At 49.7% G+C, this 41,212-nt stretch carries 33 protein-coding genes, 1 tRNA gene and 1 pseudogene; 2 read left to right on the top strand and 33 right to left on the bottom strand.

The window, feature by feature from the left end; all coding sequences use genetic code 11:
* From HOJ95_08175 to HOJ95_08190, 4 genes are all read right to left on the bottom strand, one after another.
* Positions 1 to 101: SDR family NAD(P)-dependent oxidoreductase (locus HOJ95_08175; protein MBT6394668.1), on the bottom strand; the 101-nt coding region annotated here is incomplete at its 3' end.
* A gap of 45 nt (positions 102 to 146) precedes the next feature.
* Positions 147 to 1,679, bottom strand: a complete 1,533-nt coding sequence (locus tag HOJ95_08180) for an adenylate/guanylate cyclase domain-containing protein (protein MBT6394669.1) — start codon at positions 1,677 to 1,679, stop codon at positions 147 to 149.
* Between the two features lie 209 nt (positions 1,680 to 1,888).
* The gene (locus HOJ95_08185) at positions 1,889 to 2,443 is read right to left on the bottom strand and encodes a hypothetical protein (GenBank protein ID MBT6394670.1); all 555 of its coding nucleotides are present in this window, start codon (positions 2,441 to 2,443) and stop codon (positions 1,889 to 1,891) included.
* Positions 2,444 to 2,889: 446 nt separating this feature from the next.
* Complete coding sequence (locus tag HOJ95_08190) at positions 2,890 to 4,440, bottom strand: hypothetical protein (GenBank protein ID MBT6394671.1); 1,551 nt, start codon at positions 4,438 to 4,440, stop codon at positions 2,890 to 2,892.
* A gap of 260 nt (positions 4,441 to 4,700) precedes the next feature.
* On the opposite strand from HOJ95_08190, the gene HOJ95_08195 reads away from it, so the two are divergent.
* Positions 4,701 to 5,012, top strand: coding sequence for a hypothetical protein (locus HOJ95_08195; GenBank protein MBT6394672.1), 312 nt, complete (start codon positions 4,701 to 4,703; stop codon positions 5,010 to 5,012).
* 1,700 nt (positions 5,013 to 6,712) lie between these two features.
* Here the strand turns inward: HOJ95_08195 and HOJ95_08200 are convergent.
* The 4 genes from HOJ95_08200 to fusA form a co-directional block, all read right to left on the bottom strand.
* Entirely contained in the window at positions 6,713 to 7,384 is a 672-nt protein-coding gene (locus HOJ95_08200; GenBank protein MBT6394673.1) for a tetratricopeptide repeat protein, read from the bottom strand.
* A 202-nt stretch (positions 7,385 to 7,586) separates the two neighbouring features.
* Positions 7,587 to 8,027 (bottom strand): MerR family transcriptional regulator, encoded by a 441-nt coding sequence (locus HOJ95_08205; GenBank protein MBT6394674.1) that lies wholly within the window; start codon positions 8,025 to 8,027, stop codon positions 7,587 to 7,589.
* 23 nt (positions 8,028 to 8,050) lie between these two features.
* On the bottom strand, positions 8,051 to 9,193 hold the full coding sequence (locus HOJ95_08210; GenBank protein ID MBT6394675.1) for an SPOR domain-containing protein: 1,143 nt from the start codon (positions 9,191 to 9,193) through the stop codon (positions 8,051 to 8,053).
* 24 nt (positions 9,194 to 9,217) lie between these two features.
* Complete coding sequence (gene fusA, locus HOJ95_08215; GenBank protein MBT6394676.1) at positions 9,218 to 11,308, bottom strand: elongation factor G; 2,091 nt, start codon at positions 11,306 to 11,308, stop codon at positions 9,218 to 9,220.
* Between the two features lie 317 nt (positions 11,309 to 11,625).
* Between fusA and HOJ95_08220 the strand changes: the two are divergent.
* Positions 11,626 to 12,420 (top strand): annotated as a pseudogene (locus HOJ95_08220) (DUF427 domain-containing protein).
* Between the two features lie 9 nt (positions 12,421 to 12,429).
* Here HOJ95_08220 and der read toward each other — a convergent pair.
* The 25 genes from der to HOJ95_08345 all read right to left on the bottom strand — a co-directional run.
* A complete protein-coding gene (der, locus tag HOJ95_08225; GenBank protein MBT6394677.1) occupies positions 12,430 to 13,851 on the bottom strand; it encodes a ribosome biogenesis GTPase Der in 1,422 nt (473 codons plus the stop codon).
* A gap of 71 nt (positions 13,852 to 13,922) precedes the next feature.
* Positions 13,923 to 15,173: an N-acetylmuramoyl-L-alanine amidase gene (locus HOJ95_08230; protein ID MBT6394678.1), complete on the bottom strand. Its 1,251-nt coding sequence runs from the start codon at positions 15,171 to 15,173 to the stop codon at positions 13,923 to 13,925.
* Positions 15,174 to 15,283: 110 nt separating this feature from the next.
* The gene (locus HOJ95_08235; protein ID MBT6394679.1) at positions 15,284 to 16,540 is read right to left on the bottom strand and encodes an adenosylhomocysteinase; all 1,257 of its coding nucleotides are present in this window, start codon (positions 16,538 to 16,540) and stop codon (positions 15,284 to 15,286) included.
* 62 nt (positions 16,541 to 16,602) lie between these two features.
* Positions 16,603 to 17,781 (bottom strand): methionine adenosyltransferase, encoded by a 1,179-nt coding sequence (locus tag HOJ95_08240; GenBank protein ID MBT6394680.1) that lies wholly within the window; start codon positions 17,779 to 17,781, stop codon positions 16,603 to 16,605.
* A 318-nt stretch (positions 17,782 to 18,099) separates the two neighbouring features.
* A complete protein-coding gene (locus HOJ95_08245) occupies positions 18,100 to 18,369 on the bottom strand; it encodes an HPr family phosphocarrier protein (GenBank protein ID MBT6394681.1) in 270 nt (89 codons plus the stop codon).
* 19 nt (positions 18,370 to 18,388) lie between these two features.
* Positions 18,389 to 18,805, bottom strand: a complete 417-nt coding sequence (locus tag HOJ95_08250; protein ID MBT6394682.1) for a hypothetical protein — start codon at positions 18,803 to 18,805, stop codon at positions 18,389 to 18,391.
* Entirely contained in the window at positions 18,802 to 19,785 is a 984-nt protein-coding gene (gene hprK, locus HOJ95_08255) for an HPr(Ser) kinase/phosphatase (GenBank protein MBT6394683.1), read from the bottom strand. Before hprK ends, HOJ95_08250 begins: the two co-directional genes overlap by 4 nt.
* Positions 19,786 to 20,202: 417 nt before the next feature.
* The gene (rpoN, locus tag HOJ95_08260; GenBank protein ID MBT6394684.1) at positions 20,203 to 21,648 is read right to left on the bottom strand and encodes an RNA polymerase factor sigma-54; all 1,446 of its coding nucleotides are present in this window, start codon (positions 21,646 to 21,648) and stop codon (positions 20,203 to 20,205) included.
* A gap of 34 nt (positions 21,649 to 21,682) precedes the next feature.
* Positions 21,683 to 22,417 carry an LPS export ABC transporter ATP-binding protein gene (gene lptB, locus HOJ95_08265; protein MBT6394685.1) on the bottom strand — a complete coding sequence of 245 codons (735 nt, stop codon included), beginning with the start codon at positions 22,415 to 22,417 and terminating at the stop codon, positions 21,683 to 21,685.
* Positions 22,418 to 22,442: 25 nt separating this feature from the next.
* Positions 22,443 to 23,150 (bottom strand): hypothetical protein, encoded by a 708-nt coding sequence (locus HOJ95_08270; protein ID MBT6394686.1) that lies wholly within the window; start codon positions 23,148 to 23,150, stop codon positions 22,443 to 22,445.
* On the bottom strand, positions 23,147 to 23,797 hold the full coding sequence (gene lptC / locus HOJ95_08275) for an LPS export ABC transporter periplasmic protein LptC (GenBank protein ID MBT6394687.1): 651 nt from the start codon (positions 23,795 to 23,797) through the stop codon (positions 23,147 to 23,149). The genes HOJ95_08270 and lptC overlap by 4 nt, the downstream gene beginning before the upstream one ends.
* A 211-nt stretch (positions 23,798 to 24,008) precedes the next feature.
* Complete coding sequence (gene tsaE / locus HOJ95_08280) at positions 24,009 to 24,449, bottom strand: tRNA (adenosine(37)-N6)-threonylcarbamoyltransferase complex ATPase subunit type 1 TsaE (GenBank protein ID MBT6394688.1); 441 nt, start codon at positions 24,447 to 24,449, stop codon at positions 24,009 to 24,011.
* A gap of 3 nt (positions 24,450 to 24,452) precedes the next feature.
* A complete protein-coding gene (locus HOJ95_08285; GenBank protein MBT6394689.1) occupies positions 24,453 to 26,021 on the bottom strand; it encodes an NAD(P)H-hydrate dehydratase in 1,569 nt (522 codons plus the stop codon).
* 1 nt (position 26,022) lies between these two features.
* Positions 26,023 to 26,742: a pyridoxine 5'-phosphate synthase gene (locus HOJ95_08290; GenBank protein MBT6394690.1), complete on the bottom strand. Its 720-nt coding sequence runs from the start codon at positions 26,740 to 26,742 to the stop codon at positions 26,023 to 26,025.
* A 148-nt stretch (positions 26,743 to 26,890) separates the two neighbouring features.
* Complete coding sequence (locus HOJ95_08295; GenBank protein MBT6394691.1) at positions 26,891 to 28,822, bottom strand: ATP-dependent metallopeptidase FtsH/Yme1/Tma family protein; 1,932 nt, start codon at positions 28,820 to 28,822, stop codon at positions 26,891 to 26,893.
* 111 nt (positions 28,823 to 28,933) lie between these two features.
* Complete coding sequence (gene tilS, locus HOJ95_08300) at positions 28,934 to 30,469, bottom strand: tRNA lysidine(34) synthetase TilS (GenBank protein ID MBT6394692.1); 1,536 nt, start codon at positions 30,467 to 30,469, stop codon at positions 28,934 to 28,936.
* Between the two features lie 23 nt (positions 30,470 to 30,492).
* Positions 30,493 to 30,569, bottom strand: a tRNA-Met gene (locus tag HOJ95_08305).
* A gap of 493 nt (positions 30,570 to 31,062) precedes the next feature.
* On the bottom strand, positions 31,063 to 32,790 hold the full coding sequence (locus tag HOJ95_08310; GenBank protein MBT6394693.1) for a proline--tRNA ligase: 1,728 nt from the start codon (positions 32,788 to 32,790) through the stop codon (positions 31,063 to 31,065).
* Positions 32,790 to 34,064 (bottom strand): flavodoxin-dependent (E)-4-hydroxy-3-methylbut-2-enyl-diphosphate synthase, encoded by a 1,275-nt coding sequence (gene ispG / locus HOJ95_08315; protein ID MBT6394694.1) that lies wholly within the window; start codon positions 34,062 to 34,064, stop codon positions 32,790 to 32,792. Before ispG ends, HOJ95_08310 begins: the two co-directional genes overlap by 1 nt.
* 18 nt (positions 34,065 to 34,082) lie before the next feature.
* Positions 34,083 to 35,201 carry an RIP metalloprotease RseP gene (rseP, locus tag HOJ95_08320; GenBank protein ID MBT6394695.1) on the bottom strand — a complete coding sequence of 373 codons (1,119 nt, stop codon included), beginning with the start codon at positions 35,199 to 35,201 and terminating at the stop codon, positions 34,083 to 34,085.
* Positions 35,202 to 35,216: 15 nt separating this feature from the next.
* Positions 35,217 to 35,978, bottom strand: a complete 762-nt coding sequence (locus tag HOJ95_08325) for an outer membrane lipoprotein carrier protein LolA (protein ID MBT6394696.1) — start codon at positions 35,976 to 35,978, stop codon at positions 35,217 to 35,219.
* A gap of 105 nt (positions 35,979 to 36,083) precedes the next feature.
* Entirely contained in the window at positions 36,084 to 36,743 is a 660-nt protein-coding gene (locus tag HOJ95_08330) for a phosphoribosylglycinamide formyltransferase (protein MBT6394697.1), read from the bottom strand.
* On the bottom strand, positions 36,740 to 37,786 hold the full coding sequence (locus HOJ95_08335; protein MBT6394698.1) for a phosphoribosylformylglycinamidine cyclo-ligase: 1,047 nt from the start codon (positions 37,784 to 37,786) through the stop codon (positions 36,740 to 36,742). Before HOJ95_08335 ends, HOJ95_08330 begins: the two co-directional genes overlap by 4 nt.
* A gap of 64 nt (positions 37,787 to 37,850) precedes the next feature.
* Positions 37,851 to 39,188, bottom strand: a complete 1,338-nt coding sequence (lpxC, locus tag HOJ95_08340) for a UDP-3-O-[3-hydroxymyristoyl] N-acetylglucosamine deacetylase (protein ID MBT6394699.1) — start codon at positions 39,186 to 39,188, stop codon at positions 37,851 to 37,853.
* Positions 39,181 to 41,212, bottom strand: a 2,032-nt coding sequence (locus HOJ95_08345) for a HAMP domain-containing protein (protein MBT6394700.1), incomplete at its 5' end; no start/stop codon positions are given. The genes HOJ95_08345 and lpxC, both read right to left, overlap by 8 nt.

Genomic DNA, 41,212 nt, shown 5'->3' on the forward strand with positions numbered 1-41,212 from the left:
ACCGCCACCTGCGCCCCGTTTCGGGCAAAAAGACGCGCCGTTGCCGCCCCGATGCCCTGCGCCCCGCCCGTGATGAGCGCCACCTTGCCCGCTAACTCCATGTCGAAACCCCTTATGGAAAAAATAAACCTCCAGAAAATAATTTCTCAGCCTGATTTCTGCCCGGAGGCCGAATCTGCTTTCAGCGTCCAAAGCCTGAGCGCACCCTCGCGCCCCCGAAGCGCCTGCGCCCCGGCATCGACAAATCCTGTGAGCAACTCATCTGTGCTCAAGCGAGGCGCGCGCCTGCGATCTTCTACGGCACCCCGTCGCTCTTCTTCCAAACGCGCCACAACGGCAGGCGGGGCAACCCTCCTGTCCGCATTAACATCGCCCCGGCGGTCCACGATTTTAATCTCACTACGGACGGCATCGAGAAACGCCTGGCTCGCCACCACATCCACATCAAGCTCCCTTGTGAGGCCCTCCAGGCGGTTCGCCGTATTCGTCGTATCGCCCAATACCGCGAACGAGGCGTGGCGCTCGCTGCCCACATCCCCCATGACGGCCAGCCCGAAATGAAGGCCGATGCCAATTCGAACGGGCGGTAGCCCGGCTTCCTCTCCGCTTGTCGCGCGCTCGGCGTTCCATGCCGCAATCGTGCGCATCATCCCGCGGGCGCATTCCAGCGCATCCGCCGCATCGCGCTCCCCCTGGCGGGGGGCGCCAAAGCTGGCCATCACCGCATCGCCAATGTATTTATCCATCGTCCCGCCAAAGGCGAAAACCTCGGTCTCCATCCGGCGATGAAATTCTCGTAGAAAAAGCATTACCCCCTCGGGCGCCATTTTTTGGGCAAGCCCCGTGTAGCCCACGATGTCCACAAATAAAACCGCCACCTCATGCTGGGCCGCCTCACCGAAAGCGGATTCCGAGGCCGCCAGCTCATCCACCATATTGGGGGAGAAATAGCGGGCCAGATTTCCCCGTTGGCGCTCGGCGGCGGCGTGCTCGCGCATGAAGCGCCGCGTCTGGTGAACCGCTACCGCCAGAATCGCCGAGGTGAACAGGAGCACCACCACATCGCGAATCCACCCGTAGACGTCCACGAAATTATATCGATAGACAAAGGCGAGGAACTGGCTCGCGTTGGCAATATCACTCGCAGGCTCGCTCAGGAGCGTTAGCGTATCGGGAAGGCGCCAGGCCGCGGCCACCCCGATGCTCCAGAAAAGGCTGGCGCACACCCCCGACCAGAGGACCAGCGCCGGCGAATAGGCCAGCGCCGTTCCCGCAATCAACAGCATCATCGGCAACACATTGTTGAAATGGAGTATCACCTGAGGCGGAAGCCCGGCCTCGGTGAAAAGTGGATTGGGCACCAACAGAGCCAGGGCGAGGGTCGCCATCTCAAGGAAAACAAACAGATAGGGCATCCATTGCGCATACATCTCCCGCCGGAGCAAGAAAAGCTGCCCCAACTGGAGCGCCATGAACGCCCCCAATACCGCCTTGTAGGCCACCCGCTCGGGGATATTCGCGGGCTTCATCACCAGCCACACCGCCACCATCAACAAAATCAGCAGCGCCGCCCCTGCCTTTGCCCGAACAAACAGCAATGCCCCGCGCAGCTCGGTTTCCCTAATACTCTCCCGAAAGCGCCGAGCCGTGTTCTGAACAAACGTCGTGGGGCTGTTCATCGGTGTGCCTTGGGCTCTGGTGGGCGGGCTTTCATACTACGGAATGATTTTAGCACAGATCACATTTTTTTAAGGTCGCTGGCGGCAAAAGGAAAGAGCCCCGCCGAATCATTCTCGGCGGGGCCAGGGTAGCGGGGATTTGGGGAAGGAATCAGCTCTCCTCGCCCGCCGCAGAGGCGGGCGGAATGGGGAGCCGGTGCGGATCAATTTCAGTCCGGCTCGGGGAGATCCGCCGCCGCCCCGGCTGGCGCGGTCTCGGCCGGCACGGTCTCGGCCGGCACGGTCTCGGCCGGCGCGGGCTCCACCATCGGCGAGGGGGGCTTTTGCACCCAGTCGGGGTTCAATTCGCCCGGCGCCAAGGCCTGGCACAGTTCAATCGCCAGCCCGCCCGTGCTCTCGGGCTCGGTAAAGGTGATGATCGCCCGCCGCGAGCCCGAGGCCCCGAGCGGCGGGTCCATCGCAAAGCGCACACCCTTTTCCTTCCACTCGGCCATCGTCCCGCGCAGGTCATCGACCTCGAAGGCGATATGGTGAATGCCCTCGCCCTTTTCGCGAATAAAGCGGTTGTACATCGACTCGGGGTTTGAGGATTGGACCAGCTCGATAGCGCCCCCCTCGTAATCATAAAAATCCAGAATATTCGTGTTGTCCGCCGCCTCGCGCACCAGGCGATAGCGGAAATCGAAACCCAGAAGATCCTCCATCATCTCCCGCTTGCCGTCGGCGTTCTGGACCAAAAAACCCACATGATCGAATTTCAGCATAAAAAAAACCTCCCCATTGGCGCATTGGCGCCGGGGGAGGGCCTGTATGGATTTAATGTGGGTGCTTTTAGGAGAAAATGCGAGGGGGTAGGGCGCACCCTAGTGTCCTGGTTATGGGGTGTTCTGCCACGCGAAGGCGTTCAGTGGTGGTGGATTGAATGAGAGGGGCTCTCCAAGCGCTACTAATACCGCCGCGCGGCTCGCTCAACAAATGTCATGGGGTTGTTCATGGGTGTGCCTTGGCTTCGGTAGGCGGGTTTTCATACTAACGGAAGGATTTCAGCACGGTTTTGATAGGGGAGAGGGCTAGGGTAGGCACCTGTAATTTAGCGCTGGATAATATCGAAACAAGTAAATTAAAAAAACAAGCCTATTTTCATAAGAAAAGAATTCAAAAATGTTAGTTGGAGACCTTCATGAGGGACAATTTTTGAAAAAAAGTAAAATCAAATTTCATAAATCATAGAGGCTCGGCGCAAAATTTCAGTAGAAGAGGATTTCCAAAATTCAACAATCTTAAATTCCCTTTGTTTTCTTGCACCAGTATATCGGCTTAAATCAAGCATGTATGCTTCATATATTAAGCCGGGGCGGCCACTTACTGTGACTCGCGAGCGGACTAAGTGCAGTAATTTTAAATCTACTAATCCATGCAAGAGATTCACATTCGCGCTTGTTGAGTCTTTGTTAATCAAAAAACAGTTGGTGTTTATTTTTTCCAAACAAAATATTGAAATGTCATCGTATAAATCGTTAAGAACTTTACTATCCTCTGTAGCGTCACGGTTAAAATCTTCCCTTTTATATGTGTCGTACTCCCCTGAAGCGACATTTACATCCTCTGCTCCAATTTTGGGCCCTCTAGGCCCACCGCCTCGCTCCCGGGCAATATCAATTGACCTTCTGAAAATGGAGAGAAAATCTCTAGCAACGCCTGCACTGGCTAAGACAAGTCTGTCTTTCGCTCCATCAGTCAAAAAATCATCCACTCTTAGCTCTAGCGGTTTTGCAAAATTGGAGAGGATTTCAAAAAGAAATTTTCGAGCCATCTGGTATTTTTCAAGAGTTACATCTAAATCAATTTCATCAGCATCTTCACCTAATTTAACTCCTATAGGAGGGCTTGAGGCAACATACCAATCCGTTCTGTGTCGGATAGTACCAATTTTGAGCCATAGGTGGTGGCCCTTAGCTAGACGATGAAAATAATCGACAACATCAGGTTGATCCGACCTTTTGATGTGATAAAGGTCGTCGAGAAATAAATATGAATCCCCGTCTGAAAGTTCCGCTAACTCGTCGAAAATTTTGTGGTATTCCATAATATGAAGATGCAAAAAATCAACTTTTTTATTCGTGTACGTATCTTGTGTTTCTTTGGCGTTCTCGGTGGCTTCTTGGTGCTCGGCGCTGGCGGAAACTGATGATTTAGGTAAACCAATTTTCGCGTCTAGCCTACCAGTAGTGGTAGCATGGTTTGATTCTCTTGTAGTTTCTATCCTGTCCATTTCGTCAGCAGAATGTAATAGCGTATTTAAATCGTTAATTACTTTATTAAAGGTTTGAGCTAGATTGGCACTTTTTTTTCGGTTGAAGGATGGCCGGGTAGGCGACTTCCCAAAATATTTATCCCAAAATGATATTTTTGTAGATGGATTTATTGCTGCCGTTTTGAGCCATTCTTCGTATTTGGTGAACGTCGAGATCAAGATACTTAATAGTACGTTTGGGTATGTGTGGCCTTTGAATGGTTCTAAATCTACATAGGCAATCGGACGTCTATTGACCGTCAAATCAGCTCCGGCCTTCCTTAATAGGCTAGATTTGCCAGACCCCCGCCTTCCAAATACTAAATGGTGGCGTTTATTTGTCGCTCTTTTTAATGTCCCTAGTGCTGGTTCAGTAAAGTAACGAACGCCTTCCTCTGTCGAACGAGTGGCCTCTTCAACCAAGGTTCCGAGTTCCGCCATTTTTTCTGTATTGAGGATATCTTCCACTAAATAACTCCGCTTGGAAAGAAATATTTCATCAATGGCTCATAAAATAAACTTATTATTTTTTTCTATTTTACTCGAAAATTGTAGCATTAGTCACGTCACTTTATTTTAACGGGGTGAAATCTGTATTTATCCCTTCTCGCTCAAAACGATTAATATGCTAGTATCTTCACACATTTACCCCGCCCCAAAAAAGTCAAAATCTTACTAAACAGCAGCCAAGAAAAGAAACGCCCAAATAGCGAAAAAGGAGGAAAACCATGCGTTTTATGATGAAGGTGGAGCTGCCGGTGGAGGTGGCCAATGACATGTCGGCAGACGGGAAGCTGGGCTCGACGATTAAGCAGATTTTGGAGCAGTTGGAGCCCGAGGCAGCGTATTTTACGACCTCAGGGGGCGATAGGGCGGGGCTGATTTTCTTTGAGCTTGAGGATGCCTCGGAGATTCCCAAGGTGGCCGAGCCCTGGTTTCATGCCTTTGAGGCGAGTGTCGAGATTGTGCCGGTGATGGTGCCAGGCGATCTGGAAAAAGCAGCGCCCGACATCAAGCGGGCAGCGAAGATGTATGGCTAGCCGCTGGGGGGCGGCATGCGCCACAACCGGCCCCTTTTTTTGGTTCCAGATATGGGGTGCACAGCGGTGCGCATCCTGCGTTTGGGGAAATGCCCCGAAATGGGTTTAACGAAGGCCCTAAAAAGCTCGAAATGGCTTTAAATCTAAAATTTTGGGCCAAGTGTTATCAATACTCCGGGCAGGGGTTTTTAAGGCAGCTTCGAGCTGTAGGATAGGGCTTTTAGCGACTCGATTCAGAAGACTTAAAGAGGCACCGAGGGTATCTTCAACCCGGGGGCTGGCCGCCATTTTTTTGCCGCAGGTGGAGAGAAATTCGCCAAGGATAGGCGCATTATTGCCTAGCTGGGCAGGGGTTGGGCTCCCTGGCACGGGGTTCAATAGGATACATATCGAGACGATTTGACTTTAAGTAGTTGAATTATGGTCTTTTATTGGTATTGTTTTGTTTTGGGAGAACTGGCGCTAAATGCGTTGATATTTGGAATGTGACTTGCATCTTATCTTTTCTGTGAGCCTTGAGCCACTTGGGTGGCCGGGCACTTTTGGCCCAGAAAAAGAAAGGATGTGAGGCATGGAAGATACTATAGGTCTCATCGTTGTTGCCGCGCTGTTGTTGGTTCCGATTTGGAAGGCATGCGGCTCTGTTATGTCGAGAATCAGCCGCGAGATAGGGCGCCTAGGCTAGCCTTTGAATAGCACTTCTCATAAAAGAGGCGCTTACAAGCTCTAAAGGGGCTTTGTGGGGCATTTTTATAGGGTAATTTATTGCCGGGTCTGGTGGTATGTCTGCCAGGCTCGCTTTTTTTTTGCTTATCGTTTTCGCTTTTTGTTTTTGTCTGAGTGTAGGGCATTTTTCAGGTGGTTTTTCTCGGTGGTCCTGAAAATTTGAATATCCATGAGCGCCCTTGAGGGGTTCTTAATTGAACTGAAACCCTTTAAAGCGAGCTATATCGGTAGTTAGTTGTTTGAATTGATGGAGTGTATGGGATTTTGGGTGTTTATGAATTTTCGAGGTGTGTGATTAAAGGAGCACCCGATCGGGTGGAACAGCTGAATAGGTGGAGCACCCGACTGGGTGGAGCACCTGAATAGTGTATGTAAATTCTCGGTGGATTTTGATGTGTGGAGTGTGAAGTGAGATTTCGGGGCGTATTTAGTTGGGTATGAGCTTGGGTTACTTGGGGAAAGTGATGGGCCCGTGAATGGACGAGCTTTTAGCTTTTCATTTTTGAGGAAAGCAGCATTGAGTTAAGCGTTTGGTTTGGGTTCTCAGTCAGAGCATCATTAAAAGCTGAAAATATTTTAGTGGATTTCAGGGGTAAGTGTCTGGCCGAGGGGTATGGATTTAGTGGCGGGATGCTTATTTAAGTTCTTCCAAGCGGCTGGCGAGGTATTAGGCCAGGCGGCAGATAATTTGTAAAAGAGCGGGAGGCTAGTGTGGGTTTAACGGGTGGGTGCTGTTGAATTACATGGGCCAACAAAGAGATATCCATGCCAACAAAGGGATAATTGTTATTTGACATAACATATATTATCAGAAAAACAGGGTGGGCTGATCGAGATGTTCGCCTTTGGCGTTGGGCCTCAGCGTGGGGCTGGCTGCTGGTGGCCGCCTGCCACATACCATGTGTGCGACATGCCATGTGCGGACATGATATGTCACACATGCTATGTGCGACATGTGGCTGTGAATGAAAGCCCTAGCCGTTCCTGAGGCGGTCCATCCTGGCCCGAAGCTCGGGCGTAATGAATGGGCTTGCCGGATGTTTTTCGATGAGCCCCTCGAGGGCTTTTAGCGCCTCGGCTTTCTTGCCCAGTTCGGCAAGACAGGCGCTTTGTGAAATGTAGAGGTCCTCTTGCGTCAGGAGGCTACCTGTGTTGAGGATTTCGCTCCATATGGGGAGCGCTTCGGAGCATTTGCCCTGGAGACTCAAGCTGCCAGCCAATCCGCGACGGGCCAGCTCGCGATCCATCTCCCCGAGACCGCTTGCCGCGAGCGCCCCTCGATATTCGCCCTCGGCGGCTTTGTGGTCTCCTCCCTCGTTGAGAAGTGCCGCGAGTTGCAGTTTTGCGAGAATCCCCGCCTTAGTGCCTGGAAAATCCACGGAGACCTTCTCTAAGGCCTTTTGAGCGGCTTTCTTATTATCGGGCTCATTGGGTATGGATTCGGCAATAACGAGCGCCAGCGCCGCTTTTTCACGTAAATTGGCATTCCAAGCTCGATAGCCTCCGAATGAGCCAATTGCAATGATTAAAGCGCCTGCAGTTACCAGCACGACCTTTTCATTTGTCCTGTACCATGCCAATACTTTTTGGACAGTGACCTGAAACGAGTCGGGTGCCTTGATTTCCTTACGAAAAGATCGTGCCATCTGATTTTGTCCTTAAGGCTTTAGTTTTAAATAGATTTCAGTTGATAGAAGGAGAAAATTCCTTACGCGCCAGATGTTCTACCTGATTTTTGCTAGTGGCGTCAAAGGATAATTCTGGCCCGTCAGCTTGAGAATATCTGAGTGCAACATGTTGCACTATATCTCCATAAATTAAGACAAAAATAACATTAATATTTCGTTTTCACTTTAAAATTTGGAGTATGTTAGTAAGCTCTGCTTTGACCCATTGGACGTCAATTTCACTTTCGTTTCCGAAGAGACCAGGCTGAGTCGAGTCCTCGGTTGGCTCCTCTGTCAGTGTATCTTTTATGTTGAGAGGCTCTTTCGTCGAAGCCGCCCCTGAGCGCGGAGAGCGTTTCTTTTGTAGTTGTTTTTTCGCCCCCGCAATGGTGAAATTCTCCTCGTAGAGGAGTTTCTTGATGGAAAATATGAGTTCGACATCTTTTCTGCGATATATGCGTTGTCCGGATTCTCCCTTCGCCGGACGAAGCATCTTAAATTCACTTTCCCAGTATCGCAGAACATGTGGTTTCGTTCCCGTTAATTGCGCCACTTCTCCAATTTTAAAAAACAGTTTGTCCGGGATCTGTGTCTGGGGTACCTCTTCGATCCCTTCAGTCATTTTTTCGCCTCCTGGAATACTCGTTAACGCCTAACCACATAAGAGCCGGGAAATCCTGACCGTGAAATTCGGGCTCGCAATGCCAAGGCCTCGCGCCTGTTCTTCAATTTTCCTGCTCTGACTGCGCGTAGTTTCGTGCTTCTCGCAATACTCTTCTTCAACGACAATCGCCCCCTAAAACCAGAATCCTCCACCTGGTCAAGGCGTTCAGCTGCGTCTTCCAAATCCGGATACGCCCCCACCGACACAAGCCATTTGTCGTTTTTTTGATAGACCGAAGCCGATATTTTTTTCTTTTTCGCGCTTGTGGCTAGTGATTTTGCGGAGTCATTGTCGCCAAATTCTCCAATAATCACCTCGGTTAACGATGTGAGAGCAGATGAGTTCGCTCGGCCAGATACAATCGGCGTATATCCTTTAGCTCTCAGTCGTTTAGAAAATGCATTGACGCACTTATTCGTTCGACAGGTAGCAACTTGCACGCTGTAGTAGCGCGATATTGTAGCCTTAGAGGATTTTGAGGGCGCGGTGGTTTTTTTTAAAGACATCACTTTACGTCTCGGCGCACGTTTTTGAATGCTAGTTTTCCGCGAAGCCTTAGGCTTCGGAGCCATTGCCATTTTCGGTTTTCTTAAAGGTGTTGTCTTCGTTCTTATCAGTGGCGGTTTGCTCGCAGATTTTACCGGCGCCAGCAGCGGGGTGCTTTCCTTTTTGATCGGGGGCATCGCTTTGGGTGCAACTTCTTGGGTCGTCTGTTTCTGTTGTTTTAGGGTGGCTGTCGTTTCGGTTGCTTCTGCTTCCTCGGGTTTCTTTTCTTCTTCTGCCCTCATTTTCTGAAGAAGCGCGAGCTCTTTTTTTCGCTTTGCCCTCTCCTCTTTGGCCTGCGCACGCCTTTGTTTCTTTAATTCCTCAAGGCGCTTTAATGCCTCGGTTCTTTTCTGCTCTTGTAGCTGTTTGGGTATCCACCAGAAATAGTATCCAGCCGCAGAACCACCGCCCAACAAGACAAGCACTACCAAACCCATGATGAGTTTTTTGACAAGTCCACCTTTTTTCTCAGAGGAACCTGAAGAACCCAACCCACTGTCTAGGTCTTCTTCGTAGTCTTCCATCGGCTCGCCTTCGGAATCATCATCATCCAGAAGGTTGACCCCTTTTGCAGCCATATCAGACTTCTCCTTGGGCGGAGCTTATTCTTCTTCTTGAGCGGCGGTAGCCTCAGAAATGACTTTTCCCGCGACTTGACCGGGAACTTCCTCGTAATGGAAAAATTCCATTGTGAAATCACCCCGATCCTGGGTCATGGATCGTAGCGAGGGTGCATAATTTAATACTTCGGACATGGGCACCTGAGTCTTGATCGTTTGTTTTCCTCCAGGCAGAGGATCCATTCCCAAAACCCGACCGCGCTTTGAGTTCATGTCGCCGATTATGTCACCCGTATATTCTTCAGGAACGGTTATATCCATGAGCACGATTGGTTCAAGCAACATCGGCTTACAATCCATCATACCCTTCTTGAATCCCATGGAGCCAGCAATTTTAAACGCCATCTCGGAGCTGTCCACATCATGATAACTACCATCGAAAAGTGTAACCTTGAGATCAGTGACGGGATAGCCAGCGAGCGATCCATTTACCATGGCCTCGATTATCCCTTTCTCGACCGCAGGGATGTAGGTTTTGGGAATAGCCCCGCCCACTATTTTGTCGACGAATTCAAATCCCTCGCCCCGGCCCAAGGGTTCAATTTCAAGCCAAGTGTCTCCAAATTGCCCCTTGCCGCCAGTTTGTTTCTTGTATCGTCCCTGCGCTTTGGTACGGCCCTTTATCGTCTCCATGTAGGGGACATGCGGAGTGTGCATTTCAACTTCTACGCCATATTTTCGTTTTATTCTTTCAATTACGACCTCAAGGTGTAATACCCCCAGTCCGGACAATAAAAGGTCGTTTGTCTGGGCATTTCTGCCAATTGTCAATACTGGATCTTCATCCGTCATCCGCCTTAGAGCCGTGCTTAGTTTTTCTTCATCCCCTTTGTTCTTAGATACGATCGCATACGATATTACTGGCTTTGGATAGTTAATTGCGGCGAATTTGCCACCCACTTTTTCATCGCAAAGCGTGTCACCGGTTTCTGTACCCTTCAGTTTAGCCACTGCCGCGATGTCCCCAGGAATCAGTTTTGATGAGACAGGATTTTGATGTTTCCCTTGAATAAACAACAGGGCGCCGAGGCGCTCCTTTTCGCCTTTGTTGGGGTTTAATACAGAGGAGTCGGAGGATATGGAACCGGACATAACCCTAAAGAGATTTAGCTTGCCAGCGAAAGCATCGACAACCGTCCTAAAAACCAGAGCTCGGAACGGAGCGTCAGGGTCGGCCTCTAGGGTTATTTCCTCGCCCTCGTCTGTAATGATGCTCGTGGCGGGCCTGAGAGCTGGTGACGCGCCAAGATGGACCATCGTATCCAGGAGCGCGTCTGTACCAATGTTCTTGACGCCACACCCACAAAAGGCGGGAAGAAAAGAACCATCGCTGATCCCTTGCTTTAGCCCACCGACAATTTCATCGAAGCTGAGGGCCTCGCCCTCAAGATATTTCTCAAGAAGGGACTCGTCTGCTTCCGCCGCGAATTCGATTAATTTACCTCTCATTTCATCGTAGGTATCAGCTAATTCAGTTGGTATCTCCCCTTCCTCGCCTTTTCCGTTTCCATCTGGCTGGTAGGTGAAGGCCTTCCCAGAAACGATATCTACAATACCTTTAAAATTCCCCCCGCTTCCAATAGGGAGTTGGAGGGCCGCAACCCGTGTCCCAAGAAATTCTTCAGCCTTTTGAATTGTACCGAGGAAATCGGCTAGTTCGTGGTCCATGTGGTTGACGAATAAGAATCGAGGTATTTTCTCTTGGCTGGCCCAATTGAAAGTTTTTTCCGTTGTGACCTTGAGGTCTCCGTGGGAGTTGAGGACGATAATGGCATTGTCAATAACTCGGATGGAGGCGACTGTTTCCGCTATGAAATTGGAATAGCCAGGTGTATCCAGAAAATTAAGGTGATGTTTTTTCCAGTCGGCGTAGCCCATGGCCGCTGTAATGGATGAAGTCCGATGGATTTCCTCGGGTTCAGTGTCAAGAATTGTATTGCCTTGATCTACTTTCCCCTGGCGGTCAGTGCTGCCGGCCGTATATAAACATGCCTCCACAAGGGAAGTCTTTCCGTTTCCGCCCTCACCTAGAAAACCAAAATTTCGAAGAGTATCCATCTCCCATGTGGCCATAGAAATAAACTCCTTTTATCTCAGAAGGTAATCCGAAATATTTCTCAGGGTCGCTTGCAATGTCTCAAGTTTACCCCTCCTCGGGTCTATTTTTAATTCGAACTTTAGGGGATCGTGCCATTTACGGGGTTGATTTGTCAATCATAATGAAAGATTTGAAGGCTCATGCTTAAAGTTTGTCTTCAGGTTTTTGGGCCCATAAATAATTGATACATTTGTTCATATATGAAATATGATAGCAATACGATTTTGTCCTGTTTTTTATGAATTTAGAATAGACCGCTGTTATTTTGGAAATCAGATACAGGAGATTAGAGATGGGAAATGAGAAACGGAATCCTGCCGATGGCGGCTCCAACACGGACCATTGGGTGCACAATGAATTGTGCCCAAGGCGACTTAAGGTGACATTCGGCGGCGAAACGATAGCGGATACAATAAATGCCCTTTTGATGAGGGAGGCATGGCACTCACCGGTCTATTATTTCCCCCGCGAGGATGTCCGGATGGATTTAATGGAGCAAACAGAAAACAGTACGCACTGACCAGTAAAAGGAGATGCGTCTTATTGGACGCTCACCGTTCGGGACCGAACGACCGAGAATGCAGTATGGAGCTACGAAACACCGATTACCAGCGTACCTGAAATTGAAGGCTATCTGGCATTTTACTGGAATCGTATGGATGCTTGGTATGAGGAGGATGAAGAAATATTCTTGCATCCCCGTGATCCGTATAAGCGAGTTGATGTTTTGAAAAGTTCACGTCATGTGCGTGTTATTTTGTCTGGAGAGACAATTGCCGAGAGTGAGCGCCCTCATCTTTTGTTCGAAACGGGTCTTCCTCCTCGCTATTATCTTCCCGAAGAAGATGTGCGGATGGACCTTCTTGAGAGTAGCGAGCGCACATCGATATGTCCCTACAAGGGGAATGCCGTTTATTGGTCTGCCCGGATGGGAGATGATTTTTTTGAAGATGTCGTATGGAGTTATTCTGAGCCAATAGCGGAATGTCCAAAGATAAAGGGACTTTTGGCTTTTTATCCCGAACGAGTGGACGACATTATGGTGGACGGGGTGCCAGCAGAGAAAAAAGCTCCCAAAGAAGGGTAAGTGCCGAATCTAGGCCCTCTTGCGAGAGGGGCGATTCCCAGGTTTAGAGCGGCTTTTTCTGTTTTTGGGTCTCTCTGCTCGCCGATTCTTATTCGTGCTGCCTTTTGACTCGCGCCTCCTGAAGCTCACCCGCAAGGATGTGCCCTCAAAGTCGAATTCTTCTCTGATTCGGTTTTCGAGGAAACGGCGGTACTGCGCCTCAGGTAATTTTTCTGTCCGTGCGGCGAAAATCACTATTTGTGGTGGTGCCACCGATGCTTGGGTCGCATAGAGAATTTTAGGGCGTCTGCCGGTCCTGCCAGATGGGGGTGGATGGGCCTTGGTCCAACGCTCGATCGATTGATTGAGTTTTCCTGTTGAAATCCGGCGCCTGTGCGCCGCGATGACTTTATCGATGAGGCTATAAATTCGCTCTGTTCGCTGGCCGGTCAGGGCCGATAAGGAAACAACAGGTGCAAAATCGAGATGGATCAACTTTTTGTGGACGGATTTAACGTTTTCATCGAAGCTTTTTTCATCTTTATTCACCAAATCCCATTTGTTGAGCAAAATTGCGCAAGCGCGGCCAGAGTCGATGATATGCCGAGCTATCTGGGCGTCGATGGCCTTTGGGCCATCATTAGCATCTAGAACGAGCAATATGACTTCTGCCCTTTCAATACTGCGAAAAGCGAGAATCATGCTAACGGCCTCGACCTTATTATCCCCCACTTTTCCTCTCTTGCGAATTCCCGCCGTATCGACGAATCGGTAGGTCGTATTTTCTCGCAGCAACACGGAATCGACAGGGTCGCGTGTGGTTCCCGGAACGGGGCTGACTAATGAGCGCTCCTCTCCGAGTAATTTGTTAACGAGCGAGGATTTCCCCACGTTCGGGCGCCCGACTATGGCGACGCGTATTTCTCCCTCAGAGGTATCCTCCTCGGGCGTCTGTGTGTGACATAGCCCAATGGCCACCTCTAGCATGTCCGCAACACCCGCTCCGTGTTCGGCCGATATCGATTTCGGTTCACCAAAGCCGAGACCGAAAAAATCCCACACACTATCTTTGGCTATATTTGTGTCCGTCTTATTAACAACGAGAAGAGCCGTTTTCCCGGATGTGCGGACCATCTCGGCAATAAGTTCATCGCCCGGAAGAGGGCCCTCGAGGCCGTCAACAAGGAAAATCACTACGTCGCCTTCCTCGATGGCAGCTGCCGCCTGGCGAGTGATCTGGGGGCGAAAAGGGTCTTCCTCGGGGTCCGCAATGCCGCCTGTGTCAACGGCCATAAAAGGAGTTCCTTCACACTCACCTGTTCCGTAGTGCCGATCTCGCGTAACGCCGGGCTCAGGGATCACAATAGCCTGTTTTTTTCCAACAAGACGGTTGAAAAGAGTGGATTTGCCCACGTTGGGGCGGCCTACGATGACGAGAACTGGTAATGGCATGATTGACCTAGAAGGGTGAATGGAAAATTATTTGGACAGAGTTCATCAAACTCAACTGATTTGTCCAAATATCATTTCAGCCGATGTGTTGGAATGCCCGCAAATTTCAAGATTCCTCGTGCAACACCTTTGGAAAGAAGCAATCGAAACTTCTGTGCACGCAGGCGCCGAGCCTCGACTCTATTGGTTACAAAGCCCATCTCGATAAGGATACTAGGCATTTGAGCGCCTACAAGAACATAAAAAGGACCGCGTTTGACGCCCAAATCCTTTGCGTTTGCGTAGCGCCTCCTGAGTGTCGAGAGCGTTTTCCCCTGAACGTCCATTGCTAATTGGTGAGATTCAGTAACCTTGGAGCGGAGCATCAGATCGTTCAGGATTTTTTGCAAGTCGCTCATTCGTGCAACCGTTGTTCCACTTTCCCTCGCGGCAAGCTCAAGGGCTCGAGGGGTGGAGGCCTCTGCTAACAGATATGTCTCAAGTCCTCTCGTTTTTCCTGCAGGCGAGCTGTTTATATGAATGGAAATAAAAATATCCGCATCCTGTTGATTGGCGAATGAGGTTCTTTTGGCAAGTTCGATGAAGCGATCCCGATTACGGGTCAAAATGACTTTATTGCCTGGAGGAAGGTGCTTGCGAAGCGTGGCGGCAATTTTTCGGGATATGTCGAGGGTTAAATTTTTCTCTACCAGCCCGTACAAGCCTGTAGCGCCAGGATCTTTACCCCCATGCCCAGGATCAAGGACAATCCTGCCGAGACCGACCTGAAAGCGTGCCGTCATGTCCAAAGAACGGCGTTTCTCAACTGATGAGGTCGATTTTTCTTTTAAAGGAGCGGTGGCGCGCGTATTAGATTTTTTTTCGGATAACGCTGGTCGTTGCCTGCGCGAAGGCTTAGGCGTTTGCAGACTAGGAGTTTTAGCTCGTTTGACCCGAGTTTCCCTAAGGTCGATTACGATTCGATTCGGGCTCGAAAGTGAGAATACACGATGGTGAATGTTGGGGTTTCGAAGTTCGACAACGAGCCGGATCGTATTTTTCGAGGGGCGCCCTACTCGGAGTTTTCGGGCAAGACTGGTGCTGGAAAACGAGGGCATTTTGAATCCGGATATCAATTGACCGGATGGAATGTCCACAAAAACACGGGGAGGATTTTTCAACATCCCGTCCCGAAAGTTAATCGATTCGCGATTTAGGTGCAGAACGACCCTTGTGTAGCCCTCCGTTGAAAAATGACGGAGAGCCGTGACTTTCTTGGTCGCCCCTGAGGCCGAATCTACACTCAGAAAAAAAACAGCTAATCCAAGAACAAGCCAAAACACTTTACATGCCCTGGCGCAGCTAAACCCCCTGGGACCATCATAATCGGCTGACCCGCCGCACTCCAAAATGATTCTCCGACCGGGCGGCTGGGCAGTGAGAGTAACTGGTATCAGGTTCCGAACTGCCAACTGCTAAGGTATTCTTCTTGCTCGGGGGTTAACGTGTCGATTTTCACACCCATATTCTCAAGCTTAAGCTTTGCGATATTATCGTCAATGTCCTGAGGAACCGAATATACTTTTTTGTCGAGATTCTTGGCTTCCTTGACCAAGTATTCAGCTGCAAGGGCCTGATTGGCGAAACTCATGTCCATCACCGCACTCGGATGCCCTTCTGCTGTCGCCAAATTGACAAGCCTCCCTCCTCCAATAACGACAACTCTCCGGCCATCTCTCAGAGTATATTCTTCCACCAAGGGCCTAATTTCCCGCTTGTCTTTGGCTTCTTTTTCAAGAGTTTCCATGTCGATTTCGACATCAAAATGACCGGAATTGGAGATAATGGCACCATCAGGCATCGCATTAATATGCTCCATGCGGATAACGCCTTTGTCGCCCGTTACCGTACAGAAGAAATTCCCCCTTTTAGCAGCCTCGCTCATCGGCATGACGCTGAACCCGTCCATAACGGCCTCTAAAGCAGGCAACGGATCAACCTCTGTAACAATTACGTTGGCACCCATTCCCCGAGCCCGGCTAGCAAGTCCTTTGCCGCACCAACCGTAGCCGGATACGACAAAAACAGATCCGGCAAGGAGGCGGTTCGTCGCCCGGATAATTCCGTCAAGTGTGCTTTGGCCCGTTCCGTAGCGATTATCGAAAAAATGCTTTGTGTTGGCGTCGTTCACTGCAATAACGGGAAACTGAAGAATGTTGTCGTTGGCCATAGCGCGAAGACGGATAACCCCAGTCGTGGTCTCCTCCGTGCTGCCAATAATATTCGGGATAAGTTCTTTGCGCTCAGTCAGGATCTCGGTAACAAGATCAGCACCGTCATCCATCGTGATATTGGGCTCGGCGTCGAGAGCCGCTTTCATGTGGTTGTAATAGGTTTCCCGGTTCTCGCCCTTGATAGCAAATACAGGGATATTTTCGTTGACAACAAGTGTAGCTGCCAGGTCGTCCTGCGTTGAAAGGGGGTTCGAGGCGCAAATACATGCATCGGCACCACCGGCAACTAAAGTTTTCATCAATACGCCGGTTTCCGTCGTAACATGGAGGCAGGCGCTTATTTTAATTCCCTTGAGGGGTTTTTCGCGCTCGAATCTCTCACAAATCGAATTAAGTACGGGCATGCTACGTTCTGCCCATTCCATCCTGAGGGCACCTTGTTTGGCCAGCTCTTTATCTTTAATGTCGTAATTCATTGATACTCCATATTCTTAAGGTAGTCTGCGAATAACACAGCAACAGTTCTCGCAAGCAAAGATTAAAGACCAACCTCTTTTCGAAGCTCGTCTGCTTTATCGGTGCGCTCCCAAGTAAATTCAGGTAAGTCTCGGCCAAAGTGGCCGTAAGCCGCTGTCTTTTGGAAAATAGGACGCTTCAAATCGAGGCCATCGATAATTTCTTTTGGCCTTAAGCCGAACACATTTCGGACAGCTTTGGAAAGTTTTTCTGATTCGACCTTTCCTGTCCCGAAATCATCGACAAGAACTGATACGGGGTCTGCTACGCCAATTGCATAGGCCAGTTGAACCTCGGCACGTTCGGCCAAATCTGCTGCCACGATGTTTTTTGCCACATAACGCGCCATGTAGGCAGCAGAACGGTCTACCTTCGATGGGTCTTTACCAGAGAAGGCACCGCCGCCATGCCGACTATAGCCTCCATAAGTGTCCACTATTATTTTCCGGCCAGTCAATCCGGTGTCCCCCATAGGACCACCAATGATAAATACGCCGGTTGGATTGACGTAGAATGTAGTGTCTTTTGTAACCATTTTTTCGTCAACTATGGGTTTGATGACGTGAGTTATAATGTCCTCGCGAATCTGCTCAAGGGTAATATCGGCGGCATGTTGGGCCGAAATTACGACATTTTCAATCGCAACCGGTTGGCTATTTTCGTATCGAATCGAAACCTGGCTTTTACTGTCAGGCCGAAGATAAGGAAGCGTGCCATCTCGGCGCACCGTACTCGTTCTCTCGACAAGTTTGTGGGAAAGCATGATGGGCAACGGCATTAGTTCTTCAGTTTCTTTGCAGGCGAAGCCGAACATCATGCCTTGATCGCCTGCACCTTGCTCCGTAAAGAGCCCCTCGCCTTCCGATACACCTTGAGAAATATTAGGCGATTGCCTGTCGATTGAATTTACGACGGCGCAAGTATCGCAGTCGAATCCATATATTGCATTGTCGTAACCGATGCGGCGAATCGTTTCCCGGGCGATAGTTTTCGGATCGTATTGCGCATTGGTCGTTATTTCGCCAGCGATGAATACGATGCCCGTAGTAATTAACGTTTCACACGCCACCCGACCGTTCGGGTCTTGTGCGAGAATAGCATCAAGTATGGCGTCACTGATTTGATCCGCCATCTTGTCAGGATGGCCTTCGGATACAGATTCTGAGGTAAATATAAAATCTTTACTTCCAACAGATGCCATTAAGCTTCTCCCAGCAATAACGTTAGGCTGCGAATTGAGCGGGGGTATTCCATGAAGGGCGAACGTTCAAATTTTTTGATACCAGCCGAGCGAAATATAGTCGGTTTTTCTTAAAATGGCTATCACTACCCAAGACAATATTTAACTATTTGAAATGTATCGACTTATCGTTAACGGTGATGGTATTGGCTTGAAATTACGATGCGGATGGGAAGATCTAAAATAAGTACTCCCCCAAGGGCTCAGCCAGCGACTTCGTCGATATTTCCAACATCATATCAAGGTGTTAAGCATCTATCCAGTTGTTATTAAACAGGCTTATTTCTCCTCACCAAAGCGGTTGTTAACCAAGGCTACAAGCTGCTCAACCGCGGTTTGGGCATCCTCTCCTTCGGCTCGAATCGTCAAATTCGATCCGCTAGGGGCGGCAAGCATCATCACTCCCATTATGCTTTTTCCGTCTACTTCTATATCCCGGCAAAACACAAAAATTTCACTGTCGAATTGAGTCGATAGTTGGGCAAATGCTGCCGCAGCCCGTGCATGTAAACCCATCTCGTTGGAAACAGTAACCGTTTTTTCCGGCACAATTAGTCCTTTTTATATATCAGTTCTTAGGATGAGGTTTAAGAGATTCCAACATTTCGCTGGGTTGTGCCAAATTTCGCCTTCCGTATTCCACTAGAAAATTAGCTGCCTCATTTACAGTCATCCCTTTTATGAAAGGTATTTTTAGCAACATTGGGAGATTAACTCCAGTGACAACCTCGACATCTAGGCGATTCAACATGGCCAAGGCTGTGTTGGTTGGCGTGCCTCCCATCATATCGGTCATGATGATAACGCCCTCTCCAGTATCGACCTCCTCGGTTGCTCTTTCGATCTGGGGGGCAAGTAGGTTTGGATCGTCATTCGTATGAAAACTTATGGCTTGCATTTGAGTCACCCCAGCCAAAACGGAGTCGGCCGCTTTCAACAGGGCCTCTGGTATGTCTCCATGTCCAACAACGACCAGGCCTATCATTTCCTCTCTCCGATAGTTTCGTCAGTGGAAGATTGGCGGGAATTTTCCATGGCGATATGGGCGGTTAGATTTCGGCTAAAGTCCAGCGCTGAGAAATAACCCATTCTCTGTAATAGTCGATTCCGAGCGGCAACCTCGATCAAGGTGGGCACGTTTCGACCTGGTGCCACGGGGATTCGCACGAGAGGAAGTGGCTTATCCAGAATATCTTTAGAATCCATGTCTATTCCAAGTCGATCAAAGGATTGCTCTGAATTCCAAGGAACGAGTTCTACTATCATTTCTACATTTTTTTCGTAACGAATTGCCACGACACCAAAAAGATCCTTGATGTTGAGGATGCCAAGGCCGCGAACCTCAAGGTGGTGTTTGAGGAGATCCGTGCTCTCTCCCACAAGTTCTTGTCCTCTGAGGTGTATATCCACGATATCGTCTGCCACAAGGCGGTGCCCTCTAGTAACGAGGTGGAGCGCGCATTCGCTTTTGCCGATGCCGCTCTTGCCCTGAATAAGAATGCCAACGCCATAGAGGTCTACAAGTACGCCGTGCATATGCGCGCGCGGAGCAAGACGAGATTCTAGGTATTCGAGGAGATGAGGCAATACTTCTCGTCCTGGGTGAATCGAGCGAATTACGGGGACATTGGCTTTGTCCGCCAGTTTTTCAATGCCCTCAGGCATGGCCTCCTCTCCCCTTCCGCCGGTAATAAGTACGGCGCACAGAGGAAGGCTAAAAAACTTCACAACAGCCTCGGTCCGTGACGACTCTCCTAGGCTCTTAAGGTAGGAAAGTTCGGTATGCCCCCAAACCTGTATTCGATCAGGATGGATTGGGCTCAAATAACCTGTCAGGGCCAAACCGTTCTTCTGGAACTGCGATTGGGAAATTTTTCTGGAAAGTCCACCCTTTCCACCAAGTAAAACAAGATCCAGGTCTTCTCGCAGATCCTCGAAGAATTGGGAGACGGACAGGAGGGTCATATAAACCTCAAATTTTACAGGAAATTATGAAAATCAATTAGGGAGGGCGGAATTTTATGAATATTCAACACTTCTCGGAGATAGATGAAAGTAGGGTTTCCTAATTCTGGGAGCCGTCTCCGGTACGGCCCTCAACTTCAAATATCTATAATGATGAGTGGTAAAGTATGTGCCTTACCAATATTGATATTATAGTCAATTTTAGTGAAAAGATCATTTCTCAAAGAGCCTATAAAAGGCAAATGTCCAACAAAAAACAAACATTGCCATAATTATCAGTTTCTTATGTTGTTTATTCTAGAAAGTGTCGATGTGTTTTGATTCAATCTATTGATAAATAACTAGAAATTTGAAAAGTTGGAGCGGATTCTTGCTGTTTCGATGATTGGAGCGAATAAATATCAAACATGGAAAAATCTAGCGGTATTCACGTCGATTGCTCGCCGATAGTATTCGAAGTTCTTTTCGGTATTTCGTAACTGTTCGTCTGGCGATGACAACATCCATTTCCCGAAGTTTTTCCACTACTTGTTGGTCTGTAAGTGGCTTGTGTTTGTCTTCATCCTCGATAATTTGGCGGATTTTCTCTTTTACCGCCACCGAGGAGGTGTTACCCCCGCCAATTGAGACAAGGCCACTATGGAAAAAATACTTGAAGTTAAATACACCACGCGGCGTTTCCATATATTTGCCAGTTGTCACCCGGCTGACCGTGGACTCATGCATCTCGATGTCCTCGGCGACATCTCTAAGCACCAGTGGTTTGAGGTGGCTCACGCCATGTTCAAGAAACTCTCTTTGAAAAGAGACGATACTTTCTGAGACTTTCAAAATCGTTGCCCGTCGCTGCTCAATGCTTTTGACAAACCATAGAGCCGCGCGTACCCGTTCCTCTATATATTTTCTTGTCTCTGTTGATACCTCATTCCGCCTTGATGCCATTTTGCGGTAGGTGGGACTGATCCTTAGAGGCGGGAGCCCATCGTCGTTCAGAATTACCTCAAAGCCTTCACCGCGCCGGATAACGGTCACGTCGGGCTCTGCAACCTCTACTCTCTCTTGAGTGAATCTGCCCCCTGGCTGCGGATTGAGGGTGCGGATAATATCGAATGCTGATCGAATTTTCTCGGAAGTAGTCTTAAATGTACGTGCCAGTTTAGCTACATTTTTCTCCTGGATATTCTCAATCTGCTCCTCAATAAGACGCTTGGCGATGGGAATCAACGCCTGAAACTCCTCGTCGGGAATTTCCAGCAGATTCAGTTGAATTAGTAAACATTCGCTGAGGTTACGTGCGCCCACCCCCGGTGGGTCGAGGGATTGTACGAGAGCAAGCGCCTCCTCTAAATCAGCGGATTCATGTTCTGTATCAGAGAAGAGTTCCTCAAGGGGGATCTGGAGGTAGCCCGTATCCTCGATATTCCAAATGATTTTTTGAGCCAAGGACATTACGATTTCGCTGGCCAAGCTAAGTTTAAGTTGCCATTCAAGATGTTCGTGCAATGACTCTGGAATCGCGACCGTCTGCTCGAATGTCGGAAAATCTTCATTGCCTGCGGGTGCGGAAAAGTTATCCAGCCCGTAATTGTCGTGAACTATATTTTCCCAATCAATTTCAACCTCACCTCGCTCGTCGGTTTCCGTATCAGGAAGATCGTCGCGAACCTCAGGCATGTCCCCATCATCGATTTCCTTAATTTCGTCGGTATTTTCTTCTAGAACAGGATTTTCCATCAATTCTTGTTGAACAGCCTGTTGAAGCTCGAGTCGAGCCATGGGTAAAAGCCCGATGGCCTGCTGCAGCATCGCAGTCATGACTAACCGTTGCTCGGCTCTCTGCACCATTCTGGGCTGAAGCGACACGATAAAATCTCCTGCTACAATTTCGAAAACTACACTACAGTTTGAAACTGTCTCCTAGATATACGCTCCGAGCCTGATCGCTAGCTGCGATCAAGTCTGGGGTTCCCGACTCAAGTATCTTCCCTTCGTTGATGATATATGCCCTATCGGCGGTTTGTAGTGCTTCCCTAACATTATGGTCAGTTAGAAGAATGCCAATTCCCCGCTCCTTAAGACGCATAATTATGTTCTGAATATCGTGTACGACGATTGGATCAATGCCGGCGAAAGGCTCGTCGAGCAATATAAATGATGGCGACGCCGCAAGCGCCCGTGCTATTTCTACACGGCGCCGCTCTCCGCCTGACAGAGCAAATCCTTTAGAGCTACGGATATGAGTAATATTCAAATCTTCTAATAATTCCTCACTTCTCTCTTTTCGTGTGATTCGACTCAGTGGCATCAATTCGAGGACGGCCTTGATGTTTTCCTCCACGCTAAGGCGCCTGAACACTGATGCTTCTTGAGGAAGATAACTCACACCCATCCTCGCTCGCTGGTACATAGGTGTGTCGGTGATTGGCTGGGAATCGAGATAAACGGCTCCATCCTCAGGATCGATTAGTCCAACGATCATATAGAAAATTGTAGTCTTTCCAGCACCATTAGGTCCTAGGAGCCCAACAATTTCTCCTGGATGTACTTCGAGGTCTACCTTGTCTACAACTCGCCGCCCACCGTAGCTCTTGACGAGGGCCTTAGCGTTTAGGCTCTTGTGGCGAATTTCGATGGGAGGAGTGACTTGGGCGTTTCTGTTATTTTCCATTAGATCCGGTGGTGGCGGTTTTGGGCGCGGTGTTGTTGGTAGGCTCGTTCGGGTACAAGGTGACACTCACTCGCCTCTTTTTGTTCCCATAAACGATTGTGCGCCCTTCCCTCAAATATATTTCGATTTTCGTACCAATGACCTGGTTGTTTTTCTCCCAGGCACGGGGGTTTCCAGTAAGAATGGCGATTCCCTTTGATTCGGCATAATCAAGCCGATCACCCGCAGCATATTTATTTTTACCTTGATTGATTAATACGTTTCCTGTGGCGACCAATCGATCCACTGAACCCGGATCTGAGCCACCAAGATTTTTCCCCTGGGAGGAAGTTGACGTTTGTTTGGATGCTCCCCCCGCTCCGGCATTTGCTGTCGCCGAAAGCGAACTCTTCTTCTTGACATATACCTCAAGGCGGTCCGACTTTATTTCCATTTCTCCCTGAATGGCTGATACCTCACCTATGAATACAATTAAATTTTTCTTGTTGTAGGCCTCCATTCGATTGGAGGTGATGTAGATCGGCTCTTTCTTGTCGCTCTTGGGTCCAGATATTTGCTTCGCAGGAGGCGAAACAGCTTGGGCGCTTTCAATTGAAATCGACATCGATGCAGATGTGGCAAAAATAAAAAAGAACGCAATAAGGATTATTTTCGTAACGTGAAAACCACATGTTCTACAATTAGAACACAGTTTCAAGGCGTACTCCCTTCAGGCGAAGGCGGTCCACTCTGCGGAAGCAAAGTAAGAGTGGTTTGCTTCGGCTTGGCGGCGAAAGCGTTAGCTCCTGTGTTGTAAATTACAGCTTTAACTCTATGGTTCAAGGCATACAATCCGGTGTCTGTTTGGCCATGAAGTCCAACACCGGTTAGATTAAATGAATTGCCCTCTAAAAGAATTTTTGCGTCAGTATCAATTCTTTTGTCCTTAGGTCTGAATCTAAGCGAATCTGTGTGGAGAGTGTAGCCGGCAGAGGTCTTGATAAGCACGTTGCCCCTGATGAGCATATTCCGGCTATCGGTCTCCATCTCTCCTTTATCAGCAGTAATATCTAGTGGTTTCCCATTTTTCGGGTAATAACGAATATGAATGGTTTCAAGTTCCGTTAAATTTTTCTTGCGATAAATCTTGGCAGTATTCGCCCACATTTCCCAATTTTTATTACCTTGTTTATTTTGGACCACATGCATCTGATCTATCGTTAAATCTGCATCGGACCCTATTATTGAGATATTTTTTGCCTTGAGATCGAATGTCGAAGGCAGAAGAAGAAAATATGTAAAAACCCCTCCGATGAGAAGAATTAATACCAGGATAAAAGGACGTAGCCAGCGACTCAAATTCATAGTGTCTTCCGTGATGAAGATATTGCATCAATTCTAAATGAAATATTTCATTATGAATTTATTGATATTTGCTCATCATAATGTCATAACTGCTTTCGATTTGGCCTGAACTTCACTAGGCATCTAGTAATACTTGCAAATGTAATGCCTAAAGCACGATGCCACAAACTGATTTGGAATGTAAAGTGAAATCAAAGGTATGCAGTCTGATTTATTCACCTCTTTTACGTATTTGAATCTTACGACGGTTTTCATCCACTATTTCTATGAAAACTTCCGTGCTGGAAGATATCTTTTGAAGAGAAAGCCGGTCTGCCCACTCTATGAGGAGCAAACTACCGGAATCGCCCCATTCATCCAACCCGAGGTCCTCGGGTGCCGCATTCTTGGGTAATCGATAGAGATCCACATGACTAACCGGCGGTACGGTGGGGTGATGTTGGATATAAACGTAGGTAGGACTACGTACTACCCTGTTTTCACCCCCCGGGAGAGCGTGAATTACTCCTCTGGCGAAAACAGATTTGCCTGCTCCGAGATCCCCATAAAGCAAGACCACATCACCGGCCGTCAAAGATTTGGCTAAATCACGCCCGCAAGCTTCTGTTTCCTCAGCTGAGGAACTTTCTTTGGTAAACGAGGTCGGATTCAGAGTTCACTCCCCTTTTTCAATATTTAGAATACACGCCCTTGCACGAGGAATTTGAGGGAGTAAATCCGTTGCCGTGAGACCTATTCCGCCAATTTGAGAAGTTGCAATATCTCCGGCCAAACCATGAAGATAGGTACCTACGACCATGGCTTTTTCTCCCGAAAGGCCCTGCGCAAGAAGGGCACCGATCACACCGGCTAAGACATCTCCCGTACCCCCCGATGCGAGAGCTGGATTTCCCGTGGGGTTTAACCACGCATTACCGCTTGGTGATGCATTAATGGTGCGTGCCCCTTTGAGCGCGATATGAACTTTGTGGCCCACCGCAAAATCAATGGCCACCGAAACCCTGTCAGTTTGCACCTCAGCAACACTTATCCGATTCAAGCGGGCCATCTCGCCAGGATGAGGTGTAAGTATTAGACCGCCTCTCATTCCTGCAAGCGCAGTAATATCCTGTGAAAGTGCATTTAGCCCATCAGCGTCTAATACAATTGGAATTTCGATGTGTTGTATGAGTTGATGAACTAATTCCATGGTACGGGGATGTGTCGAAATACCAGGACCGACAATCATGGCATCCATGGCTGCCGAAGTCTCTAAAATGGATTCGAATGCCGAGGCATCAATTGTCCCGGACGAAGTGGCGGGGAGAGAGAGGGTCATGATTTCCGGCGGGCCTGACTCCACGGCATATGCCAGATTTTCGGGCACCGCTAAAGTAACCTTCCCTGCTCCGGCTCGAAGACCGGCAGAGGCTGCCATAATCGCGGCCCCCATCATTCCTTTTGAACCCGAAACAACTAACAGGTTACCTGCGTCCCCCTTGTGGGCGTCGAATTTTCTTTGTGGAAGAAAAGCCGCAACATCTCCCCGGTCTACTAGCTGCAGTGGAATGTTTTCTTCCTCGACGCACTGGCGAGGGATTCCGATATCGGCGAGAGAAATCTCTCCGCAGAGCCCCGCAGCGGGCATTAAAAAATGCCCGCGCTTATAGGCACCAAAAGTAATAGTAAGTTCAGAGACAAGATGCGGTGGCGTTGCTGCGCCCGTTGTTGAATCCAAGCCAGAGGGAATATCAAGCGCCACTACGCGTGTTTTGACCTCAGATAACGCCGTGAGCGATTCTCCCACGATGCCTCTAGCAGGGGGCGTAAAGCCTGTTCCCAGGATGGCGTCCACAACAATTTCGCTGTGGATGGCCGCAGATCTTAGGCGAGGGATATCCTCCCCAGTCAAAATACTCTCGACCGGAAGACCCATTTCATTTAGAATGTTTAGGAAAACAGCAGAGTCCCCAGAGGCGTCCTCTGGGGAAAAGAGTGCTTGAACACGTACATCTGCACCAAGATTCTGAAGATGGCGAGCGATTACAAAACCATCCCCCCCGTTTTTTCCTTTGCCGGCAACAACGAGGACACGGAGGCCCGGCTTTCCGAAATGCTCCCACGTAATTTGAGCGGCGCGCGCGCCCGCGGTTTCCATAAGAGCGGCCGATGGAATCCCGTAGTTTTCGATAGCACGCTCGTCAATTCGGCGCATCTCCTCGGCGCTAACAAGAGGATGTGCCATGTCAGTGCCTCTCGACTAGACGTGTCATTTCTCGCACCGCCTCTTCAAATCCAGCAAATATGGCATGCGATACTATACTGTGCCCGATGTTTAACTCCTCGAAATGGGGCAGCGCGGCAATAGGTTCGACATTCAAGTAGGTCAAGCCGTGGCCAGCATGAACACCCAACCCCAGGCGGTGTGCCTGCTCAGAGGAATCACGAAGGGCGGAAATTTCGTTTTTAATATCCTCCCTCCCCCGGGCTTCCGAATAAGCTGCCGTATTTAATTCGATGTAATGTGCGCCAAGTTTATGTGCCGCCTCAATTTGAAGAGGGCTCGGGTCAATAAATAGGCTAACCGTAATTCCGGCTTCACGAAGTGGGTTTATGATGGCAGGTAGGCGATCTATTTGAGAGACGGTATCCAGGCCGCCTTCAGTCGTCACTTCCTCTCGGCGCTCGGGAACGAGAGTCACTTGGTCCGGCCTGCACTCAAGGGCGATTTCTCTCATTTCCTCGACCGGGGCCATCTCGAGATTGAGTTTTCCTCGTACAACTTTTCGAATTATCTGCAGATCCCTATCTTGGATATGTCGTCGGTCCTCTCTGAGGTGAATCGTAATTCCAATCGCACCCGCCCGCTCTGCGATAAGCGCAGCCGCAACGGGGTCTGGCTCATTTGTTTGGCGTGCCTGGCGGACTGTGGCGACATGGTCGACGTTCACACAAAGTTTGGGCATGACTGCACTCCGGGAAAATCAACAGAACATTGGCTCACCATACTAAAAGCATAGCGGTAGTGATTATATCGAACTAGGGGAGCTAGTGCCTCTCGCACAAATCAAGCAAGATCCTATTTCCACAAAACAGTGTGCGGGAGGGGGAATATTATGCCTGTCCGGGGGCTAAATCCGGAGGAGACGGCCGAGAGCCTTCCTGGGGACGTGGAGGGGCTTCTTGCTCGGATGATGGTCTATGCGAGGCGGCTTTTCGAGTGGCCTCAAATTTTTTCTTTCGAGAAATTGGCACTTCACCCGAATCGAGAAGAGTGTTGATATCATCCCTGTCGAGCGTTTCATACTCAAGAAGTGCCTTGGCAAGAAGATCCAGTTTGTCTCGGTTGTCCTTAAGTAAATTCATTGCTCGATCATAGGCTGAGGTGACAAGATCTTTTACTTCTTTGTCGATAGACAGTGCGATAGAATCACTGTAATCACGTGATTGGGAAATGTCTTTGCCGAGAAATATTTGATCATCTTTCTTGCCGTAGGCAAGAGGGCCGAGTTCATCACTCATTCCCCACTCGCAAACCATGTTGCGGGCGATGCCGGTTGCGGTTTGAATGTCTTGTTTCGCACCGGTGGTCATTTCGTCAAACACGAGCATTTCCGCTACGCGCCCACCCATCAAAATAGTAAGTTGATTGCGTAAATAGGTCCGGTTCTCGCTGTAGCGGTCCTCTTCCGGGAAGGACCATGTACTGCCAAGGGAAAACCCTCTAGGGATGATCGTTACCTTCTCGACAGGGTCCGTCCCGGGTGTAAGAAGCGAAACTAACGCATGTCCTGCCTCATGATAAGCCGTATTTTCTTTTTCTTTTTCACTCAGAACAAGGCTTCGCCTCTCCTTGCCCATGAGCACCTTGTCCTTGGCCTCAGTCATATCTGTCATTTCAACGGCGTTTTTGCCGAGTCCCGCGGCAATCAGGGCGGACTCATTCAGAAGGTTGGCCAAATCCGCCCCTGAAAAACGCGGTGTGCCACGTGCGATGAGTTCAAGATCGACCGAATCGTCAAGTGGAATGTCCTTGACATGAACATGAAGAATCTGGAGCCGCCCGTTGATATCCGGAAGCGAGACAACAATTTGCCGGTCAAATCGGCCCGGGCGAAGAAGAGCCGGATCCAGGACATCGGGTCGGTTGGTCGCCGCGACAAGAATTACACCGTCGTTCGATTCGAAGCCGTCCATCTCAACTAGAAGTTGGTTAAGCGTCTGCTCTCGCTCATCATGACCACCGCCCAATCCTGCTCCGCGATGACGGCCAACAGCGTCGATTTCATCTATGAATATGATGCACGGCGCATTTATCTTTCCTTGCTCAAAAAGATCGCGAACGCGCGAGGCACCTACGCCGACAAACATTTCAACGAAGCTAGATCCACTGATTTGGAAAAACGGGACATCCGCCTCACCGGCAATGGCCTTGGCGAGAAGGGTTTTACCCGTGCCCGGAGGGCCGACCAGAAGCACACCCTTGGGGATTCGAGCGCCAAGACGAGTGAATTTGGGTGGCTCACGTAGAAAGTCCACCAGTTCCTCAAGCTCGCTCTTGGCCTCTTCGATGCCCGCCACATCCTTGAAGGTGATTTTCTTTTTCGAGTCATCGGGAACCAGCCGCGCCTTGCTTTTGCCAAATGAGAGTGCTTTTGAGCCGCCCATCTGCATCTGGCGCATGAAAAATATCCAAACGCCAATGAGTACCAACATTGGGAACCAACTGAGAAGCAAATTCATGTACCACGAATTTTGTTCCGCTGGCTCAGCGCTAATTCGCACTCCTTTTTGCCTTAGGGTCGAGATCAGGTTGGGGTCTTTAGGTGCATATGTTTCAAAGATTTTTCCGTTGAGGTAGCGGCCTCGGATGTTGTTGCCCTGGACAAGAACTTCACTGATCTGTCCTTGATCCACCGAGCGCATGAAATCGCTATAGACAATACTTTTGTCCAGTGTACGGGCACCGTTAAATGCCTGGAAAAGCCCAACCATGATAAGACCGATAATGAGCCAAAGCGCGAGGTTCTTATAAAATTGATTCAAGGCATTCTCTCAAAAGTAACGGAAAAGATAGCTACAACGGGCGAAAGTTATCAGGAAATCAACATTTCGTCCATCAGTTTTATTCCTTAGGCACCCAAAGGCATGAATTGATCATTTTTCAGTGGGTTTTGGCGAGATTCTCGCCTTTAACATTAGCTTTTCCCCTATTCTAGATTTTTCACCTGATATTATGGCCCGATATTTCTCCGAAACGAGATGACCGACAACCCAGATAATTTCATTTCCTGCGGCCAGCACAGGTACATCGTCGCGCTCAGGGCGTGGAACCTTGCGATCAATGAAGAAATCCTTGAGTTTTTTTTCTCCTGAGGATCCCAAAGGGTGAAAGCGATCTCCTGGTCGTCGATTTCTTAAAACAACTTCCCCACTCAACAAATCGGGATCGAGAAAGGCCATCAACGGACCTCCAGAGGGCAATGAATCTTCCTCGTAAATTATGGCCTCGATTTCGCACCCAAGACCCAAATGGCGAGTTAAACCTGACATGGCAAATGACACCACATCAACCGAGGGAGGCTCCTGGAGCATATTAAGTCCTATATAGATATCGTCGTAACGTCTCCACGCCTTCATGCCATCGGCGAGGTCGATGGAAGCCGAAGGACCCGCAGTCAGGGCTAAATGCTCAAGACTTTCGATGATTTTCTTCAAGGCCCACCTTCGGTTTCTGACAGGAAAGACCCGCTCAAGTGCATCCGCCCATAAGTCTGCACGGACTGCCGTTGGGAGAAGGATGAGCCCGGTCAGAGGAGAAATGCATAGTGTCCCTCCTTTTTCAGAGAAAAAAACCTCTTTAGCATCCTTGACCGCTGCCGCGAGCGCCTCTGTGGTCTCTCTGACATGAGAGGCACTGCCCGAAATTCGGCCCACGACACCCTCACCCATGTTGTCCCTGATTATGGGGACTATCTTGCGTCGGATTAGATTTCTCAAGCGGCTCTCATCCGCGTTGCTATCATCCTCGACCCAGAGAACTCCCTGGGTCTCCAGATATGCTTCCACTTCGGCCCTCGTAATATCAAGAAGTGGCCTGAGAATCACAACACCTTTCCCGCTCTGTTCATTAGACGCTCTAGGTTCCAGAACTAGTGGCGCCCTGGGGAGAATACCCGAGATACCTTTAGGCCCTGCGCCCTCGAAAAGGCGCATAAGCACGGTCTCGGCCTGATCGTCCTGGGTGTGCGCCAAGGCGATGGCTCTTGCGCCTTTATCTTTTGCCGCCTCTAGAAATGCCCCACGCCGAGCCCTGCGGGCAGCATCCTCGAGTCCGTGTGCGCCATTTTCGTCAACGTTTACGCTGATATGCACAAAAGGTATTCCACGCGAGAGGCAAAGTTTTTTGGCTTGCCTCGCATCACACTCCGATGCCCCGGGCCTGATGCCATGTTCGATATGTACTGCAGTAAGAGAATCTGGCCATTTGCCACTGTCGGCCATAATGGAGTAAAGCGAGAGAAGAAGAGCTGTTGAGTCGGCGCCGCCAGAGAATCCGACGAGGAGTGGACCTTTAACGCTCTCCATGCCGCAATGGATGCACCCTTTGCGGACTTTGGCCTCGAAATTCCGGATGATTTCGAACGATTGCCTTTCGGGTGCAGGCCCATCAAGGAGGCGTTCGGACATCATGTGCCCTCGTCCGGAGAAAAAAATGGTAGCGGTGGAGGGACTTGAACCCCCAACCTCGCGGATATGAGCCGCGCGCTCTCACCAGTTGAGCTACACCGCCATTTGATAATTTGATCGAATCAGGGAGATACTTTCGGCCTGAAGATTGCGAGGGCAAACATCCCGGAAAGTATATAGAAGAATGTTTGAAACCCTATATCTTCTGCCCGGAGCCCCAACATCAAAAACACATAACCAACACAAATCAGGCATAGGATTTCAATTTCCCGCCTCATAATCAATACCCCTCCGACTCGGACTGTTGTTTCGGGAGATTCTCAGACGGCTCGTCAGTATTTGCCAGCCGCACGTCAAAAGTAAATTCAGGGCAATGTAGCGCCCCGTTAGGCTCATTTCGCCACTTCAGGCGGCATGTTTCTCGCCAGGCGCATACAATGCATTCGCGAACATCTGGAGACACCATTGTAGCCCCCAAGAAATCTTTACCTCAAAGGCGCCTAAATATAAGGGCCTAATAGCGGCCCAGTCAAGTTTTCCTACATTCTTTTTTTGCATAATCAGGTGAGACTTTGGGCTTTTCATCAGGACGCCACTCAAGCAAAGGTATAATCCTTAATCTCCTGGAAAATCCTGTCCCGAATGGCCTCTGCGGCACCATCTAGGGGAAGCATTTCCCGCTCCCCTGTTTTGCGAGACTTGAGTTCCAGCTTCCCCTCTTTGAGCCCCTTGGGCCCGACAATGACATGATAAGGAAAGCCGATTAAATCGGCATCCTTAAATTTAACGCCGGCGCGCTCGTCTCTGTCGTCGAGAACAACCTCCACGCCAGAGAATTCCAAGTCGTTATAGAGTTTTTCGGCCACTTCCAGACAGGCAGCGTCCTTCATGTTCGCTAGGATGATGTCGACATGAAAAGGCGCGATCGGCAGTGGCCATACGATGCCATCATCGTCGTGGTTCTGCTCGATCGCGGCGGCTACCGTGCGCCCGATTCCAATTCCATAACAGCCCATCACGATAGTTTTCGTCTCGCCGCTTTCGTCGAGATAGTTCGCCTCAAGGGCTTCTGAGTATTTCGTTCCTAATTTAAATACATGGCCCACTTCAATTCCGCGGCGCATGTCCATTGACTCTCCGCATTCGGGGCATAAGTCACCTGCCTCGGCAAGAGTAAGATCTGCATAGGCGTCCGCTTTGAAATCCCGACCTTCTTCCCCTCCGGTGAAATGATTGTCCGTTTCATTGGCGCCGAGAACGAGCCCACCCCTCCCCTTCAGGCAATGATCGGCGATAACCCGAACGTCTTCAAGCCCCACTGGCCCTGCAAAACCCACAGTCGCTTTTGTCAGGCGCTCCACCGTGGCCGGGTCCGCCAGCTGAAGATGAAGCGCACCGGATTCGTTCTTGGCCTTAACTTCATTCAGTTCCCTGTTACCCGGAATTAAAAATGCGACAGGGGTTTCGTTCGACAAGTCCATGTAGAGCAAAGTTTTCGTAATCTGCTCCACCGGAAGCTCAAGGAACGCAGAAACCTCTTCGACGGTATGTGCACCCGGTGTGTGCACTTTTTCAAGAGAGCCGCCTGAATTGTCTGGCAGCGGAACCTTGACCGGTGTTTTTTCAGTGTTGGCGGAATAGCCGCATTTGGCGCAAACGGAAATAGACTCCTCGCCCGTGTCCGCCATCACCATGAACTCATGTGAAAAGCTTCCGCCGATCGAGCCAGAATCCGCTGCGGCAACGCCAAAATTGAGACCACATCGCTTGAAGATGCGTTTGTAGGCCTCGACCATTTTATTGTAACTCTCCTCAGCACCCTTCTCATCGCGGTCGAAACTGTAGCCATCCTTCATCGTAAATTCACGGCCACGCATGACGCCGAAACGGGGACGAATCTCGTCTCGGAATTTTGTTTGAATCTGATAAAGATTTTGGGGAAGATCTCGGTAGCTCTGGACTTCGTGACCAATGAGGCTGGTGATGACCTCCTCGTGTGTAGGTCCAAGGCAAAAATCGCGACCATGTCGATCCTGGAGGCGTATAAGCTCTTTTCCGTATACGTCCCAGCGTCCTGTTTTTCGCCAAAGCTCGGCGGGGTTTAGGGTAGGGAGGAAAACCTCCTGGGCGCCAGCGCGAGCAAGTTCCTCTCTGCATATTTGCTCGACCTTGCGCTGTGTCCTGACGCCAAGAGGCAACAGGGTATAAACGCCCGCAGCAAGACGACGAATCATCGCCGCCCGCATCATCAAGCGATGGCTCACCACCTCGGCTTCGGCGGGCGCTTCTTTGAGGGTGGGAAAAAATGCCTTACTGAACCGCATTAAACGTCCCCGCTTCCGGAGATGTTTTTGGCTGGGTTGCTAGCCGCCATTTTGGCAGCTAACTCCTCTACTTCGCGGACCAGATTCGTTTTGATCTGGTTGTAGTCGATAAGGCCTTTTTTTTCGCCTTTCATAAAAATCAATGCCTGCTTATGGCCGCCAGCAACACCAATGTCGGCCTCCCTTGCCTCGCCGGGGCCATTCACCTCGCAGCCCATGACGGCCACCGTTATGGGTGCATCAATGTGGGCAAGCTCTTTTTCGATGTCGAGTGTCAATTTATCCACATCAATCTGAACCCGACCGCATGAAGGACATGCCACCACGTTAACGCCCTTTTGACGCAGGCGAAGACTTTTGAGGATTTCATAGCCGACTTTCACTTCATCTACGGGGTCAGAGGCCAGCGAAACGCGCAACGTATCGCCGATTCCCTCGGAGAGAAGAATGCCGAGTCCGACAGCCGATTTGACGCTACCCGAGCGAAGACTCCCGCTCTCGGTGATGCCCAGGTGCAAAGGATAGTCCACCTTCTTGGCCATGATCCGATAAGCCATGACGGTTCGGGAAACATCCGAGGCTTTAAGAGATATCTTTGTGTCGTAGAAACCACATTTTTCCAGCATAGCGATGTGGCGAAGGCCGCTCTCAACGATGGCCTCTGGTGTGGCGCCACCATATTGGTCAAGAAGGTGTTTCTCAAGTGAGCCCGCATTAACTCCAATACGGATCGGAATCCCGTGGTCCCTTGCCGAGGCAACCACCTCGTTCACGCGATCCTCGCCGTTGATGTTGCCGGGGTTGATTCTAAGGCAGTGCACTCCAGCGTCAGCCGCCAAGAGCGCCAGCCGGTAGTCGAAATGAATGTCAGCGACAAGGGGAAGATTTGTGCGGCGCTTTATTTCTGGGAGGGCCTTGGCTGCCCGCTCATCGGGCACCGCCACGCGAACGATTTCACACCCAGCCTCTTCGAGACGACCTATTTGGGCGACTGTGGCCTCGATGTCGTGGGTGAGCGTGTTGCACATCGACTGGACGACAATTGGAGCGCCGCCACCCACTTTAACGTCTCTAACTGTTATTTGCCTGCTATTGCGCCGAGCAAGAGGAAATTGAGACGGGTCGCCGCAAGGAAGGTCCTCTCCTCCCGGCGAAGGAGCATTCCAAATGGGCAACCCCGCGCTGTCGGGCGATGCATCCGTGGCGCCAGAGGCAATGGGAGCAGGCTTTTCCCAAAAAATACTATCTTTGAAGTTTGAAAAATCCTCGTTCATTCCTGAACCGCCTCGCGCCTATTGCGTCCACTTGTTGAAAAAATAAAGAGTGTCGTTATAGGTGGCAAACAACATCAAGCCGATGATCATCACCATTCCCACCTGCGTCGACATTTCGCGAAAGCGCAGGCTTACGGGTTTGCCTCTTAAAGCCTCGATGGCCAGGAATAACAGATGCCCACCATCGAGAATCGGAATCGGAAACAGATTCAAAATGGCAAGGTTAATGCTCAGAAGAATCGAAAATCCTATGACGAAACTTAAGCCACGCTTTGCCTGATCGCCGGCCAGCTTTGCAATCCGAATCGGGCCACCGATGTCGGCAGGAACTGTCTGGGCCAACATTCCGTATACTGCACCAACCGTCAGCTTAACAATGTTGTAGTTGCGTCGAAGGCTCTGCCAAGCGCTGTCGATTGGGCCATAGCGCTCCATGTACTCTTTCGGTGACATCTGTATGCCGATGCGACCGTGCCCTATCTCCTTGCCGTCTGGTGTCTTTGATGTGGGGGTTATCGGCAACTCAAGGCTGCGCCCCTTGCGCTCCACCTGAAGCATGAGTTGTTTTCCGGCGCTGACCTGAATGACACTCACCAGTTCGATCCACTTGCGGACGCTTTTTCCTTGAATCGCAACAATATGGTCGTCTGCTTGGAGACCTGCAGTCTGAGCCGGCGTATTCGGAAGCACCTTACCAACCCAGGTGCCCGGGACCGGCAAGCCGGTCATGTGAAGACCCCAACTCAAAATGAGTGCAAACAGCAAATTGAAAAGCGGGCCTGCAAATATAACCGCCGCCCGGTGTGAAACAGGACGGAGGTAAAATGATTTTTCCGGATCCTCGGGCTCGGCTGGCACGTCGGGGTCTTCCTCACTCGCCTCAGGATCTTCTCCCTGAAGGCTAACAAATCCACCCAGAGGCAAAAGCGAGAGTTGATATTCCGTCTCGCCTCGCTTGAATCCCCATACCCTTGGTCCAAACCCCAACGAAAAGGTGTTGACGCCGATGCCCAGCTTTTTCGCCACAAGAAAGTGGCCCATTTCGTGTATGAAAATGAGCATGCCGAGGATTACGACGGTACCAAAAATGGCGTAGCCGAAACTGTTAATCCATTCGAAAATTTGTACTGGGTTCATAAGTTCCTCTAAAAATTAGCGACCGCCGCCAGGCGCTTTTAACACATCAACGCCTGGAGGCATTTTAAATTCGAAAAGATTTGAATCAACAGCGGCATTTTCGTTCATATCCGTAAAGCGAATCTTCGTTTTGTTTCCTAAAGAATCGATATATTCGATGCCAGTAATCTGGAAATTCACTGGATCGGCCTCAACCCACATTGCACGAAAAGCAGGAGACGCTTTTAAAGGCTTAAACGAAAGGCGGTGGGGCTGCCCTGCTTTCCATACCCCACTATTCCTAGGGACAATCCCCTCGTCCTCTAGGGTAACGCTAAACTCTCGCCTTAGATTCCCTTTTCCGGCTAAAAACAAAAGGGGAAGCGAGGTCGCCCCTGAGCCTTTAAGCTGGCTAACAATAACCTGCTTTAGGCGGGGCGTATAGATCCAGAGACTCTCACCGTTCGAGACAACTAGTTGCGTCTCGGGCGTGGTGTACTCGGCTCGGATTTGTCCTGGTTTCCTAAGGCTCAGGCGCCCAGTTGAGCGGGTCGTTCGGCCCAGGGAGCGCAGATGATTCTCCTGCTGGAATTTTGTTACAATTGTTTTGGTCGACTCATATTTCCTCTGTAACTTGGAAACGATTATATCAGTGCGGCTCTTAATAGCCTCAGATTTCCCGCCTTCCTCGGCAGCATCCACCATGCTGGCAAAGGCCAGCAGCAAGCAGATAAGACCTGCAAGCCGAAGAAAGCTTAGAGAGCATGGGAGTTTAGAAAAGAGAGTGAATCGCTTCAATATTTCGCATCTTTCAATTATATGTGAGATGAAAACAATTAGTTGAAAATTTCATGAAAGTGTAACTCAAGCAATTCCGTATGTTCGCCTCATAATGCCCCGCTGCTACGTAAATGTCACTGGTGGAGAGAAAAACCCCCCGCCAGCACTCATTTCCAAACCCTCCACATGGACACGCCTTCCATCAAGGCGAATTTTCCCCTCGGCAATGAGGCGGACGGCCATGGGATAAATCCTGTGCTCAAAACCAAGTATTCTTGCCGAAAGCGAGTCTTCGTCGTCTCCGGGCATGACAGGAACGGCCGCCTGGAGAATGACCGGGCCCGTGTCCACCCCCTCGTCGATAAAATGGACTGTGCATCCAGCAATTTGAACGCCTGCTCGCAAGGCTTTTCTCTGGCTGTGCAATCCAGGGAAACTAGGCAAAAGAGAGGGATGAATATTGATGATTTTCCCTGAAAATCGACCTACAAACTTGGGCGTCAGTATTTTCATATATCCAGCACAACAAATCAGCCCACACCCCAAGGTCTCGATCTCATCTCCCAGCCTCTCTTCATAGCTGTCCTTGGAAGGATCGACCCAAAGCGATTTTATTCCTGCCTTTTTCGCTCTCTCGAGCGCCTGGGCGTTAGACTTATCGCTCAGCACCCCAATGATTTTAGCCGGAAAAGCCTCATCCTGGGCTGCATCGAGAAGGGCCTGTAGGTTTGAGCCGCGCCCCGACGCCAAAACGGCTACACGCAAATTGTTTTCCCCGCTCATAGCGCTACGCCATCGATTATCACCTCGCCCCCCTCAACCTTGGGGCAGACCTCGCCAACCAGGAGGGACGAATGGCCTGCCTTTTTCAAAACCTCCATCAATTCCTTAGACGCACTCGGGTCCACGGCGATAACCAGTCCAAGTCCCATGTTGAACGTTCTGAACATCTCGGAGCGCTCCACCGGTCCACTTCTGGAGAGCAAACTAAATATTTTAGGCTCCGGCCAGCTTTCGGGATGAAAAACCGCCTGATGGCCTTCGGGTAAAATTCGGTTCACGTTTCCAGGAAGGCCGCCGCCCGTAATATGCGCAATGGCATGAACGCCGGAATGTCCAGCTATGGCTCGGACAGCATCTGCGTATATGAGCGTCGGCTCAAGGAGTGCATCTTTGAGGCTGGTGTCCAATCCGGGGAAAACATTATTTCCAGTCCATTGGCTTGGGTCATTGAAGACACGCCGAACCAGCGAATATCCATTGCTATGGATTCCGGTCGAGGGTAGCCCGATGAGTGAATCACTAATCTTTACCAATGACTTTCCAAGCATGCCTTTTCTCTCAACGGCGCCAACAGCAAAACCGGCGAGGTCGTAAACACCCGTTTCATAAAAATCTGGCATCTCCGCCGTTTCGCCGCCAAGTAGTGTGCATCCGGCCATTTTGCAGCCCTCTGCCACGCCCGCCACCACATCGACCAAAACCTCTCCCTCAAGTTTTCCCGAGGCGATATAGTCTAGAAAAAAAAGCGGCTTGGCTCCTGAAGTAAGAATATCGTTGACGCACATTGCCACGAGATCAATCCCGATTGTCTTGTGGCGGCCTAGTTGTTGGGCAATTTTAAGTTTTGTGCCGACGCCATCGGCACCGGAAACAAGAACCGGATCCTCGAAAGAATCTCCAAGATGGAAAAGACCGGCAAAATCGCTTCCGCCGCTAAGAATTCGGTTCGGGTGCGCACCATGCGTGGCGTTTACCGCGCTAACGATTTTTTCAACAAAACTCTCGCCAGCAGAAACATCCACACCCGCTGAGCGATAAGTCAGGCTTGATTGCTCGTTCAAAAGAAAATCCTTTGTGGGATACCCGTCTTAGAATATTTCGCCCTGGCTAGAGAAGCATTTTTGCAACAAGACGAACCAAGGCGACATTGTGCCTGTGTCCTGTTCTTGCTGCGGTTACTTTTCCCTCGATGGGGCGACCGAGCAAATAAAGGTCTCCAATAATGTCGAGAATTTTATGGCGGACAAATTCGTCTGGGAATCGAAGTTCGGTGTTCACTACACGTTCATTGTCGATCAAGATGACATTGCCCCAACGGCCACCTTCCCCAAGACCCATCTCCTCAAGCGCCTCAAGCTCCCATATGAAGCTAAATGTTCGCGCCGGCGCAATTTCTTTTAAGTAGTTTTTCACGCCTTTGTGCTTATATGTAAATTTTTGTTTTCCCACGGGAGCTGGAAGATCTAAGTCATACGATACGGAAAATCCTTTGCGGGGTTCGATTCGGATATATCCCTCAGGAGAATCCGGCTCCCCAACCTCAAGTACCCGATCAATTACGACTGGCAACAATTCGTCAGGCTGCTCCTTTATTCCTGCATCCTCGATCAATCGGCAAAGCTCGATTGACGAGCCATCCATTACGGGAACCTCCTCGCTCAGCTTAATCATAAGATTCGATATGCCGTAAGCATGGAGCGCGCTCATAAGATGCTCTATCGTCCTCGCTACAACCTCCCCATTGCGAAGGTTTGTCGCATGATTTGTGTTGTCCACAAATTCTGCCCGCGCGGCGACGATATCTTGTGTCGCCAGAGAGCCAAACCTGATGCCGCTGTCGGGAGGAAGCGGCTCGAGTATCAACCCTGTCTTTAGGCCCGTATGAAGTCCTCGGCCATACAGCACAACGCTGGTGTTGATTGTTCGTTGATTGTTCTTAAGTGTTTCATCTGGTGCGGCCAAGGAAAATACAGTGTCCTTGGAGTCGGTTTCGGTGCCTTTTACGGGGGCGTAGTTCTTGTGGTTCTTCTTTGCTAATTTCTTGTTTTTGAGTGTTTTGCTGTCAGGGTTATTCTTGCGCCTGTTTTGCAAAGCCGAGCCTACAACTCTGAGGACGGACTCAATCGAAAGTGGCTTTTCAATGAAATCGAACGCACCCATTTTCGTGGCGGCAACTGCTGTTTCAATAGTGCCGTGGCCCGACATGACCACCACCTCTGTTTCAGGAAGCATTTCTTTGACTGCCTGCAGCGTTTTGATTCCGTCGATACCTGGCATCCATACATCAACAAGAACGACGTCAGGCATTTCAGCGCGCGCCAAATCAAGGGCAATCTCCCCGGAAATGGCCTTGAGGGTGGCGTAGCCCTCGTCCTCTAGAATTCCCTCAAGACTAGAGAGAATGCTCTCTTCATCGTCAACAATCAGGACTTGTCCTTTATCCAATCGCGACCGTCCTTTCAAGAAGCTCTAGAGTGGGCGATGAGGAGATTAGCGGCAAACTGACTCGAAAGATAGAGCCTTGGGGATGGTTGTCCCGGACAGTAATTTCACCGTTGTGGTCGTCGATAATTCTGTGGCATATGGCGAGTCCAAGGCCGGAGCCGTTATATTTTGTAGAGAAATAAGGCGAAAAAATGTGTTCCTTGTTTTCTTGTGGTATCCCCTTGCCTTCATCGCAAATTTCAATAACGAGTTGGCTGCGTTCAACATCGGTTTGCGCGCGGAGTTTCACCGTACCACCAGCTTCAATCGAATCGAAAGCGTTTTCGAGTAAATTGATTAAAACGCGTTGAATTTGATCCGGATCCGCCATGATGGATGGCAACTCTCCCTTGATATCTTTCTGAAGCGGAATGTCGCTTTGTCTTCCTCTGTATAGATTAGCTGCCTGCTCGATCAAGGGGCCCATTTCGCAGGGGCGCAGACGAGGTTCAGGCAAACGGGCGAAACGACTAAATTCGTTCACAAGTTCCATCAGGCCTTGAACTTGCGAAATAATCGTATCTGTCGCTATTTCGAACACCTCGGGGAAATCGACTGCATTTTGGTCGAATTTCCGGCGCATGCGCTCTGTGGATAATTGAATCGGCGTTAGAGGATTTTTTATCTCGTGAGCAATTCCTTGGGCCACCTCTCGCCAAGCGGCAACTTTCTGCGCTCGAATGAGGGTGGAGAGATTGTCGAAAACCACAACGGCTCCCAAGTGATTGCCATCAGCTCCCTCGAGCAAGGTGAGACTTGCACGTAGGGTTATTAATTGGCCGTCAATCAAAACGTCTACTTGCTCTGAAATACTTTTGCGATTTTTTGTTCCCAACATCCGCATGAGACGCCGAAAAGGATCTAGGTGCTGGGCCTTAAACACCCGGGGGAAAGGAAGTCCAAAGGCTGTTTCGGGCTGAATACGAAGCAACTCACCTGCCGCTTTATTCAGGATCGTAACCCTTCCCTTTCGGTTGATGGACACAACCCCAGCGCCAATATTTTCGAGCATGGCCTCCATGTACCGGCGTCTGCGGTCAATTTCTGAGCTTGAGCGTTGCAAATCCATGGTGGCTTCTTCAATTTTCTGCTTGTTGGTTTTGAGCTCTTGGGTCATGTTGTTAAAAGCATCCACAAGTATTCCAACCTCGCCATCTGCCTCGGCATCAACCCGGTAGTCCAAATCTCCTTCTGAAACAGCCCGTGTACCCTCGGCCAACTCTTCAATAGGCACGGTAATTCCACGGGCGAGATAAAATCCAAACCATATGGCAGCAAACAAAATTAAAAGCGTAATGAGAAAAAACGTTATTATGTAGCTGGCTTTTATCGGATTTTTAGAAAGCTCAATTTCTTTGTAGTCCTCATAGGCATTGATGATGCCTGCCACTTTCGCAGCAAGGCGCTCCGGGATGTACCTCGAAACCACGACGAAGCCCGTAATCTTTCCGCCGGATCTGATTGGGTAGATTCCATGGATGGCATCACCTTCCCCCCAACTCTCAACACTTGAGCGGGACTCTCCTTGAAGCACCTTTGCAAAGAAATCTTGAGCAGGAGAAAAAGTTGTAGCCGCAGGTAATTTATCCCTTACGACATAGGCTAGGCTTTTTCGCTTGGAATCGAAAATCTGAATGGCATCCACTCGAAGATTATTTCGAATGCTTTTGATGTAGGCGCTCAAAATATCGATCTTTTTTAGATCTCCCCAGCTGTTGGACTCTATTCCCTTGGAGAGGATTTTTGCGCTCGATAGGGCGGCGCGCTCCGATTCGCTGTAATAGGTCTGCGCAACCTGCAAGGAGCCCTTTAGCGCCCCTTCAACTTTCATGTTGAATAACGTGTTGAAGCTTTGATTGATCAAGCCGCTAGCAATAACAAACAAGGCGACAGATGGAACAAGTGTGAAGCCGACAAATGAGGCAATGAGTTTAACTTGCAGACGAATGCCGCCGGTTCTTCTTTGTGAGGAATGGTAGAGGCGG

The sequence above is a fragment of the Nitrospinaceae bacterium genome (assembly GCA_018669005.1).
In the GTDB taxonomy this organism is placed as follows: Bacteria; UBA8248; UBA8248; order UBA8248; family UBA8248; genus UBA8248.

Coding starts and splice junctions, on each gene's coding strand:
- HOJ95_08180 (MBT6394669.1), bottom strand. CDS start 1,679: ATGAACAGCCCCACGACGTTTGTTCAGAACACGGCTCGGCGCTTTCGG.
- HOJ95_08185 (MBT6394670.1), bottom strand. CDS start 2,443: ATGCTGAAATTCGATCATGTGGGTTTTTTGGTCCAGAACGCCGACGGC.
- HOJ95_08195 (MBT6394672.1), top strand. CDS start 4,701: ATGCGTTTTATGATGAAGGTGGAGCTGCCGGTGGAGGTGGCCAATGAC.
- HOJ95_08200 (MBT6394673.1), bottom strand. CDS start 7,384: ATGGCACGATCTTTTCGTAAGGAAATCAAGGCACCCGACTCGTTTCAG.
- HOJ95_08205 (MBT6394674.1), bottom strand. CDS start 8,027: ATGACTGAAGGGATCGAAGAGGTACCCCAGACACAGATCCCGGACAAA.
- HOJ95_08210 (MBT6394675.1), bottom strand. CDS start 9,193: ATGGCTGCAAAAGGGGTCAACCTTCTGGATGATGATGATTCCGAAGGC.
- fusA (MBT6394676.1), bottom strand. CDS start 11,308: ATGGCCACATGGGAGATGGATACTCTTCGAAATTTTGGTTTTCTAGGT.
- der (MBT6394677.1), bottom strand. CDS start 13,851: ATGCCATTACCAGTTCTCGTCATCGTAGGCCGCCCCAACGTGGGCAAA.
- HOJ95_08235 (MBT6394679.1), bottom strand. CDS start 16,540: ATGAATTACGACATTAAAGATAAAGAGCTGGCCAAACAAGGTGCCCTC.
- HOJ95_08240 (MBT6394680.1), bottom strand. CDS start 17,781: ATGGCATCTGTTGGAAGTAAAGATTTTATATTTACCTCAGAATCTGTA.
- HOJ95_08250 (MBT6394682.1), bottom strand. CDS start 18,805: ATGATAGGCCTGGTCGTTGTTGGACATGGAGACATACCAGAGGCCCTG.
- hprK (MBT6394683.1), bottom strand. CDS start 19,785: ATGACCCTCCTGTCCGTCTCCCAATTCTTCGAGGATCTGCGAGAAGAC.
- lptC (MBT6394687.1), bottom strand. CDS start 23,797: ATGAATTTGAGTCGCTGGCTACGTCCTTTTATCCTGGTATTAATTCTT.
- HOJ95_08285 (MBT6394689.1), bottom strand. CDS start 26,021: ATGGCACATCCTCTTGTTAGCGCCGAGGAGATGCGCCGAATTGACGAG.
- HOJ95_08290 (MBT6394690.1), bottom strand. CDS start 26,742: ATGCCCAAACTTTGTGTGAACGTCGACCATGTCGCCACAGTCCGCCAG.
- tilS (MBT6394692.1), bottom strand. CDS start 30,469: ATGATGTCCGAACGCCTCCTTGATGGGCCTGCACCCGAAAGGCAATCG.
- HOJ95_08310 (MBT6394693.1), bottom strand. CDS start 32,790: ATGCGGTTCAGTAAGGCATTTTTTCCCACCCTCAAAGAAGCGCCCGCC.
- ispG (MBT6394694.1), bottom strand. CDS start 34,064: ATGAACGAGGATTTTTCAAACTTCAAAGATAGTATTTTTTGGGAAAAG.
- rseP (MBT6394695.1), bottom strand. CDS start 35,201: ATGAACCCAGTACAAATTTTCGAATGGATTAACAGTTTCGGCTACGCC.
- HOJ95_08330 (MBT6394697.1), bottom strand. CDS start 36,743: ATGAGCGGGGAAAACAATTTGCGTGTAGCCGTTTTGGCGTCGGGGCGC.